This window comes from Chloroflexota bacterium, assembly GCA_009840355.1.
GTDB lineage: Bacteria > Chloroflexota > Dehalococcoidia > Lucifugimonadales > JADFKI01 > Bin90.
This window is the reverse complement of sequence record VXNZ01000024.1, coordinates 41599-99009: the sequence shown is the minus strand read 5'-3', so window position 1 is coordinate 99009 and position 57411 is coordinate 41599. Positions and strand designations below refer to the sequence as shown.

The following is a 57411-nucleotide window of genomic DNA, read 5'->3' as shown; positions in this document are numbered from 1 at the left end:
CCCCCCCCCCCCCCCCCCCCCCCCCCCCCCCCCCCCCCCCCCCCCCCCCCAAAAGCAAAGTTTATGCTGAACGGTCTTCATTCCACCTGCTCCTTTGACGCCGGATGCGTGGTTATAGATTCCTCAGCGCTTCAGACCGAGGCGCCGCCTGCCACTTCGGGGCAAGATACGGGCTGATTATACCACTCTTTGTATAATTATTGTATGATTATGCGTGATTTATCTATGACTTTATGTGATTTTCTTAGGCAGTGGCATAATTTGCCACAGATTGCCCCCTCTCCCATTGGGAGAAGGGCAGAGCCTTACATGATGTATGGGATGGGATGGTGTGATACACTCCAAGCAGACTTGTGGCCTATATACTTATGCTCTGAAACGACAGGAGGGTGCTAATGGTTGTTGAGACGAAAAAGGACATTGAACTGCTGGCACACCTGATGCGCCGCGCCGGCTTTGGCGCGACACGCGCGCAGATCGAAGAACTCGATGCGAAGGGCTACGACGCGGTTGTCGATGACCTGCTCAACCCGCCCGAGAACGCCACGTGGCTAGGCGACTACATGGTGCGCCGCTTCCACCATGAGCAGTCCGGGATGATGGGACCGCGAGCGTCCGGCGAGAACTGGCTCTACCGCATGGTCACATCCGAAGCGCAGCTGCAGGAAAAGATGTGCCTGTTCTGGCACAGCATCTTCGCCACCGGCTACCCTAAGGTCATCCACGGCAAGGTGCTATGGAATCAGATTCGCATGTTCCGCAGGCACGGGCTGGGCAACTTCAAGGACTTGCTTATCGAGCTGTCTAAAGACCCGGCGATGATTGTCTGGTTGGACAACTACGACAACCACAAGGGTGCCATCAACGAGAACTACGGGCGGGAACTGCTCGAGCTGTTCAGCATGGGCGTCGGGCATTACTCTGAAGAGGACATCAAGGAAGCGTCTCGCGCGTTCACGGGCTGGACTATCGGCAACACCGAGTACATGGTGCTGCGCTCCGAGCGCGATTCCGACTGGCCCTATGGCAGGATTTCGTGGCACTTCGACTACCGCCCGGAAGACCACGACGAAGGCGAGAAGACCTTCCTCGGGCAGACGGGCAACTTCAACGGCGAAGACATTGTGGACATCATCTGCCAGCAGGAAGCGACGGCGTACTTCATCGCGCGGCACATGTATCACTTCTTCGTCGCGGACGAGCCGCCCGTACCGGCATGGCCCTACACGCCACCGCGCGACGAAGCCGCCATCAAGACGCTGATGGACGCCTACTTCGACAGCGGCTACGACATCCGCGAGATGCTGCGCACGCTGTTCACTTCCGACTTCTTCAAGGACGAAGGCGCGCGCTACGAGAAGGTGAAAAGCCCGGCGGAACTGGTCGCGGGCGTTTTGCGGCTTACGGGCGAGTTCGATAGGCCGCGCCGCGAAATCATGGACAGGGCGCTGCAGATGAATTTCATGGGGCAGATGCTGAACAACCCGCCCAGCGTGGAAGGCTGGCACCAGGGCGCGGAATGGGTGGACACCGGCACGCTGGTTGAGCGTATCAACTTCGCGTCTGAGCAGTTCGGTGATGCGGATAAGTCCGGCGTCAAGCGCATGATCGACGATGTGATGGCAGACGAATATGCAGTCTCCCCGGCGCGTCTTGTCGAAGCGTGCCTAGACCAACTCGGCGTCATCGAAGTATCGGACGAGACGCGCGAAGTGCTAGAGCGCTTCGCGGAGCAGTCCGGCGAATCTCGCACCCGCGAAAAGGTCGCCAACCTGCTGCGCCTAGCAACCGCAACTCACGAGTTCCAGCGGAGTTAGCTCGTCAGTCTGGCAGTTCGTCAGTCTGGCAAACTTGTCAGTAAGGTAGCGTTTCGTAAGGAGCTATCATATGGACGGCAAATACGGGCCGCTCTACGACCATAATTCACAGACTTGATAAGAGCGGAGTTCGGGAGTGGCAAGCATCTTTCACTGAAATCGAAAAGATTATCGGTGATACACTGCCCCCTTCCACTCGCCAGTACAATGCTTGGTGGTCGAATGACACGACTGGACATTACTATGCACAAGCTTGGCTATCCTTGGGCTGGCGGACGCACAGCCTGAATCTCGCACAAGAGACAGTCTCGTTCGATCGCCAAATCTGAATTCTGTCAACTGACGACTGATTGACTGAAGTACTGACAAACTGAAGGACTTCACCATGACCACCGCTACTACCACGACCGAATTACTGCAATATGACCGCACGCTCGGGCTGTCCGTGATGGAAGGGCGCGGGTTCTACTATCCGGCGGACGCCGTCATCGGCGACAACGGGCGGCTGTATGTCGTCAACCGCTCGCTGGAGAGCGTGGACAGGGGCGTTCGCGTTACCGTCTGCGACATCGAAAGCGAATACTACGGCACTTTCGGCGCGTATGGCGAGGGCGACGGGCAGTTTATCTGGCTGACCTCCGGCGCGAAGAACAGCGCGGGCGACATCTACCTGACCGACGAATATATGCACCGCGTGACTGCGTTCGACGCTGATGGGAACTTCCTGCAAGTCTGGGGAACACACGGCAGCGGCGAGGGCGAACTCGACGGCCCATGCGGTATCGCCTTCGACGCGGACGACAACCTGTATGTCAGCGACACATACAACAACCGTGTGCAGAAGTTCACGGCGGGCGGCGTGCATCTCGCCTCGTTCGGCGTGGGCGCGCTGTCTATGCCCTGGGGGCTGACCATCGCGCCAAGCGGCGACATTTATGTCGCGGACTGGGGCAACGACCGAGTCGCACGCTTTACGCAGGGCGGCGAGTTCGTGGCGGCGTATGGCGAGCCCGGTCGCGGCGAAGGGCAGCTCGTCAAACCGGCGAGCGTGGCGGTGGACGCGCAGGGCAATGTGTATGTCGCGGACTGGGGCAACGAGCGTGTGCAAGCGTTCGACGATGCGGGCAACTTCCAGCAGTTGCTGCGCGGCGAGGCTACGCTGTCCCCGTGGGCGACGAACTTTCTCAGTATCAATCGAGAAGAAGGCGAGGCGCGGTCGCGCGCAGACCTTGAGCGCGACATCGACTTCTTCGACCCGGACGACCCGCACGAGGTATCGTCGCACATCGAAAAGTACTTCTGGGCGCCAATGTCCGTCAAGCTAGACGGCAAGGGCAGGCTGTTCGTAACGGAAAGCAACCGCCACCGCGTCCAAGTCTATCGCGTAAACGACGACGCGTAATCTTGCCCGCTTGTGTCAATTGTCACCTTGCCGTAGCAAGGCGTGATTTGCGTTACTTTGTCCTTTCCCCTTGACGGGGAAATGTCAGGATGGATGCGAAGACCTTCATAAACTTCTATAAAACCAATACGCATCGGCATTTAGGGTGCTATGTAGCAATATACATAGACCTATACTTGAACTACTATTACAATTAAAAGCGTCCCCTTACATTTAAGGGTGACGCTTTTTCGTTTAGGTGCAGCAATTTGCAAGGAGACTAATACACATGGCACAGCAGACAGAGACACCGACCGAATACACGATGGGATACAGCGATGAGTTCACGCAGCTGTTGGAGTGGCGTAGAGTGGAAGACCACGCCATGCATCTGCTGCCGCACATCGAGAGCGGCATGCGCGTGCTGGACTTTGGATGCGGGCCCGGAACCATTACCGTAGGGCTCGCGGAAGCCGCATATCCGGGCGAAGTGCATGGCATCGACATGGAAGAGTCGCAAATCGAGTTGGCAAGGCTGGCAGCGGCAGACGGCGGACATGACAATATCACCCTGCATGTCGGCGATGTGTGCGAAATGCCATTCGAGGACAACTACTTCGATATAGCGCACTGCCACACAGTGCTGATGCATGTGCCCGACACGCAGCGCGCACTCGCCGAAGTAAAGCGCGTGCTCAAGCCCGGCGGCATCATCTCCGCACGCGAGCTGATAACATCGTCGTGCTTCGTAGAGCCGGAAGGGGAGACCACACCCGAAGCGTGGCGAACCTTCAGCAAGTTGCTGATGGCAAACGGCGGACACCCGGAGATGGGCAGGCAGCTAAAGTCGAAGATGATCGAAGCAGGCTTTAGCGACATCTACGGTACAGGCTCGTTCGATTACTTCAGCTCGGAGAAAGAAGTTGCATTCCTGCACAAGTTCGTCAGCGACTGGTTCTTCATGCCCCGTGTGGTACAGGCGGCAATTCAGTTCGGCTTGGCGACGCAATCGCAATTCGACCAGTGGCGGATTGACATGGACGAGCTAAAGGACGCCCCCGGCGCCGTCGGCGGGCTGGCTTTCGGCGAAGTGATTGCGCAGAAGCCGCGTTAATGCGGACTGGTACACTCGCACGAAGCAAGCCAAGAAGGAAAGCAGAGACTTCAACGAGCCGCCGCCGTTCCAGGACGACAACGATGACGATCCGAAGTAATCGATATTGCAAAGAGAGCAGACACTAACATGGAATTGACCGAACTCATCAAACGCGCTCCGTGGCGAGAAGCCAGCACATATCGCGACACCTGGCCGCACGAGTATGTCGTAATCAAGAAGGACGGACAAGAGGAACTGCTCGCCGCCGTATGCAAGCGCTTCTGCGCCGGCGAGGGCGTTGACGGCAGGTTCTTCCGCATGAAGAACAAGTACCTGTTCATCGGCGACTACAAGTATTGGCTGATGACGCCCTGCGACAAAATGGACTTCGACAATCACGACTATGTTCTCAATCGCGCCCTGATATACCGCGACCGCCGCGATTTTTTGATACGGGGTGGCGACGATGGCAGACGCGATAGCGAGATAGACGGGGTGTTCGAGATTGCGCCCAGTGCGTATTACAAGATGGGAGAATAATTGCTATGACCCTGGAACCAACATTGCTTGCCCACCTTACTCCGATGCTGACTGACCGCGTAGAAGATATGGCGGTCGAGGCGCTTGGGTACATTCTGTCCAAGTCACCGGCGTCCAGAAACGCCCTAAACCTTATGCTTCAGAGTGGCGTGCCGGAAATCAAATCTGTCGAGCAAGTGCGAACTCAGGTTACCGGCGACACCGGAGCGCGTCCGGACCTTGTCGGCTTCGACGCTGATGACGCAGAGCGCGTACTGATTGAAGCCAAGTTCTGGGCGGGACTCACCGAAAACCAGCCAAACGGCTATCTGGAAAGGCTCCCGAAAGACGGACCATCCGCGCTGCTGTTCGTCGCGCCGGAAGCGAGACGCGATACCCTTTGGGCTGAGTTGCGCCGCCGTGTGAGTTTCGAACTGAGAGATAGCGCGGAAGAAGGCGGGCTGCGGAGCGCAGCGGTCATAGGCAGTCAACGCTATCTGATGCTGACGAGTTGGCGATCGTTGCTCAGTCAGATGGAAAATAGCACAGGAGAAGGGTCGCCCGAACGGAACGACATTCGCCAACTGCAAGGGCTAACCGAGCATATGGATGAAGATGCATTTCTGCCTATTCGGCCAACCGAACTCGCGCCTGAGTTTCCTCGCCGCATGCTTAATTTGAGACACCTTGTTGATGCAGCGACAGACAAGGCACGTGCCGACGGATTTGTGAGCACGAGTGGATTGATGGTCACTCCATGGGTAACCGGATATGGGCGGTGGATTAAGTTAGGAGGGACAAATGTTTGGTTCGGTATCAATTTCGAACTATGGGTGCTCGAAGACGGCACACCTATATGGCTGGATTTCCGCACAGCCAAGAACGGCCAAATCAAACCTGCTGAAGCGCGCCGCAGGTTGAACCTAACTGATGACAAGGCATTCATCCCGATTCACCTTCCTACAGGTGTGGAATACGACACTGTCCTTGATGCAGTGGTGAGAAAATTGAAGAGCATCGGACATAAGATTAACCCTGATTACGAGCTCTGAAATGGCTAATCGGTAGAGAATTAGCAAGATTTCGGACTGCATGGCTTGACGAAACCCGCAAATTAAGCGATTATACGAGTAATGAGAAAGAGCGGGGCATCAGTCACTTGATAGGCACTTGATAGGAGAGGGAAAATGGCGACTAACGGCAACGGTCATCACGAGAAGACGGTGGTAGTCTTGCAGCTTTCCGGCGGCAACGATGCCCTGAACACGGTCATTCCGTACAACGACGGACAGTATTACGACAACAGGCCCTTCGTGAACATTCCGCAGGACGAAGTGCTTAAGTTGGACGACAAGCTCGGTCTTAACCCTGCGATGGCGCCAATCAAGTCGCTGTGGGACGATGGCAAGGTCGCACTCATTAACGGCGTCGGCTATCCGAGTCCCAACCGGTCGCACTTCCGCTCGATGGATGTGTGGCACACTGCCGAGAGCGAGCAGGTCGGCGACGATGGCTGGCTCGGCAGGGCTATCCGCGAGCTTGACCCGCAGGCGGAGAATGTGCTGACAGGCGTTAACTTCGGTCGCGGTCTGCCGCGCGCGCTGTACGCCAAGGGCGTGCCCGTCGCATCAGTCGGCAACCTCGAGACATACGGACTGTTCCCGGACATCAAGGACGAAGCGGCGCGCAACCTCGCGCTTGAGGCTTTCACACAGATGTACGGCGGCAGCGGCAGAGACATCATCGCCAACTTCATCTCGCAGACCGGCACGGACGCGCTCAAGGGCGCCGATGTTCTGCGAGTTGCGCCGCAGCGCTATTCGTCCAGCATCGAGTATGCGGACAACCCCATCGCCGAGAATATGAAGTCCATCGCGCAGGTGATGACCGCCGGTCTCGGTACGCGCGTCTATTACACGCAGCACGGCAGCTTCGACACGCACGCCTCTGAGCTGACCAGCCACGCCAAGCTGTGGCAGGACGTGTCCGGCGCAGTCGGCGACTTTATGGACGACATGAAGGAGCACGACATGGACAAGGATGTCGTGGTGCTGCTGTTCTCCGAGTTCGGCAGGCGCATCCGCGACAACGGCGCTGGCACCGACCACGGTTCCGGCGGCGTGGCGTTCGTCATCGGCGGCGATGTCAATGGCGGAATGTACGGCGACTTCCCGTCGCTTGACGACGACAAGCAGCTGGAAGGCGACCTGCACTTCAGCAACGACTTCCGCAGCACATACTCCACCATCGCAGAGCGCTGGCTTGGCATCGACCCGGTGCTGACCACCAACGGCAAGTACGAGCAGTTCGACTTCATTTCGAAGTAATCGCCAACCGGAGTTTGGCATAAAGAGGGGATGCCCGCATTTCAACGGGCATCCCTATTTCTTTGCCGATATTCTCACTATGCAGTGTTTTTCAATTCGTCATTCCTACTTTCGCAGGAATCCACTAGTTTGCGCTGCTTACGCGCGCAATATCCCCCTATGGTAAGAATACCTTTTTGCCGGTCATCTTACCCTGCCCCATCCCGTTCATAGATGTAATTTAGCTAACAACAGGCCTCTTGTCCGCCCACGGCATCGCGCGCTCGAATGCCGCGGATGCCGCCAGCACCGTCTCCTCGTCGCCCTTGCGCCCCACGATGTGCAGCCCGATGGGCATGCCGTCCGCCGAGTAGCCGCACGGCACAGTCGCGGCAGGATGTCCTATCATATTGATGGGATGGGTGAACGGCAAGAAGCTCCAGCCCTTGACATGGGCGTTGCGCTTGCCTTCTATCACCTCGGGGTACTCACCCACCGGGAACGCGGTCGTCGCCATCGTGGGCGACAGCAGCAAGTCGTACTCCTCGAACACATCGGCGAATTGGTTTATCATCCGGTCTCGGCGGCCCAGCGCCTTCACATAGTCCCCCGCGCTGAACTCCTTGCCATCCTCGATGAGCATGCGACCATACCAAGTCAGTGGGTCCGACGGGTCGTCGAGCAGGTGCCCCTGCGTAAGGTAAGAATTGCACCCTGACATGACCCACCAGATTTCAAACGGGTCCTCCAGCATCAAATCGCTCTCATCAATGGAGCACCCCAACCCCTCGAACACTCGCGCACCCGCGGCGCACACTTCCACCACCTCTGCATCAACTCCGGCATAGCCGAAGTCCGCACTCCAAGCCATACGCAGCCCATTGATGTCCCTGTCCACCGCAGCCACGAATTCGGGCACAGGCGCATGCAAGGATGAAGCGTCTCGCGGGTCGTATCCTGCCAGTGCCTGCAAGAGTATAGCGGAGTCCTTCACCGTGCGCGTCATAGGCCCATTCTGACCCAAGAGGTTGACGAGCGGAACATCCTGCGGCACGCCACTGAAGCCGGAGACGCGCCCCTGCGTTGGCTTGATGCCGTATATGCCGCAGAAACTCGCGGGAATCCGTATCGAACCGCCTCCGTCACTGCCCGTGCCGAGCGAGCACAGCCCGGCCGCTACCGATGCGCCCGCGCCGCCACTCGACGCGCCCGATGTGCGCTCGGTGTTCCACGGGTTACGGCAGTCATCCCCCAGGCGGTTTTCGTTCGCGCCAAGGGAGCCGAACTCCGGCGTGTTGGTCTTCCCCAACAGGATTGCCCCGCTCGCCTTCACCCGCTCCGCAACGGCAGAGTCCGCCGCGGGAATGTGATCTTTGTAAGCAAGCGAACCTGAGGTAGTACGCACGCCCTTCGTCATCACAAGGTCTTTTATCGAAATCGGAACGCCGTGCAATGGGGCAAGCTCATCCCCCCGCATCACGGCATCCTCGGCTGCGTGCGCTGCCTCCATTGCCATGTCCGGCAACAGTGTCAGGTACGAGTTCAGCTGGGAGTCCAGTCGCTCGATCCGGTCGAAATAGAGCTGCGTAATCTCGACCGGCGAGATTTGCTTGTCCGCAATCAGCGAGGCAAGCTCATGGGACGGGACAAAAGCGAGATTTTCATCAGTGTTCGGCATCGGCTTTAACTCCATTCCATCTTGTTTATCCTGTGCATCGATGTCAGTTTAACTCACCGGCGGCTTCCTGTCCGCCCAAGGCATCGCGCGCTCGAACGCCGCAGACGCAGCCAGAACCGTCTCCTCGTCACCTTTGCGCCCCACGATGTGGAGTCCAACAGGCATGCCGTCCGACGAGAAACCGCAAGGCACGCTCGCTGCAGGATGCCCGATTGTATTGATGGGATGAGTGAACGGCACGAAGCTCCAGCCCTTCCTGTTGGCATTTTCTTTGCCGCCTATAACGTGAGGATATTCCCGCACCGGGAACGCTGTCGTGGGCATCGTCGGAGACAGAATCAGGTCATACTCATCGAACACGTCAGCAAACTGGTTTATCATACGGTCGCGCCCACCCATCGCCTTGATGAAGTCGCCAGCGCTGAATTTACTGCCATCCTCGATTGCCATACGTCCGTACCACGACAGGGGATCAGAAGGATCGTCCAGCAAGTGCCCCTGTGTTACGAACACATTCGAGGCAAAGAAGACCCACCATGTCCCGAACGGGTCATCCAGCGCCAGATCGCTGTCCTCCACTGTGCAGCCCAGTCCCTCGAAAACGCGCGCTGCCCCCGCACTCACCTCAACGACCTCCGCGTCAACGCCCGCATACCCGTAGTCAGGACTCCACGCGATACGCAATCCACTAATGTCTTTGTCCACTGCTCCAACAAAGTCAGGCACCGGCTCGCGCAACGACGCCGAGTCTCGCGGATCAAAGCCCGCCAGTGCTTGCAACAATATCGCCGAGTCCTTGACCGTGCGCGACATCGGTCCCTGCTGGCTGGTGATATTCAGGAGAGGCGCCGCCGGAGGAACGCCGCTGAAGCTAGAGACACGTCCCTGCGTCGGCTTTATGCCGTAGATGCCGCAGAAGCTCGCAGGAATGCGAATAGAGCCGCCGCCGTCTCCGCCTGTTCCCAGCGAGCACAGACCCGCCGCCACCGCCGCGCCCGCGCCACCGCTGGACGCGCCCGATGTACGCTCTGTGTTCCACGGGTTGCGGCAGTCGTCGCCAAGACGGTTCTCATTCGCGCCCAGCAACCCAAACTCAGGCGTATTCGTCTTGCCCAGTATCACCGCGCCCGTAGCCTTCACGCGCTCCACCACCGCTGAATCCGCTTCCGGTACATTATCCTTGTAGGCGAGCGACCCCAAGGTGGTGCGAACGCCTGCCGTCATCTGCAAGTCCTTGATGGATATCGGCACACCGTGCAGCGGCCCAAGCTCATCGCCCCGCATCACGGCATCTTCCGCAGCCCGCGCTGACTCCATTGCCATGTCCTGCGTCAGCGTCAGGTACGAGTTTAGCTGCGAGTCCAGCCGCTCGATTCGATCGTAATAAAGCCGCGTGACTTCAACCGGCGATACTTGCTTGTCGGCAATTAGAGCGGCAAGTTCATAAGACGGCGCAAACGCGAAATTCTCATCTATGTTCGGCATTGGTCAAATCTCCTATCCATCCTTGTCTATCCTGTACATCGATGTGAGTTTAACTCACCGGTGGCATCTTGTGCACCCAGGGCATCACACGCTCGAACGCCGCCGACGCAGCCAATACCGTCTCCTCATCGCCATGTCGTCCCACGATATGCAAGCCGATGGGCATGCCGTCTGACGAAAAGCCGCACGGCACACTTGCGGCGGGATGCCCGATGGCGTTGACCGGATATGTAAACGGCAGGTAACCGAAGAACGGATCGACTTCCTGCCCTGCCACGCTTGTCGGATGCTGCTCTATCTCGAATGCGGGCACTGCCATCGTTGGCGAGAGCAGCAGGTCGTAATTCTCGAAGTATTCGTCAAACCGCGCCTTGACGATATCCAACTCGCCGATTGCCCTGGCGTAATCGGCTGCGGTCTGTGTGGCTGCAAACTCCATATTGGCGCGGAAGTAGTCCGTCAGGTCGCCGCCATGCTCGTGCAGCAGATAACCTGACGACGCGTATGTGTTCACGGCGAAGAGCACGCGGAACGCCTCCTGCGGCGAGTCGAGCGCAAACCCGCTTTCACCGACCGCGCAGCCCATCTCCGCGAATACCTGCGCCGCGCTGCCGCAAACATCCACGACCTCCGGGTCAACCGCAGCGTATCCGAAATCAGGACTCCACCCGATTCGCAGACCGCTGATGTCGCGGTCGAGCGCGGCGATGTAGTCGCCCGGTGTGTCCCGCAATGATCCTGCATCGCGCGCGTCCCGCCCTGCAAGCGCCTGCAATAGAATCGCCGAATCCCGCACCGTGCGCGTAATCGGACCCGACTGGCTTAGTTGATTGGCTACGGCGGGCGCAGCACGACCGCCATAGCGCGGCACCCGCCCCTGCGTGGGCTTGATGCCGTACAGCCCGCAAAAACTTGCGGGAATACGAACTGAGCCTCCCCCATCACTTCCAGTCGAAATGGCGCAAAGCCCGGCTGCCAGTCCGGCTGCCGCGCCCCCGCTCGACCCGCCCGGTGTGCGCTCCGTATTCCACGGATTGCGGCATGGCTCACCCAGCAGATTCTCAGTCGTGCCCCTGTGTCCGAACTCCGGCGTGTTCGTCTTGCCAAGAATGATCGCGCCCGATGCCTTCACTCGCTCGACCACTATCGAATCCTCATCAGGTATCCTGTCCTTGAACACAAGACAGCCGCTCGTTGTGCGTATGCCCCTGGTCAACTCCAGGTCCTTGATGGAGATTGGCACGCCGTGCAGTGTGCCGAGAGCGTCGCCGCGCATTACCGCACTCTCCGCATCCCTCGCAGCCTGCATCGCCTCATCCTGCGTTAGCGTCAGGTATGAGTTCAGCTGCGAGTCCAGTCTGTCGATGCGGTCAAAATACAGTTGCGTTAGATCAACGGGCGACACTTGCTTATCGGCGATAAGCGCGGCAAGTTCGGACGCCGGAGTGAATGCGAGGTTTTCGTCGATGTTCGGCATGGTAAGCCTCCAAATGCCCACAGCGTCTAGTAGTGCTGGTCGAGAAGTATCACGTTGCCGTCGGGGTCCTTCAGTGAGGCGCTGCAGGGACCAGACGTCATCATGTCTGCCTCATAATCGAATTCAAGATTGTGCTTCTTCAATGCCGCCTGAATGGGGCGCAGGTCTTCTGGATTGAAAGTCAGGATATTCATGTCGAACATACCCTGAAACAGGCCGATAGTCGCGCTCTCGTTCTGGAGAATGCGCCACTTCTCCGTCTCAGTGTCCGCATACTCCTCGTTTTGATGACCGCCGTCTATCACCTTGAAGCCAAACTTCCCGTAGAAGTCCAGAGACTTCTCCATGTCCTTAATGGCAAGGCTTATCGAAAAATTTCCGAGTTCCAATTCTTCATCCCTTCTCGTTCCACTTGTGCAAGCCGATGACATTGTTCTCAGGGTCCATAAACACGGCAATCTGCCCCATGCCGCCGGGAATGTCGGTGGGAGGCACGACTGCACTGCCACCCAAACTGACTACCTTATCCAGCGTAGCCTGCAAGTCGTCCGCCTGCACATAGAACATCACATAATTGGGCGGCATATTCTCGTTTGTCTTGATGATGCCGCCGGGAATGCCGCCCTCTTCGTTCTGAATGAACAAGTACGGGCTGACGGCAGCCGATGCTGCCTCCGCTTCGCTGATGTTCCAGCCGAACAGGTCGCTGTAAAACTCTCTCAGCCCCTCCGCGTTCCTGCCACCTATCTCGAAATACACTACCGGGTTTGCCATTCAACGCTCCTTTACCTAACAAAGATGCACATAATCCTATCGGCAGTCGCTCACCTTGTCCATCCATGTTCGTGCTCCTGTTTTGTGGTATTATCCGAGTTTGAAATCAACACCCGGCAGAGAGGGCGCGAGACAATACTGCGCGAGATGGCTGGGGACAGGGACGAATTCGCAGCGTGGATGGAGAATGTTATCTTGAAGTCCTGGCAGGGATGAATGGTGTGGGGGCGCAGTCGGCGGTGGACTATGACGCGGACGATGACGGGCTGATTGAGATCGAGTGGCTGGAGCAGCTGGATGCGGTGCGGCAGTGCCTTAGTTTCTGTCAAGAGCGGAGTGCGGCCGTGGCCCAATCTACCGATGGATGAATATCACTCCGACCAATACCCATGCTTTGGCAATACGGGCGTACACAAGGGGACTTATGAACGAGCAGACTACGAAGTATCGCGAACTGATTGTCTATATCGCAGATCAATGCAAAGATGATAGTCGATTTGGCACTATGAAATTGAAGGCTATCATTATTCTTAGCAGATCTTTACGCCTATCAGCCGTCGAGGAAATCAATAACCGGAACGCCATACAAGTATCTGCGCCTTGGTGGAATCCCAGCTAATCAAGATTTCGACGAGATCCGTCAATCACTAATCGACGAAGGATCAGTGCGTCTAGCTCAAGGACGTCAGCATAGGGTCATTGCAGTACGTCAACCTGACTCGAAAGAGTTTAGCACCGAAGAACTTCGTATCGTAGATGATGTGATAGACTAACTAAAGGGTATGAACTCAAGGACGCTTACAGCGTTTGTTTCCAGGGCTGCTGAAACAGCCCCGTTCACATGTTACTTGGCATTCAAAGACTTCTTCGCGTTGTCAACGATGAAGCGTATGGCACCCCTGACTTCCTGTGCCCTGGCAACAGGGGTTGTACCACCTTCTGCCACGAGTCCTGCTCTAACCCATAGCGACCTCTTAATAGTGTTCTCAAATGAATGCTTGCGTATGTAGCGCGCCATTGGTTCAGTATCTTCACCCACTTCGACTTGCCAACTGTAGAAGCATCCAGCGAGCACTCTGATTATCGTTGCGTTAAATGCAAATGTCTCTCGCCGTCGGTCCGGAATGAATTCCGAGGCCTCAACGTCCCCATTCAAGAGATTGTCGTATTCTTCGCAAGAAGAAGGCATGAAATCGTCTGCCCACTCAAGGCTGCGTTTAATGACAGGCTCATAATCTGCCATAAACTCATCGTTACGAACCCTACTAATTCGACCGCCGTACCCCACCATCAGTGTCTTCAAAACTACTGCGAGTTGATTGAAGGACAGTAGATATGGAGCGGTACGAGCAACGGTACTGCGTTCCATATCGATGCGATCTCGCAAGAATTCGCTCTGTCCCATGACTTCTGCTGCAGCCAAATTGAAAGGGTCGCGGTCATCAAAACGTGCCTTGGTAATCGCTTCGATAGGTTTGGTCTTAGCGGCATCGGAGAACATTCGCTGAAGAGCCTTGATCTCTCCCTCCAAATACAGGACTATAGGCACGGATTGACGTTGAAGCGATTCGCGCTTCGAACGTATATCGACCAGCTGTTTATTCAACAATTTGATAACGTCCGGATTCTGCCCATTCCGCTTGGCGGAATTCAAGGAACTGGCCACGCCGGATTCTTTTTCACGAAGGTTTGTCAGGAGGTCCTGTATTGCCCTTCGTCTATGCTGCCCGTCAAACAACCTCAGGGTGTTCAACCGGTTGAATGGTATTTTCAGTTGGCCAAAGGCTTGGCTCACGTTGCCATCTTCGTCAGGAAAGCCTTCGAACTCCACACCGTTAGGGTCAATACCTACTAATATGGAGCCAGATATCCAATCGTCCGAATGGTCGTCCAAGTATGTTTCTATCACTCTGGCATGAGACGGGGTGAGGCGTCGATTTGCTTCACGAACCACATCCTCGTCAATTCTCTGGGGCAACATGCCGTCCAGCTGTTCCAGAGTGAGCGCGAATGTAAACACGCTCCGTCTTCCTTGATTGAACCTGTGTGCAGGTATCCGGAAATACTGTTCCTGTGTTGCGGGCATAACCATCATGGTGTTTTCACCTCCTAAATAACATATTATTTACTATCTTATTTTAATTGTACCACAGGCGGTTATCTTATGTCAAGTTTTGACAGCAAAATACCCATAAGATATAGTAGGCGATGGGCGACAAGGTAATAAACGGTCACTCCGCTACAGGTCGCCGCAGGTGGTGGTCATGATGGTGACGGCTACACCCAGGCCTGACGCTGATGCGTCATCGGGTGGCGGGTGCAATTCGGTGGGCGCGGTGCCTTTGGGAGCAGGGGCGGCGAACTTGTTGTTTGTGGTTACGCCGCTGGCTATAATTGGGGCATGAAGTATCCAGCGTTAATTGACGGGGAGGCTGGCGCTTACGGAGCGGTATTCCTGGATTTGCCGGGCTGCGTGGCTATGGGCTGTACCGTGGATGAGGTCGTTCGCAATGCGGAAGATTCTATGCGCGACTGGATTGCCAGTATGGAGGCAAACGGGCAGAGGGTTCCTGAGCCGAGTTCTTTGGAATCTATCGCGGTTCCTTCCGGCAGCACGCTTACCTCTATTTCGCTAGTCGGAGTCTTGCAGTAGAGGCGCGCTCGCTCCAATTGCTGAGGTATTTGTTGATGACGAGGACGCAACCGAACCGCTATACGCACACCAGCAACGCCATACTGCCGCGCACCGAAGCGCAGCCGTATGGCGTTCCTGCTTTTCGGGATGTTGATTAGGGTGCATCGTATCCTTTCTCCGTGCACCCCTGTTTTGTGGTATCATCCGCGCTGAAATCAACACTCACGAGAGAGGATGCATGACATGAAAATTACCAATATCGAAACTTTCATAGTGGACGCGGGCTGGCGACCCTGGATGTTCGTCAAAGTCGAGACCGACGAGGGCATCACAGGCTGGGGCGAGTGCAGCGACGGGCGCTCCCCTCACGGCATCGAGGGCACTATACGCGACATGAAGCCGCTGCTCATCGGCAAGGACCCGCGCGCGTTCGAGATGCGCTTCCAGGACATGTACCGCATTACACGCCAAAGTCCGGGCGGCATCGCGGCTAAGGCAATCGCCGGACTCGACTGCGCCTTCATCGACATCAAGGCAAAGGCGCTCGGCATATCGGTCGCGGAGTTGTTCGGCGGTCCCACGCGCGAGAAGGTGCGCGTTTACTGGTCACACTGCGGCAGTTCGCGCGTGCGCCATCACGACATCCTTGGCGTGCCGCCGATAGATTCCTGGCAGTCGATCACAGACCTTGGGCATGAAGTCAAGGAGCGCGGCTTCACGGCGCTGAAGACGAACATTATCATGCCGGGCGAAGGTGCGACTTTTGGCGGCGGGTTCAGCGGCGGTATAGGCTCGACCGACCAGTACGCGCCAAAGTGGTTGATGCCGCACATCGAGAAGCTCATCGGCACATTCCGCGACGCCGTGGGTGATGACATCGACATCAACCTAGACTTGAACTTCCACTTCAAGACGGAGGGCGCGCTGCGCATCGCCAAGGTGCTGGAGCAGTTCGACATGCTGTGGATGGAAATCGACATGTACGAACCGAAGAGCCTGCGCCAGATTAAGGACTCCACGACCACGCGCATCTGCACCGGCGAGAACCTGTTCTACATGCGCGACTACATCCCCTACTTCGAGAACCACTCGGCGGATATGTTCATGATTGACGTGCCGTGGAACGGGTTCAGCCAATCTAAGAAAGTCGGCGATTTGGCAGAGGTGTATCAGCACAATGTCGCGCCGCACAACTACTACAGCCACCTGTCGAGCTTCGTCAGCGCGAGCCTGTGCGCCACGCTGCCGAATGTGCGCATTATGGAAATCGACATCGACGACATCCCGTGGAAGGACGAGCTCACGACCACCGTCCCCGAAATAATCGACGGCTACATGACCGTCCCCACCGTCCCCGGCTGGGGCGCGGACATCAACGAAGAGGTCGCGCTGGCGCATCCGTGGGACGAGAACAGCCTGTCGGAAGTGCAGACGGCGGGGTATAAGGTGCCGGTGCGGTAGGGGTTAAACAGTAGCGCCACAACTGAATCAGGCGTTGTAAAAGTTCCAAGCACGGCAGAACGCACGGCAAGGGTCGATGCGCCCTTGCCTCGTCTGGCGACCAAAGCGGACATCATGGACGGAGGCTTGGCTGACGAGACTGATTTATGCTGTGAGTGTTGGCATCTTGATAAGTGATGGGCTGAGTCTGGCAAGGCTGTTTTAGAGGATTCAGCAGTGGTTGGCAGAATAGCATTCATGCGAAAGCGCCTGACTCGCCTCGAGGAGTAATCTATGGAATTCATGGTTGTCGGCATAATCGTGGGATTGATTGTCGGCGGTGTTGCTAGTTGGCTCGTGCGGAGCGCAAGCGCCACGAGCGAAGCCGCGGCATTGGTTGCCGAGCACAAGGAATCGGTGAGCAGCATCACTGCCGAGCACCGAGAAGAAGTGGCGGAATTGCAAGGCAGATTGCAGCAAGTCGATGACACGCAATCAATTGTCGATGCTGCCAAAGAGCAACTCAACACCGAGTTCCAAGCTGCAGCAAGCCGTGCGCTGCAGAACAACAATGAACAATTTCTCCAATTGGCGCAGGCGGATATGGGAAAAACTATGGAATCTGCCAAGAGCGAGTTCAACCAAAGGCATCAACAATTCCAAGAGTTGGTGAAGCCGTTAGCCGAAAACTATGGCAAACTGAACCCGCAGATTGAATCGCTGACTTCGGAAGTCCGAACAATAACGACGGAAACCGCGCGCCTAGCAGGTGCGCTTACGGACAATCAGGCTGTGGGGAATTGGGGCGAAATACAACTCCGACGCGTCGTTGAGATTGCCGGCATGACTGCGTACTGCGAATTTCAAGAGCAAGTTACGACTAACGACGGCAAGCCGGATATGGTCATAACGCTGCCTGAACGCCGGTCAGTTGTCGTAGATGCCAAAGCGTCCACTGCGGCATTCCTGGAGGCTAGGCAATCGGACGACGAAGGCGCGGCGGGCGCGGCATTGACAAAGCACGCCAGCGCGCTGAAGAAGCAAGTGGATAGTTTGGCGGGCAAGAATTACGGCAATCAGGTCGAAGGATCATTGAACTTTGTGGTGATGTTCGTACCAGGCGACCAATTTCTGGCTGCAGCGCTAAGGGCAGACCCGAATTTGGTGGAACATGCGATGAGCAAACAGATCGCCATTGCTACGCCCGCATCGCTTATAGCCATGCTGTGGGCAATTCAGAACGGCTGGCAGCAGCTCAGATTCGCCGAGAACGCCCAAGAAATCAAAGAAGCCGGCGAAGAAATGCACAACAGAATGCTGACATTTATCAGCCGTTATCAAGATGTTGGTAGGGACTTGAACAGAGTTGTCAATAGATTCAATGACTCGGTTGGTTCATTCGATCGTCGTATTATCCCACAGGGAAGGAAGTTCTCCCAGCTGGTAGTCGGGGATGAAGACGCGTACAGGATTCCTGAAAGAGTCGAAAATCCTGTACGCTTCTCTCGGTATGCTACTCAAAGCGATCAAGAGTCGGCAGCCGGTTAATTTTGTTTACCACAGTAAACTCGACAGTTGCCGCTGCGACAAGAGCGACGAATTATCGCCGCCCTGTCTGTATTATGCGCTGTGTTTAATTTGTTACCCCGTCCATGCGTACTTCTTCGCCACATCCTCACGGAGGTCGGTGCCCCAGCCGGGGGCTGTGGGTATTTTCATCATGCCGTTGTTGACTTCGGGCAGGACGGTGAACAGCTCCTCGCGCCATGGCGCCTGCACCGGGTCGCTCTCGCTTATGCGCACGTTGTTCACGGAGGCGCATAGGTTCATCGTCTGGAAGTTCGACAGATGGCTGTTGTAGTTGTGTGGCGCGACATTTATGTCGAACAGCTCCGCCATGTTCGCGGCGCGGCGCGCGGGGATGAAGCCCTGCCACTGCACATCGAGTTTCATGAAATCCATGGAGCGGTTCTGCAAGAGTTCGAGATAGTTCAGCGGACCAAGCTTCTGCTCGCCGGAGCATATCGGCGTGCGCGTGGCGTCCTTGACCATACGGAGACTATCAGCGTCGAGGTTGTCGATTTCCATCCACATCAGGTCGTACGGCTCAAGCGCCTGAGCCAGCCGTATCTGCGCCTCCGCTTTGAAGTTCACATTGACGTCTAGGCAGATGCTGGCATCCGGTCCCGCCTCTTCGCGCATCGCCGCTATCTGATCTACGGCAGCCTTGCGAAGCGCGCGCTCCATTACCTGGTCGTGCGGTCCTGTCGTGCCTTGGCTTATCGTGCGGAACGGGTCGCCGGGAATCTGGATGTTCGTCTTCATCGTGTCATAGCCGGCATCCAGCGCCTGGCGGACGAGCGACTTGATGTCGTCATAGTTGCGGATCGGCTCCCTGCCCAGCGCTTTGTAGTTGCTGGACTGGTAGCTAATCAGGTGCGACCAATAGACCTTCTGCTCGGTGCGTGTCGGTCCGCCGACGAGTTCGTGCACAGGAACGCCCATCGCCTTGCTCTTCACATCCCAGAGAGCGAGCTCGATTCCAGCGATTGCCATCCATGTCGCGCCGCCGTATGACGAGCGCGACGAGCGCACCATATTCGTGTAATGCTGCTCCACGCTGCGCGGGTCTTTGCCAATTATGTGGAGCGATAGGTCTTCGACAAGCCCTGCCAAGCCTTTGGCAAGGTCGCCCACGCCAAACTCGGAGTAGCCGGTGATGCCTTCGTCCGTGCGGACGGCGCAGTACAGCCATGGGCGAGTCAGCGACTTCACTGCAAATGTGTCGATAGCGGTAACTTTCAAATTCGTTCTCCCCTGCTTAATGTAGTGTGTTTGGTATGCTGCATTTATGACGCGAACGACATTAGGACAGGGTGCGGCACGATGATTTGCCGAGCGACTGTCTCTCAGGTATCAGATGGATTGCGGCAAATCGTGTCCGGCGGCGAATTCGCGTATCGAATGTGCAATCGCGTCCGGCCGTTCCATATACATATTGTGCCCGGTGTTTTCGATGATCAGTCGGTGGAAATCGGGGATGCCGTCCTGCACCTCGTTGAGTTCCTTGATGCGCGTGCTATGCCCGCTGCTGCGGATGAACAGGATGGGCAAACCAAGTTCGGCGAACACGGGCTTTAGGTCGACATTGTCACCGTCACGGTCGAGCCAGTTGAATGTGTACGACGACCATTTCATGTCTATCAAGCCGTCGTCGCGCCGGTATGCTTCGTGCGCCACCACATCGTCTAACACTTCGGGATGCCAGCTTGATGCTGCCCGGTGCTTGCTCAAATAACCGTGTAGATCTTCGCGGCTTTGCCAAGTGCTGCGTTCTGCGTGTTCTCTGCCCGCTACCATCTTGTGAAAGCGCTCGTCAACCACGACCATAGGCTCCATCAGCACGAGCTGCGAGAACATGCCTGGACGCTTCTGCGCGCAAAGCGACATGACCACGCCCCCCGTGGAGTGAGCCACGCCAAATACGCCGCGCAAGTCCAACGCATCGCAGAATGCGGCGAGGTCGTCCACGCGCTCAGCGAACCGGTAGCCGCGTGGCGTCCAATCACTGCCGCCGTGTCCGCGCATGTCCAACGCAATGATGCGGTACTCGTCCACGAGCCTGCGTGCCACCGCGTCCCAGCTGCGGCTCGTGCGCATGTCGCCGTGTAGCAGCAGCATCGCAGGACCGTCGCCGCCCCAGTCAACATAGCGAAGTGTAATGCCGCGCGCGCTGATTTTGTGGCTTGTCGGCTGTTTCAAATGCACTCCTCTTGCCGCATTGTTACGGCTATGCGCTGGTATAATGCGGCTGCAAAAATTTGGCAACGGATTTATGGATGGATAGGTTTGAGCTTTACTACATCTACGCGCTTTCGCAGATTCAAGAACAAGACGCACGCAGACAATCTACTGAAGGAAAAGCGCGGTTCTTACTGACTTTAAGCATAGCTTTAATCGGCGTGGCAGGGTTGGTTACAGCCAACTTTGGCGGTGGTGAAATAACATAGGATTCGTGGATTTTCGCAATTCTTTCGGCAATCGCCTTCATCTTTTCGGTCGTTCCATGGACTTGACCATTTCACACCTTCCAAACCTCAATCAGCGCGCGCGTTTCCCATATTCTAGCACAGGGAAACGCGCTTAAAGCGAATATGTTCGACTACTGATCACGCCAGTTCCAGTTCTTCGAGAATGGCGGGGATGCCTTGCTTCTCTTCGGCGGTTAGCGGGCGCAGTGGGCGGGATACGGTGTCGTCGTCGATGACGCCCATGTGCTTGAGCGCCGACTTCATGCCTGCGAAGCTTGCAGCATTTGCGCCGCCGCCTTGCGCCAAGCGGGAAATCTTGCCAGCGGCCATGATGGTCGCGTTGCTCTTGCGTACTCCTTCGGTGTCGCCTACCTCGCCCGCTTCCCAGCCTGCAGACGCCGCGGCGGGTATCAAGTTCGCGATGCCGGGGATGACACCTTGCACGCCGACCGAGCCAGCAGTCGTGATGCGGAATGCCGTGCCGAGGAAGCGCAGCAGTGATATGTCGCCCTGCTGACAGAGCACATTAAGCTCGGCTAGCAATTCGCCTGCGCCGGAGCTGTCCTTGACGCCGACGACCGCGCCTTCGCCTGCGAGCGTGGCTATCGTGCCGGGCGCGACGGCGGACTTGACCGTCTGCGGTATGTTGTACACCCAGAGTGGCGTGCCGACGCGCGCGCTGATGTGCCGATAATGGTCGAGAATTTCGTCCTGCGCGTTGGGATAGTAGTACGGAGGAGTAACGGCGACTCCGTCCATACCCATTTCCTGCACTTCAAGCGCCATGTTGATGGAGAGCTGCGTGCTAGCGCCGGACACATTACCGATAATCGGCACTCGCCCGTTCACTTCATCGACAACGGCATCCATGCTGACTAGGCGCTCTTTGTCCGACAGGTTCGCGAATTCGCCGGTCGTGCCGGACACCCATATTCCGTGCACGCCGTTGTCTATCAGGTAGTTCACCAAGCGGCGCAGCGATGGTACATCCACGCTCTCGTCGGACTTCAGCGGCGTGAGTATGGGAACAATTACGCCTTTGATTTCTTTGTCTGCCATTTTCCTTATCCTCCTGTTGTTCGTTTACTCAGTTCCACTGATCCAACGATTACATTATCTAGTAGTTTAGGGATCGATGAATTGAATGAGTTGCGATCGACAAGTGAGTTCGCTTTCGGTTCAAGTTTTTTGGATAGATCAGCAAAACTTGAGAACAATCTGATGAAAGTCCCTTTTCCTCGCTGACCTATCCCGCTCCCTAAAATGAATTCGCCCGTATATCCATTATCCATTGGCGGCATTAGATCTGGAAGCAAATGGTGAATGGTTTTGGAACCTGCAACTATTTTTGCCTTTGTGGGTGAGCCGTCTTTTGAACGCACAACGATACTCAAATTGCTAATCACTTCCCAAAGTGTTTCAGATACAGCAGAAACTTGGCTCTGGGATAATTCTTCAATACGTTTGTTCCCCAAAGGATCAAGATTCCCCCCCGCTTGTCTGATTTGTGCATTGAATTCATCGAACTCAATAAGTCTGTTACCACGGGCACCAATGCCCCAAGCTGACAATGTTGCGTAGAGATGCTCTACGAAAAGATTATCATCGCTTGCTTTACTGGGAAGACAAAAGAAGTCTCTTCGCTGGATGGTTTTAATATGAAAGTACCTCTGCGGTCCTCTAAATGGGCTAACGCGTGTAAGCTTGTCAAGCGTTTCTATATCCAGTTCAGCAAGTACATCTAAACTCAACATTTCCATTTCGTCCATTTCACTTCCAATTCAAGGATCATTTGTATGCAGAACGAGCCGACGCACCGCATTTCGGTGTCATCGGCCCGTCTATATGTGCCTTGGCTCGCGGCAATGAGGGCGCTATGCGCCGCCACCGATGGCGGGCAAAAAATGCACCTCGCTGTCTTCATTCACCTTTTCCAGCATGCCCAAGGGCGTAACCTCGCCGTCAACCGCTACAGATATGTTCGGCTTGACGCGATCGTCTTCGACCAGCCGCGCCTTGAACCCCGGGTACTCGCTCTCCAGATTGTTGATGATCTGTCGAACTGTCGCGCCCGGAATCTGCACTCGCGTCTTGCCGTCCGTGAGGCTCTGCATCAGAGAAGGAACGAATACTGTCGCCATAGCACTAGCTCTGCTTCCAAGTCTCTTCCATAATCGCGACCGGGCTCATCGGCAGCCTTTCCATGCGAATGCCGGTGGCGCTGTGGACAGCGTTGGCGATAGCCGGGGTAGGCGGCACGATGTTCGCTTCGCCCACGCCGCGCACGCCGAAGGGATGGTCGCTCGGCACTTCCACTATGACCGTGTCGATCATCGGCAGGTCAAGCGAGGTGGGCATGCGATAGTCCAGCAGCGTGGAATTCGCCATAGTGCCATCGTCGGTCATGTAATACTCTTCGTTGAGCGCCCAGCCGATGCCCTGCACGCTGCCGCCCTGCATCTGCCCTTCGACATAGCTCGGGTGGATAGCCTTGCCGGCGTCCTGCACGACGGTGAAGCGCGTAACTTCGGTCTTGCCGGTTGCCGGGTCCACCTCGACATCCACGATGTTGCCGGCGAACGAGCCGCCGCCAACGCCCATGCCGCCTGCATTGCGGCTTGCCGTGCCAACGATCGGACCGCCTGTGCCGCCCATCTGAGCGGCGAGGTCGCTGAAGCTCATATTGAGTTCAGGATCGCTGGCAGACTGCAACACGCCGTCCTTCATTTCGATGGAATCAGCGTCCACATCCCAGATAGTCGCGGCACGCTCGATCATCTTCTGCTTGACATCCATGGCCGCGTCGTATGCTGCCCAACCCGTGGCGTATGTTGTACGACTGCCACCCGTTACGGCAGTGAAGCCAACGGAGTCGGTGTCCACGACGGACGGGCGAACGCTCTCTGCGGGGATGCCTAGTACTTCAGCCGCCTGCATCGCGATGGACGCGCGGCTGCCGCCGATGTCGGTCGAACCTTCGACCAGCGTAATCGTGCCGTCCGCGTTGACCGCGATGTTCACCGCGGACTCAAAGCCGACATTGAACCAGTAGCCAACGGCAACGCCGCGACCCTGATTCTCGCCAAGCGGCGCGCTGTAGTGCGGGTGATTCTTCATCGCTTCCAGCACTTCCACGCAGCCGATGCGCGGGAAGACCGTGCCGTCGGGCCTGCGCGTGCCTTCCACGGACGCGTTCTTCAGGCGGAGGTCTATCGGGTCCATACCGAGCTTAATAGCCAACTCGTCGACGGCTTGCTCACAAGCGAATGCGGCGTTTGGCGCACCGGGCGCTCGGTATGCCGCGGTCTTCGGCTTGTTGACCACGACATCGTAGCCGTCGATAACGGCGTTTTCGACATCGTATGCGGCGAAAACGCACTGCGCGCCTGCGCCAACGGGCGAGCCGGCGTATGCGCCCGCCTCGAATGCGAGGTAGGACTGCATCGCGGTAATCGTACCGTCGTGCTTTGCGCCAATCTTCACCTTCATGTTGGAGCCACAGGTGGGACCGGATGCCTCAAACACATCCGCGCGGCTCATAACGAGCTTGACCGCCCTGCCGCTCTTCTTAGAGAGCATCGCGGCGACCGGCTCTAGGTAAACGGGAATCTTGCCGCCGAAGCCGCCGCCGATTTCCATCGGTGTTACGCGCACCTGCGACACGGGCAGCATAAGCACCTGTGCCGTGGCGTCGCGCGCAGGGAATGCGCCCTGCGTGCTGCACCAGATATGCAGCCTGCCGTCGGTGTTCCAGAACGCGGATGCCGCGTGCGGCTCGATGTAGCCCTGGTGAACCGTTACGGTGTTGAATTCACGTTCCACGATGACATCGGCTTCGCCAAAGCCTGCATCGATGTCGCCCTTGACATGCTGGAAGTGCTGCGCGACATTGCTCGGCTTGTCGTCAACGGTGGCGCCGAGTTCGTTCGTGCGCATGCTTTCGTGAAGGATGGGCGCGTCGTCTGCCATGGCTTCCGGCGCGGTCATCACGGACGGCAGCACTTCGTAATCGACCTTGATGAGTTTTACCGCTTCTTCGGCGATGTGCGGGTTGGATGCCGCAACCGCCGCGATTGCGTGTCCCTTATACAGCGCCTTATGCCGGGCGAGTATGTTGGACTGCAAGTCGTGGAGCGTCGTAACTTCTTCGCCGAAGTCAACGGTGTCGTCCGTCACCTGCGGGAAGTCGTCGAAGGTAACCACGGCATGAACGCCGGGCAGCGCTTCCGCCGCGCTGGTATCGATGGACACGATGTTCGCGTGTGCATGGGGGCTTCGCAGCACCTTGCCGTGCAGCAGACCGGCCGTGTCAAAGTCCGCTCCGTAGAGCGCGCGACCCGTCACCTTATCCGCGCCGTCGTGTCGAATGGGTCGAGTACCGACCACATTGTATTCCTGGCTGGAGAGGATCATATTTCTCTCGTAGTCGGTCGTAGTCGTCATGCGCTCGCCTCCTGCATTCGGCTCGCCGCGTCCTGGACTGCGCGCACAATCTTGTCGTAGCCGGTGCAGCGGCAGAGATTGTTCGCCAGCCAGAAGCGTATCTCGTGTTCGGTCGGGTCGGGGTTGTGATCAAGCAGCGCTTTCGTCGCTACTATGAAGCCGGGCGTGCAGATACCGCACTGCAATGCCGCGTTCTCCAGGAACGCCTGCTGTACGGGGTGGAGCTCGCTGCCGTCAGCGATGCCTTCGATGGTGGTAATGTCGCTGCCCTCGGCTTCGACGCCGAGCACGAGGCAGGGTGTGACAATTCTGCCATCCATCTCGACGGTGCAGGCGCCGCAGTTGCCGTCGTTGCAGCCTTCCTTAGAACCGGTCAGGCCTATGACATCACGCAGGCACTCGAGCAGGCTCTGACGCGGCTCCGCGAGGAAGTCCACGGGTTCGCCGTTGATTCTGGTCTGAACATAAGTCTTTCCGGGCATTAAGCATTCTCCTTAGCTCGGTCAATCGCAATCTGCAGCGAGCGCCGGGTAAGCACATCGCACAGATGCTTTCTATATTCGATGGTACCGCGCATGTCGGTGATGGGGGTAGCGGCGTCCTTCGCCATCTGTCCCGCCTCTGCCAGCGTATCATCGTTGGCGGGCTTGCCTGCTATGGCGTCGCCAATTGCGGATACATAGAGCGGCGTGGGTGCGACGGCTGCGAGAGCCACGCGCGCCGACTTGATGGTATCGCCATCAAGCACGATCGAGGTGCCTGCGCCGGCGACTGCGATGTCCATCTCGTTGCGCGGGATGAAGCGCATGTAGTTCGCGCCAAATCCGCTGGTCGGAGCAGGGAAACTGATGGATACCAGCATCTCGCCGTTACCGAGCACATTGCTGCCCGGACCCGTGCAGAAGTCCTCTACCGCCACATGCCGATGACCATCGGGACCTGCGATATTGGCGACGGCGCTGTGCGCGATCATCGCCGGAATGGAGTCTCCGCTGGGTGTGGAGTTGCAGAGGTTGCCGCCGAAAGACGCCCTGCCCTGAATCTGTGTACCTCCGATGAGGGATGCGGAGTCTATAAGCCCGGGGTACGCGCGCGAAATCGCCGCGTTGCCATAAATCCTGTAGCAAGGAACAGCCGCGCCGAGAGTCAGACCCCCCTCCGGGTCGTAGGTAATCTCGTTGAGCTCGGGTATGTTCTTGCCGTCCACGACGAGGTTTACGTCGTCAAACCTGCCGCCCCTAAGCTGGACCAACAGGTCGGTTCCTCCCGCCAACACGCGCGCGCTTCCGTTTGCGTCGCTTAGCAGTTCAACCGCTTCTCTAACCGAGTGGGGACTGGTGAAATCTATCCAGTGCAATATCCCACCTCCTTTCTCGAATTTGCGCGAAGTTTTCTGTTCACGCCTGCATTTGGGCATTCTCCCACAAACGCGGTAAGTATATCAAACCTTCTTTTATTGGACAACGCATTGGGAAGCCGAAACGCTACCTACTACTGATATAAGCAATTCTAAATCTTGACAACCACGCTCCATGTATTATCTTACCTATATTCAACCATTCCCTGCGCTTGTTGCCCTGCGCCCATTATTTGATTGCGCCGCCTGAGTACATCTAGGAAGTGTGCCGAGAGGAAATGACCGCATCAATAGAATCACGCCATCTATGGAAGTCTGCGAAGGCGCATGGCATCACCCGCCGCCGGTTCCTAGCGCTGCTATCCGCCGGTGGCGCAGCCGCAGTGCTTGCCGCATGCGGTGATTGGAGCGCATCCGACAAAGCTGCAACGCCCGCCCTCGAACAAGGGCAGCCCGTATCATCCGAGGAGAAGTCCGCTTGGTTTAAGGACACGGCGACGTTTATCCGGCATGAGGACAAGGGCCTTGAAGCCCACCTTGAGAACATGCAGGGACTGATAACTCCCCGCCATCTCTTCTTCGTGCGTAACAATTCCGTGAGCGTGGACATAGACGCATCGCAATGGCGATTGGCAATCGAGGGAGACGCCGTTGCCAACCCTATGCAACTGTCATACGACCGCATAAGAAATCTCCCCAGCCGTACGGTAGTGTCATACTTGGAATGCGCCGGCAACCACCGCGCCATGTTCGACCTCGTAAACGGGCAAGCGGCAAAGGGCACCCAGTGGATGACAGGCGCCATCGGCAACGCTGAGTGGACAGGCGTCTCGCTCAGGGATGTGCTCACTCTGGCAGGTATCACGGACGACGCTACCAGTGTTCTCTTGATTGGACAGGACACCGAATCCCCGGAAGGCGGTTTCCGCCGTGTCGTACCTGTCGATAAGGCGATGCACCCCGACACCCTACTGGCTTACGCTCTGAACGGAGATGTCCTACCGAAAGACCACGGCTATCCGCTTCGAGCCTTGCTACCCGGATGGGTGGGCAGTTCCAGCATAAAGTGGCTCGGCCGCATCGAGGTGTCGTATGCCGACATCTGGACGCGCAACAACACGACGTCTTATGTGCTGATCGGAGACGATTATCCCGCGCAAGGCGAGGCGCAGGGCGAAGTGGTAACCACCCAAAATATCAAAAGCGCCCTTGCGTTGCCATGGCCCGCCAAGTTAACTGTAGGCTCGCACCGAATACACGGATACGCGCATTCGCCTAACGGCAGTATTGCCTCTGTAGAGTGGAGCGACGATTCCGGCAGTGCGTGGCATTCTGCAACTATTCTGGAGCCACAAGTGCAATACTCATGGGCGCGATTCGAGTTCGCTTGGAACGCCCAATCCGGCGAACATACGATAATGACGCGCGCCACCGATACTCAGGGGAACACCCAGCCGGACGCCATACCCTTCAACGAAAAAGGCTATCTGTTCAACCAGCCTCTGCCGCACCCAGTAACTGTGTTCTGATCCTCCGGTTCCTACGAAGTTAATGGACTGCGCATTTGGGCGAGTTTATCAGACTGCCCCATCATACCTGACGCGGCTTTCATGACACGCTCCTCAGATTCCCTCACGCCGGTCCGAATGACGATTAGCGCTTTGGCGGATTTGACAAGAATTGATGGGACGGATGGGTTGAGATTGCCGCTAAATGTGGCTTGTTCCATTGTGATAGAATTGGGATATATTCTAATCCTAATTCAGGATACAAAATTCTATTCAGCATACAAACAGGAGGCGGCTGTGAGCAGTGGCGCGATGATTGTTGCGGGGCTTATCCTCGTGGGAGTGGGCATTTTGCTTATTGTCGGCATTCTGCAATTCATTCTGACCATATTGGGCTGGATTGCGCTTGTCGCCGGCGTGGTCTTTGGCGTGGTGGGGCTTATCCAAGTGTTTAGTGGCAATAAAGACCGGTATTAGCGCACTTCACAGCATTTCAGCAAGCTAGAGTCAGCAAGCCCCATAAGCAAGACGAGGTGAAAAATGGGCATACTTTCCCGAATGTCAACGGTCGTGAAATCCAAGATGAACCGAATTTTGGACAATGCGGAAGACCCTAACGAGACGCTGGATTACGCGTACGAAAAGCAGATGGAAACTCTGCGCGATGTGAAGCGCGGCGTGGTCGAGATGGTTACCGCAAAGCGCCGTCTGGAACTGCAAGCGTCCAAGGTCAAGGACAGCATCGTGAAGCTGGACGGGCAGGCGCGGCAGGCGATGGGCGCAGGCCGCGAAGACCTTGCTCGGATGGCGTTGCAGCGCAAGCAGGCGTCGCTGATGGAACTCGAAGGGCTGGACAACCAGATTGCCGACCTGGAAGTGGAACAGGAAAAGCTCACGCAGGCGGAGCAGCGCTTGCAGGCGAAGGTAGCGGCATTCCGCACTCGCAAGGAAGTGGTGAAGGCGCAGTACAACGCGGCGCAGGCGCAAGTGCGGATCGGCTCGGCGCTGTCGGGCATTTCTGAGGAGATGAGCGATGTCTCGCTCGCCATAGAGCGCGCGGAGAACAAGACCGAGAATATGCGAGCGCGCGCAGGCGCCATCGACGAACTCGCCGAGTTGGGCGTGCTAGACGACTATAGCGGACAAGGCGGCGACCCGCTCAGCCGCGAACTGTCGCAGCTTATGGCAGAGCAGAATGTGGACGATGAACTCGCCGCGCTCAAGGGCGAGGTGCCCTCGGGTGAACGACAGGCGCTGCCGCAGTCGTCCGGCGATGCGGTGGAAGAAGAACTTGCCGCACTACGGAATAGACGAGATGATACATAAGCGCTGTTGCCGATGATGGCAACGCGCGAATGATGCTGAGACGACTTGCTGAATGCCTTGCAATGACGAAGCATTGCCTGACGAGAGTTTTACCGCGAAATCTGGCATGCATGCATTGCGAGGTTCTGCCCCCTAAACTTCCTCCATGGTGGAGGAAGGGATAAAGGGATTTATGAATAGGAATGACTGAAGAGGCACTGACTATATGATAGTCCGCATATTGACGGAAGGGCAGTACGACCTGCCCGGCGCGTTCATCGACGACCTGAACGCCATCGACAACGAACTCGTGGAAATCGTCGCGGCAGAGGATGCCGAAGGCTTTGCCCGCGTGCTGAAGCAGATGCTTGACCTAGTGCGCGAGAAAGGCAGCCCCGTGCCATTAGACGAACTCGTAGAATCCGACCTTGTGCTACCACAGCCGGACATCACGATGCTTGAAGCGGAAGAGATGTTCGTGGGAGAGGGACTGGTGGCGGGGTAGCCGGCAGGGCAGCGAGTATATGGCTGCCGAGGCGTTTCACGCCCACCTACCATCCTATATCGGGGGAGGGACATAGGGTCTTTCGATTGTTCATGCCATTTCGAGCGAAGCGAGAATTCTAAACGCGTTGACTACGAACAGGCTTGTTTCCACACAGCGATTTTAGACCCTTCACTTCGTTCAGGGTGACACTTGGGGAAGGGCTGAACACGCTAAAAAGGAATGCCCCAGAGCGAGTACCAGTTTTCTAGGCTGCGCTCCACAGGGATTTTCTCCTGTTCCATCACGGCGCTGAGGCGCATTTCCGCGGCGTTGTCGCGCGTCTGCGGCGCGGTGATTACCATCGGGTAGAATCTACCGCGCTTGTAGTTGTATATCCAGTACGCATCCCTACCCTCGTACTGAACGCCGAACACCGCCGCGAGCAGCCGCTCCGCGAAGCCGTGCTCTATCACCGTCTCGCTTATCAGGTGAATCGTGGATACGAGATCCTCGAAGTCCCGGTCTTCCAGCGACGCCCAGCGCGTGCCGAATGTGTCGTCCACGACCTCGAATTGCGTGCCGGTGGCGGTCTCGCTCACTTCTAACAGCGACCTGATTTCGCTGTCCAGATTCTCGAAGAACGACGATTCGACCGGGTTGAACACGATGCCCGCCTTATGCGTGCTGCGCAAGTCCATCCTACCGCTTAGCGAGACCTCCGCAGTGATGATGGAGAAGAACTTCTCGCGATCCGGCTTCTTGAGCTTGTTTCGCCCGAACAGTGTGCTAAATAGCCCCATTGCTACGCCCTTTCCTCGCCTTTGCGCTCCAAGACGCGCTGCATCATCCGCAGCTTGTGAATGCGCTTGTACGGAGTGGATGTGTGGAGGGCAAGCCAGTCCATATCCATACGATAGCGTTTCCTTCTAGGTGTTCAAGGGTGTTCTACTATCGTTCGTGGTGAGCTTGTCGAACCACGCGTCCCGAGTTCTCGTCCTTCGACAAGCTCAGGACAAACGGGTTTTTGATTCAAACCACCTTAATGGAAACGCTACCCTACACGCGTTCTATGTTGCGCTGCATATTCTGCAGCCGTTCGATGCGATCTTCGACCGGCGGGTGGCTGGAGAACAGCGTGGCGATGGTATTGCCCTTCAGCGCAGGTACGATGAAGAACGCGCTGGCATGCTCAACCTGCCGCAGGTCCTTCTCCGGTATGCGGTACATGTCGTTGCTTATCTTCTGCAATGCGGACGCCAATTGCAGCGGCGCGCCGGTTATCTCCGCGCCGCCTCTGTCCGCCGCGTATTCGCGGTAACGCGACAGCGTCATTATAAGCATCTGGCTGACGAAGTACACTATGATGGTACCAATATAGACCGCTATAATCACGACGAAAAACTGACCGGCATCGCGTCGATCGCCGCCACCGCCGCCTAATCCACCGAACAGGCTTATCCAGAATAGCATCTGCAATAGGAAGCCCGCCGCTATCACGATGATGCTCGCCCAGGTGAGCACCATAACATCACGGTTCTTCACATGCGCCAGTTCGTGTCCGAGCACCGCTTCTAGTTCGCGCTCGTTGAGCCGCGACATCAGCCCGCGCGTTACTGCGATGACGGCGTTCTTCGGGTTACGTCCGGTGGCGAATGCGTTGGGTACATGCGTCTCCATAACCGCGATCTTCTTAGGCTTCGGAATGTCCGCGATCGCCGCCAGCCGCTCAACTGTGGCATGCAGGCGTGGCTCTTCCTCTGCGCTAACCTCTTTCGCGCCGGTTGTCGCAAGCACGAGCTTGTCGGACATAAAGTACTGGAAGAACGCCATACCGATTGCCAGTATCAGCACGAACTCCCACGGAATGCCGGCGAACATCAGCAGTCCAAGAAAGAACACATACACAAGCGCGAGCAGCAGCAGCGTGAAGCCCATGCGGAAGGTCAGTTCAAAGTCTCGTCCGTAGTTTCTTTGTCTCATTGAAATATCCTCCTAGGGGGGAACCTGATTCCATTATACATGAACGAGCGGGGCGTCCGTGACAAGTCGGTATTTCAATATTTCAGTCTGTCTGTCGCTGCGATACATATTGCCTATCCTGTTTATCCTGTTAGCATGAACGTATGACTACTTCATCGACTATAACGACGACAGATTGGCGGACGGTTGGGCATGAGAAGGCGGTGGATACGCTTGCCCGCAGTGCGCGGGACGGGCGGTTTGCGCATGCTTGGCTGCTGGCGGGTCCGGCGCATGTTGGCAAGATGACGCTGGCGATGGACATTGCGCGGCTGGTGAATTGCACGGCGAACGACGCCGACAGCAAGCCCTGTGGAGAATGCCGACAGTGCCGTCGTATCACGGACGCTTTGCACGCCGATGTGCGCGTGATTTCACAGGATGGCGGAACACGGCGCACGGCAATTAGCGTCGATCAGATACGCGAGTTGCAGCGCGAGGCGATGCTGAAGCCATACGAGGGACGACGACGCGTGTTCATCATCGAAGATGCGGACAATTTCACGCAGGAAGCGGCGAACGCGCTGCTGAAGATGCTGGAAGAGCCGCCGGACGATGTGATATTCGTGCTGCTCGCCGCCGAGGTGCGAGAAAACACGGCGGACGAATCGGCAGGGGCGGTCGCCTACGACGCCGGGCGCGAGCAAGACCGGATAGCTGCGATGCTGAACGCAGTGCCGCAAGTCGGCGGCATACTGCCGACAATCCTGTCGCGCTGCCAAGTGCTGCAATTGCGCCCGCTGCCGATAGCCAAAGTGCAAAGCGAACTCGACCGCCGCTTCAACCTGCCGCCTGAGGACACGACCGAGATTGCGCGACTCTCCGCCGGAAGATTAGGCTGGGCGTTGCAGGCGGCGGCAGATCCACAGGTGCTGACCAAACGGAGTGAACGATTGGACGAAATCGAAGCGGCATTGAACAGTGATTTGGCGGACAAGTTCAAGTATGCAGAGCATATGGCGCTGTCCTTCGGCCGTAGTCGCGACGCGGTTTATGACGAGGTGCAGCTCTGGCTAGGCTGGTGGCGCGATGTGCTAGTTGTGAACGAAGGCAACGAAGACCTCGTACTGAACCTATCGCGGTTAGCCACCTTGAAGGCAGCGGCGTCAGCGTGCGCTTCGCGGCAAATAGTAACCGCCATCCGCGCCGTACAAGAGACCACCGCAATGCTGGAAAGCAATGTCAACGCACGCCTGTGCATCGAAGGCATGATGCTGCGCATGCCTGAATTGGAAGGGCGGTTGCCCGTGGCGCAAGCCGGCAAATAGCGCCGGTAAATCGCCTATACTTTTACAGAGCAGAACACAAATGCCGTCCCAACTCCACCCAACCGGAGACCCGACTATGCCCAAACTCACCGGCGTGCAATTCAAGCCGTCTGACAAAGTGCAGTTTTTTGATGCCGGCGAACTAAAACTCGTGGCCGGAGAGCGCGTTGTCGTGGAGACTTGGGATGGCGAGCGAGAAGCTGTGGTTGCTATTGCGCCGGACCAGGCACTGCACTCGGACTTGCGTGGGGAGCTTGACCGGGTGGTACGTAAGGTAGAATCGGAGTGAGTGGCGTTCGTACTGCCCGCAACCTAGCTTGCACCGCGAATAGAGACATACGGGTCTAATTCGATGCCACAAAAGCAGCCCCCTTCAGCGATTGCGAAGGGGGCTGCTTTGCGCCGTTATTTCAGCGCCTTGTCGCTATTCGTTGTCAGCTTGCTCAACATCGTCTAGTGAGAGTTGCTGGTTTTTCAGCTTCGCCTGCTTTGCGGCGCCGTTGCCCAAGCCTTTGGCAGCGCCTTTTCTCGTGGCGGATGCGGGCTTTTCTGCCGTTGTTTCGGTGGCGCTTTCTGCATTCGCTTTGCCGTTATGGGTGGCACTGGCGCCGTTATCAGCTAGGTCGCCTACGCACGCTATTGATGCTACGTAGTCGCTCTTGTCCAGCCTGAATATCGTTACGCCCTGTGCCTTTCGGCCTATGGTCGTCTTGATTTCAGACAGGTTGGTCCGCAGAACTTGCGCCTGCTCCGATACGAGGTATAGTTCCTTGCTGTCGTCCACAACCTCTGCAACGGCAACAGGACCTGTCTTGCGCGGCTGAATGTCGAATGTTACTAAGCCCTTGCCGCCCCTGCCTTGCTTTCTGTACTTGCTCACAGCAGTGAGCTTGCCGAAGCCCTTCTTGCTGATGACAAGCAGACGGCTGTCGCTGCCATCGGAGATAACGGACATGCCGATTACACGGTCGTCTTGAGTCAGCGTTCTCCTGCCGATTTTGCTGCCCTTTTTTTCCAGCCGTATCCCTATGACGCCACCTGCGTTGCGCTGTCTTTGCGGCGCATCCTCAATAGGAAAGCGTATAGACATGCCCTGCTCGGACACCATCACCACGTCGTCTTCTATCTTTGCGAGACATGCGCCGACAAGTTCGTCGGGCGGTCCGGAGTTCATATTCATTATGATGAGTCCGGACGGGCGAATGTTGCCGATACTACTGAGCGCGATGCGCTTGATTTTGCCGTTGCGCGTGCCGAGCATAAGGAATGTGTCATCGTGGTCTAGGCTGTCCACGGCGACTACTGCGCTCACGGTTTCGTCCGCGCCCAGTTGAATAACATTTACCACGGGCACGCCACGAGTGTTGCGCGATGTGTCTGGTCGCAGTTCGAATGTGGTGAGTTTCAGCACGCGACCGCGGTTCGTGAAGAACAGTAACGTGTCGTGCGTGTCCGCGACTAGCAGGTGCTTCACCGGGTCGTCTTCGCGCGTATTCATGCTGACGACGCCCTTGCCGCCACGATGCTGGTTGCGGTAGGTGTTCGCCGGAATGCGCTTGATGTAGCCGCCCTGACTCAGCGTAACGACAACCTGTTCATGTGCTTCGAGCTCGGCGCGGCTGATGTCGTGCGCGTCTAGGCTGATGTCCGTCTTACGCTCTTCGCCGAACTTCTTCTTGAGCGAGCGGGTCTCTTTTTTGATTTCGAGCAGAATCTTCTTCTCGTCGCCAAGAAGCTCTTCCAGCCCGCGAATCGTCTCCTGAATCTGCGCGTACTCTTCTTCAAGGCGTTCGCGTTCAAGTGCGGATATGCGTCGCAGCTGCATGTCCAGAATTGCCTGCGCTTGCGGCTCGTCGAGGTCGAAGCGGGTCATAAGGGCGTCTCGGGCAGAGGGAGTGTCGGCTGCGCCGCGTATCAGCGCGATAACCTCGTCTAAGTTGCTGACGGCGATTCGCAGTCCGGCGAGAATATGCGCTCGCTGCCGCGCCTTTTCGAGCTGGAACTCGGCGCGCCTTCGCACGACTTCGCGGCGGAAGTCGATGAACGATTGCAGCGCGGTCTTCAGCGTTATCACGCGCGGCATGCCCTCGACCAGCGCGAGCATGTTCGCGGAGAACGAACTTTGCATCGGCGTGAGCTTGTACAGGTTGTTCAGGACTACCATCGGCTGCGTGCCGGTGCGAAGTTCGATGACGATGCGCATGCCCTCGCGATCCGATTCGTCGCGCACCTCGGATATGCCCTGCAAGCGCTTGTCCTTCGTCAGGCTGGCAATCTTCTCCACCAGCGCGGCTTTGTTCACCTGATACGGCAACTCGGAGACGATTATCTGCATGCGGTTGGAGCGGCGCATAGGCTGGATTTCCGCCTTCGCCCGCACGATAATCTGCCCGCGTCCGGTCGTGTATGCGTTGCGGATGCCCTCGCGTCCCATGATGGTCGCGCCTGTGGGGAAGTCCGGTCCTTGCACGAACTTCATCAGGTCTTCGGCGGTGGCATTCGGGCGGTCGATGAGATGCACGATGGCGTCGCAAATCTCGTTCGGGTTATGCGGCGGGATGTTTGTTGCCATACCCACGGCGATGCCCGATGCGCCGTTAATCATCAGGTTCGGCAGGCGCGAGGGCAGCACAACGGGTTCGCGCAGAGTGCCGTCGAAGTTGTCGATGAAGTCAACGGTGTTCTCGTCGATGTTGACCAGCATCTCTTCGGCGACGGCGCGCAACCTCGCCTCGGTGTATCGCATCGCGGCTGGCGGATCGTTGTCCACGCTGCCGAAGTTGCCCTGCCCGTCCACCAACGGCAGGCGCATCGTGAAATCCTGCGCCATCCGCACCATCGCCTCATAGACGGAATCGTTGTTGTGGGGGTGATATTTGCCCAACACCTCGCCCACGAGCCGCGCGCTCTTCTTGTAAGGCTGCGTGGGCCTCATGCCGAGTTCGTCCATCGCGTACAGGATGCGCCGCTGCACAGGTTTCAGCCCGTCGCGCACATCCGGCAATGCGCGCGCCACGATTACGCTCATCGCGTAGTCGAGATACGAAGTGCGCATTTCCTCTTCTATCTGCGTGGGCTTGATGAAACCGTAATCAGTCTTCAGTGTAGTCATGAAGGTCTCCTATGGTTCGGGACAGCGATGGCTGCGGACGACCGAAAGCCGTGAGGAAATAGTTCCAAAGCAGCAGCGATTTAAGGCGGTAATATGAGCGGTTAGGTGGTGGAAATTGGCACATTGCCTAACTGAATTCCAATTGAAAAATCTGTACTTATTATATCATGAAGCACAAGATTTTCGGTGAGATTTATGCCCTAATACAGAGGCGACGCACCATAGTTCCGCCCCTTTAGGAAGGGTTATAAAATGGGGCAAAACGCATACAGACAAACGAGATTACGCCCTGTCGTAAGCGCCATCCGCGCGCTCAACGGCGCGTTCTAGCAGCGACTGAAATAGACGGTCGAAGTGCGGCGGCAATTCCATGCGCCGCTCCGGGCGGAACTGCACGCCGATGACCCAGCGATGCCGCGCGCTCTCCAGTGCCTCGATGACACCGTCTTCCAGCGAATACGCGGACGCCAACAGCAGCGGCGACTTCTGCGCCTCACGAAGTCCGACAGCATGCCGGCTATTGACGCGAACGAACCCGCCGGAGCCAACAACCGCGGCAAGTCTGCTGCCCGGCGCGATGTAGATTTGGTGGTATGCGGATTCCGTGCCGTCCGTGTCTGCTTCGGTATCAGCATCATCACTATCTCCAGCATTACCATCTCTGTCAGGGCTATCGGCGCTGTGGTCGGAAACGGGGACGGCAGATTTGCCGCCGAATGCGGTGTTCAGCAGGTGCAAGCCGCCGCCGAGCGCGTAGGTAGGCATATCGTCGTCGAGCGCGGCACGGAGAAGCGTTATCGCGTCGCCGTCCTGTCCGCAGTCGTCGGCGCAGACGAGCGAGTCAACAAGGGACAATGAGAGCGTTGGGGATGCGCCATCGGCGGCGTCAAGGCGAAAAGCGATGCCGCCTAACCGTTCAATTGCGGCGGCACTCATGCGCGCATGTTTGTCCGCCGCAGATAGTATGCCTATTGTGGGCGATGAGGGCATGGGCTAATTTGCCCCCATGCAAGCCTTTCCCATGAGGGAGAAGGAACAAGTAAATGTACTGACTACCAAGAGTTTCGCCTTACTATCGAGCGCTTTATTTCAGTAGGAAGCAGCGCAGGCGATTTTTCATCCTGTTGATCGCGCTCCAACGGACATTTCGCCGTATGCGATTTCTTAATCTGCTCACGCCACGACCGGAGCCATTTGACTGCGAGTTTCGCCACTGCTCGAAACGCTCGCGCTTTTGCGATTCGTGCTGCTTGTGCATGTTCACTAGCAGCGCTTGGCGGTCGTATTCGGCGCGACGGGATGGGTCGGATAGGGTTCTGTTCGCTTCGTTAACCTGCTTGAAGCGCGTGACGGCGCCGGGTTCGCGGCTGACATCGGGATGGTGCATCTTCGCCAACCTGCGATATGCTCGCTTGATGTCCGCTTGGCTCGCGTCAGGCGGCACGCCAAGAACATCGTAGTAGTTGCGCTCGCCGTTTATCACTATCAATCCGCCTAGTCGGTTTCCCTTCCCCGCTGACCTTGATGAGTTAAGGTTACTGTGGGGGGGTGAATCCCACCTTATCCCACATTGTCGCCTACCCGTGGAAGTTCGGCTGCCGGCGTTCCCGGAAGGCGGTCAGCGCCTCTTTGTGCTCTGGCGTGAAACGCGCCTCTCGCAGCGTCTCGGATTCGCGGCGGAGCACCAGCGCCAGGTCTTTTTCCATGTAATTTTCGTGGATGAGGCGCTTGACTTTTGCCAAGTGCCAGTTCGGGTTGTCGGCGATTTCCTGCGCAAGCGCCACTGCATCGGCGAGCAGATTTTCGGCAGGACTGACATGGTTCACGAAGCCGGCGTCCTTCGCCTCCTGCGCGGTGATGAACTTGCCGGTGAGCATATATTCCAGCGCGCGACCAAGCCCGACCAGATTCACGAGGAAGTGGGTACTGCCGTATTCCGGCGTCAAACCAATGCGCAGGAATCGAAAAGATATGCGCGCGTCTTCCGCCGCCAGCCGCACATCGCACGACAGCGGCAGCGTTATGCCCAGCCCGACGGCGACGCCGTTCAGCGCGCAAACAATCGGCTTAGAATCACGCGCGAGATCGACCCAGCTAATGTCGGTAGGTCTTGAAGGCGCCGGACGCGCATCGCCCTCGCCGCGCACGAAGTCCTCGAAGCCGCCGACATCCGCACCTGCGGAGAACGCCCTGCCCGCGCCGGTCAGCACCATTGCGCCGATTGTGTCGTCCGCATTCCACGCCTGCACTTGCGCCTGTATTTCGGACTGCATCACGCCGGTGAACGCGTTTAGGCTATCCGGCCGGTTCAGCGTGATAATGCCGACGCGCCCCCGGGTCTCGGTTAGGATTTGTTCATGCGCCATTCGCCAACTCCCTATCGTGCTTGTCCGATTCCTATCAGACATTCCTATGATAACATGGCGGGCATCTTATCCATCTAATTTGGCAATCCTGTACATCCTGATATACATCCCACTAGGGCGCGAGGGAGCCGCATGAGAATCACCGAAGTCAATGCAATCTATCCCAAGTACCAGCACCTTGCGCCGTCTTGGCGGACGCACTTTTGGCAGATTGTTGTGCGCGTGGACACGGATGCGGGCGTTACAGGCTACGGCTACGGCGGCGGTGGCGTGGCTGGTGTGGCAGTCGTCAACGGGCACCTGCGCGACCTGCTTATCGGACGCGAGATAGAGAGCGTGGCGGACATACAGGCGACATACGACATGCTGTATATCGAATCGCTGCCCTACGGACGCAAGGGCTTGGGCGTGATGGCTATCTCCGGCATAGACCTCGCACTGTATGACCTGCTTGGCAAGGCGCGCGATGTTCCGGTGTGCGCCCTGCTGAGCGATGCGCCAAAGCGGCGAATTCGCGCATACGCGACCGGCGAAGACGCCGAGCTATATCATAGTATCGGGTACACAGCGAACAAGTTCGGACACCGATGGACGGGCAGCGATGACGACTACGACACGGCGGTGCGGTCGGCTGAGCGCGCGCGCAGCGTATTCGGAGACGAAGCGACGATTATGGTCGATGTGTATATGTCTTGGGACGCCGACGTAACACTGGAGATGGCAAAGCGGCTTGCGGATTACAATCTGTATTGGTTCGAGGACATATTGACGCCGGACGACCTCGAAGGGCAGGCGGCGCTTATCCACGATGTGAAGCCGACGCTGATTGCGGGCGGAGAGCACGAGTTCACACGGCACGGCTTCGACGCAATTGCAAAGGCGGGCGCGATGGACTTGTGGCAGCCGGACATCACCTGGTGCGGCGGCATCACGGAGGGAATGAGGATAGTGGAGATTGCGGAGAAGCACGGAATACCCGTCGCGCCACACAGGGGCGGCGAAGTGTGGGGCTTGCATCTCATATCGGGTTCAGCGTGCTCCGACCTAGCCGAGTTTCACTCCGACCACATCCGAGCCGAGCGCGACATCCTGTGGATTAACGAACCGGCGCCAATCGACGGCTACATCTCGCCATCAGACGCGCCCGGCTTCGGCGTAACGCTGAACGAGGCGCTGCTGTAGAAGAGAGTTGCACTATTCTGTTCACGCTCGCCAATTCGGGTCAGGCGGACTTCATCAGTTCGCGCATCAGGCTGGTTGCGTAGGCGCCTTTGGGCAAGGTGAATTGCACGAAGTAGCCGTCTTCGGCAGACGAGATTGCGGCGGCGTCTAAGCGGATACGGCTGATACGTCGCGCGCCGGGTATGCGGCGGAATTGGTCGTATTCGAGCGCGAATTGCGCCAGTACTTGAGATTCCATCTCGCCGGCAGCACCTTCGCTGATGCGCACCTTGCGCCCAAACAGCGGCAATGCCGCGCTGATTTCCAGACGCTTGGCGCGCTCTGATTCGATAGCCGGGTCATCGACGACGAACATGCCGCCGCTGTCGTGGCGCTGTGCCCGGTCGCCCAGCACCACCGCATCGAACAACCCGGTTTCGATGCGCCGCTTGAGCAGCAGGTTGAACAGGTGAGATTGCAATGCGGACTGGTAGAAACGCTTCATCCTGCGGTCAACTCGCATCCGTTCGCCTTTGATTAGGCGCAGGCCGTCGGCGATGTTCGTGTTGAATGTGCCGAATCTCTGCGGCCCGAAGTAGTTGGGCACACCAACTCGACGCAGATGTTCGAGCGTAGGCTCGACAATGTCGCGCCAATCGTCGCGGGGATTACGGACGCGCACAGTGAAGCGGTTGCCGCGCAGGTGTCCCAGTCCGAGCTTGTTACGGTGCAGCGATGTTTCTAGCACAGTCAAGCCGTCCACATCGTCGAGTGTTGTGAATGCGGCGGCGTGTTCGGCTGGCACGCTTATCCACTGCCGCGCGACCGCGTACTTGTCCTTCTGCCCTGCGAATCCCACTGCGCCGCGTGGAACGCCATTCGCCGCGAGCGCGGATAGGACGTCCATCGTAGTCAGTCCGCGCTTTTCGATATGGGCGTATGCGTGCACGCCGATGCCGCTTGGCAGGTAGCTGGGGATTTCTTCAACGATGAAGTCGTCGATGCTTGCGCGGAGAGCGCCGCCCGTTCCCGCGAAGTTCACACTCGCCGCCGGCAGGTCGTCCCACGAGAATCGGAGCAGTTCTTCACTTACATCGGTCTGTGTGACAATTCCTGCGCCAGGCTGCGCGTCGCCGCCGGTCGCAGGGAATGATTCGAGCGACGCAGCGGTCATTAGGCGGTCACCCTGTAAATCCAGACCTGAAACTGCACATCCGGTTCACCCTTTGGCATGCCGTAAAATGCGTCCGTTGCCTCGACGAGTTCCCACTTGCCATCGCATACGAGCTGCTCTTGCTTGGTGCGGAAGCCGTTCTCTTCGTAGATATCCGGCCGCAGCGTAAAGGCGACGCAGCCGCCCTGCTTGGTAACACGCACTAGTTCGTCGAGCGAACTAGCCGGCGCATGTCCGAGCGTCAGCACGCCAACGCCGATGGCTGCGTCGAATGTGTCGGTGTCGAAGCCGAGCGTCTCGCCCATGACCATGCGGTGCACCGCGCCGTACACACCCTTAGCGGATGCCTGCTCCAGCATCCCGCTCGACATGTCCATCGCCTCGATGTCCGCATATCCGAGCCGGTTCAGCTCCACACCTACAAGTCCGGTGCCTGCGCCGGCGTCTAGCACTTTTCCGTCTTTCGGTACGAAACGCTCGAATATCTCCGCAGCCATTCGCGGCATCACATAGCCGAAGTCGTCCGTCAGATCGCCGTCGTATTCCTCCGCCCATTCGTCGTATCGCTCTTGGAGCTGTTGGTTGTTCTCGGATGCATAGACCCATTGCACCTTGTTTTCGCTGTTCACGGATTTTGACCGCCTTTCATATTGGACATTGTTAAGCAATTATCTTCTTAACAAGTAATAGTAACACGATGGATAGAGGGGTTGTCAGGGCATTTCAGTTGTCACCCTGAACGACGTGAAGGGCATAAAATCTCCGTATCGAAACAAGCCTGTCCGAAGTCAACGAGATTAGATTTCTCGCTTCGCTCGAAATGAAATTGAATAGATGAATAATCGAAGGGCTCTAGAGGGCTTGTGGTATGCGTGTAAGATGGTTTGTGGTTGCCAGTGTTACGTAGAATCTTCTTGTACGGTCATCTCAATTCCGGGCTGGCAGGATAGACAATCGAGACTGTGGTTGTTTATACTCACGCGGTCAAGTAACACGCGACTTGGTCGTTGCATCACATCGGGAGGGATTGATTTTGGAACAGGGAAATATAGCTTGGATGCTCGTGTCTTCTGCGCTGGTGCTTTTCATGACACCGGGGCTGGCGTTGTTCTACGCAGGCCTGGCACGCAGCAAGAACGCTTCCGCCACGATTATGCACAGCCTCATGAGTATGGGGATAATTGGCGTAGTTTGGGTACTATGGGGCTACACAATCGCCTTCGGACCATCCGTCGGAGGGCTGTTCGGCGACTTCAGCCTATTCGGGCTGAGCGGCGTGAGCCCCGAGGTCGGGACTGACGGAGGCATACCGCCCCTTCTGTTCATGATGTTTCAGGGCATGTTCGCCATCATTGCCCCTGCCATACTCACGGGCGCGTTCGCGGAGCGCATGAAGTTCAGCGCTTATGTGCTGTTCATGATACTGTGGGTTACTCTGGTCTATGCGCCGGTCGCGCACTGGGTCTGGGCAGAAGGCGGCTGGATATTCAATCTGGGCGCGCTGGACTTCGCGGGCGGCAATGTCGTTCACATCACATCCGGCGTAGGCGCGCTCGCCGCGGCGCTCATCGTGGGTAAGCGGCTTGGCTTCGGCTCCGAACCGATGGAGTCTCACAATGTGCCGATGGTCGTGCTTGGCACTGGCATGCTCTGGTTCGGCTGGTTCGGCTTTAACGCAGGCTCTGCGCTCGCGGCAGATGGCACTGCGGTCAACGCATTCGTCGTAACGAACACGGCGGCAGCGGCAGGCGCAATCGGCTGGGCGGGCTTCTCTTGGATAAAAGACGGCAAGGTATCCGTCATCGGCGCGGCATCCGGTGCGGTCGCAGGGCTTGTGGCGATAACACCGGCGGCTGGATTCGTCGGACCTATGCCCGCAATCATCATCGGTGTCGTAGGCGGCGTGCTTTGCGCGATCGCGGCGCGCTTCCTAATCAATATGAAGCTTGACGACGCACTGTCCGTCTGGGGCGTGCACGGCATCGGCGGCACTTGGGGCGGCATCGCGACCGGACTGTTCGTGGGAATCGGCTTTGGCGCATTGGAGGAAGGGGTATCCCGCTTCTCGCAGATTGGCATTCAGCTCATATCCATCGTCGCCACATGGGGCTGGGCATTCGCAGTAACCGCGATAATCCTGCTGGCGCTGAAGTACACCATTGGCTTGCGCGTCTCCGAAAACAGCGAGGCTATCGGCTTGGACTTGGCGGAACACGAAGAGCCTGCATACAGGCTCTAGCATTCGCCGCATTTTCTTTGTCCATTCCTTCTCGTGAGGGAAGGGACGCACATAACCATATCTGACAAGAAAATGGTCAATCTTATGCCAAATTGTACAACCAATCGCACAGGCAACAGCGCGGACAGCAGCGCGGGGAGGTGAAGCGTGAAGAAGGTAGAAGCAATCATAAGGCCCGAAAAACTCACTGCCGTGAAGGACTCGCTGGGCGAAGCGGGCTACTACGGACTGAATGCCACGCAGGTTACGGGACGCGGCGGGCAGCGCGGCATCGTGCACACCGGGCGCGCGGGGCAGCCGATCGTCGTGGATATGCTGCCGAAGGTCAAGTTGGAACTGGTGGTGAACGATTCCGATGTCGATCAGGTGGTGGACATCATCGTCGAGTCCGCACGCACCGGCGAGATTGGCGATGGCAAGATATTCATACAGCCCATCGAAGACACCATCAGAGTGCGCACGGGCGAACGCGGTGTTGACGCGGTTTAACCCTGTCGCTGCGTGAGCCTGCCTGCGTGAGCCTGTTTGAACCTGCATCCGCGTTTTGGTTGGGCCTATACAGACACGCCATCCTGACCTGCCTCATCAACGGGGAAGGGAGATAAGGACGATTCGCTATGAAGATCACCGATGTGGAATGCTTGATACTCGACCGCAGTTTCCCGTTCGTGCGCGTCCATACGGACGAGGGCATCGTGGGCATAGGCGAGTGCTTTCGCCGGCAGCCCACCGTCATAAAGGCGCTGGTAGAAGACTTGCTCAAGCCCTCGCTCGTCGGCAAAGACCCCACGGAGACGGCGGTGCGCTTCGACGATATGGAGCGCGCGGCGAATGGGTATGAGCTTGGCGGCGCGGTTTGGTGCGCCATATCGGGCTTGGACATCGCGCTCTGGGACATCAAGGGCAAGGCGCTCGGACAGCCCATATCCAACCTGCTCGGCGGCATGAAGCGCGACAAGATTCGCATGTACGCAAGCTCCATGCGCCGCGATATGACACCGCTCGACGAAGGGCGCAGGGCGGCGTCCTTCGTCGAACAAGGCTATTCCGGATACAAGCTGCACAGCGCAATACCCGGCGCGATGGACGACGCGCGCGACTACACCATCGCCACCGTGACCGAGGTGCGGGCGGCTGTCGGCGATGATATAGACATACTCGTCGATGTGAATGGCGCGTACTCCGTGCACCACGCAATGGAAATCGGCAAGGCACTCGAATCGCTGGGCGTGTTCCACTTTGAAGAGCCGCGACCACACTACGACCTAGAGGGACTTGCGACCATCGCGGACGCTCTCGACATCCCCATCGCGTCGGGCGAGATGATTTACACACAGTACGAATACCGCGACCTGATACTGCGGGGCAAGGTGGACATCATACAGCCGGACATCGTGAAGGCGCCCGGCTTCACCGAATTCCAGCGCATCGCCGCATTGTGCAAGGCGTTTGGCAAGCCTATCACCGTGCACAACACGCAGCCCATCATCAGCACCGTCGCGCACCTACACTTCTGCGCCGCATACGCCGATGTCGTCCCATACTCGCAGGAATACAACATCGAGCCAATCTCCATCCGCGACGAGATCCCCGTGCTGAAAGAGCCTCTGGAAGTCGTTGACGGCTATCTAGCCGTGCCAACGGGGCCCGGTCTCGGCGTTGAACTAGATGAGGATGCGGTGAAGCGGCTGGCGGCGCGGTAGGCGTGCGTAACGACGCGGAGTTTCGATCGCCGTGGCCTTGCCTCCCATCTTAGCCTTCCACGTTAGTGGGAAGAGGCTAAAAGGTTCGGGACGGCATTCGCACTAGACACCTTCTACAATTGCCGGCAAAGGCGCACCGCACATCGGCGATGGTGAGAAGATGGAGTGTTGGGCGACCCCGGCACTTTGCCCGAAGCCATGCATCAAAATCCCACGCTCTTATACACTGCCCTAGCACTCATCTACCGCCTATGCGAGTTCCCTGTGTTCACGGACTTCAACACATCCGTGTACTATGACCGCACGGACAGAAATCACCGAGTATCGCCGGACCTGCCTGTGGCGCTCGGCGTGGATACGGGTGGCATCCACGATCGGCACGGATACCTGATTTGGGAAGTGGGTAAGTAGCCCGATTTCGTGCAGGGAATCGCGTCCGAGCGCACTGCGAACTACGACGGCGCCGGCAAGCGCGATCTGTACGCGAACATCGGTATCAGCGAATACTGGCGCTACGACTCGACCGGCGGGGACTTCTATGGCTTTCCGCTGCTGGGAGAGAGGCTAGTGGACGGCGAATACCAGCCGTTCGAGGTGCATACGAACGAAGACGGCAACATCTGGTCATACAGCCCGCTGCTGAACATCGACATCTACTGGGGCGACGATCGGCTGGATGTGTATGACCGCGACGCCCGCAAAATTATACCCGGCGGTTATGAGGCGCTAGAAGCGCACGACAGCCTGGAAGAGACACGCGCCGAACTCCTTGCTGAGCGCATGGCTCGCGACAACCAACGAGCCCGACTCCGTGCCGAGCGTGAGGCGCGCGAAAATGAGCGCGAGGCTCATGAGAACGAAATCGCCGAACATCGTGCAGTGCGCATGGCTAATGAAGCTGAAATCGCACGCCTGCGGGAAGAGTTGCGGCGTAGGGATGCTGAATAAAACTGCGAATGGCGGGACAAGCGGATCGGAGCGCATTATTGCCATCCATCCTAACGATGGTTAGGCATGGCTAACCATCCGCCTGCATATTGAGGCGTGCCCACGGGTTACAGCGGGGGCGTGCCGTAAGTGGCGCGGAAGTTGGTGGCTTGTTCGTAGGCGTAAGCTACTCGCAGCAGCGTTTCTTCGCTTAGGGCGGGGCCCATTATTTGCATGCCTACGGGCAGTCCGTCGGACATTCCTGCCGGCACGGATATGCCCGGTATGCCGGCGATGTTCGCGGGGATCGTCAGGATGTCGTTTAGGTACATTTGCAGCGGGTCTGCGGTTTTCTCACCAAGCTTGAATGCCACTGTTGGCGATGTCGGCATTACCACCGCGTCGTACTGCGAGAAGGCTTGCTCGAACTCACGGCGTATCAGCGTTCTCACGCGCTGCGCCTGCAAGTAATATGCGTCGTAATAGCCCGCCGACAGCGCGTATGTGCCCAGCATTATGCGCCGCTTGACCTCGGGGCCAAAGCCATATTGCCGCGTCTTTTCCAGCGCGTCCCATACGCCGTCCGCATCTTGCACTGAAAAGCCGTACTTCACGCCGTCATAGCGCGCCAGATTCGCGGATGCCTCGCATGGCGCGATGATGTAGTACACTGCAAGCGCGTATGGCGTGCTCGGCAGCGACGTCTCTTCCACCTCAGCACCTAGCGAACGCAGCACATCCATGGCGTCTCGCACCGCGCTCTCCACGCCGGCGTCCAGCCCGTCCACGAAGTATTCGACCGGGATGCCAATCCGCAGCCCGCGCAAGTCTTCGCCAAGCGCCTGCGTGTAGTCCGGCACATCCAAGCTCAGAGATGTCGAGTCGTTGGGGTCATTGCCCGCGATGGCGCTTAGCGTGATAGCGCAGTCTCGCACGTCTTTTGTTATCGGGCCTATCTGGTCGAGCGAACTGGCGAACGCGACGAGTCCGAATCTGCTGACAAGGCCGTATGTCGGCTTCATTCCCACGACGCCGCACAGCGATGCCGGCTGCCGTATGCTGCCGCCGGTGTCCGAGCCGAGCGCGAATAGACATTCGTCAGCCGCGACCGCAGCAGCAGGACCGCCGCTGCTGCCGCCCGGTACGCGGTCGAGCGACCACGGGTTGTGCGTGGGATAAAAGGCAGAGTTCTCATTCGACGAACCCATTGCGAATTCGTCGAGATTACCCTTGCCGACTAGTACTGAGCCCTGTGCGTACAACCTTTCGGTAACGGTCGCGTCGTATGGCGGCACGAAGTGTTCGAGCATGCGCGACGAACAAGTGGTGTGGATGCCTTTGGTGATCATATTGTCCTTGAGCAGCATCGGCACGCCGGTCAGCGGCATGGCGTCGCCGGCAGCGATTCGCGCGTCCGCACGCTCTGCCTGCTCCATCGCAGTGTCTTCGGTGACCGTAACGAACGCCCTCACGCTGTCTTCCACCTGCGAGATGCGCCCAAGCACGGCAGAAGTAAGCTCCACCGATGTAATATCGCCGCCGTCCAGCAGCCTTCTCGCCTCATGCGCCGTAAGCCCGGCAAGCCAGCTATCGCTCATACATCCCCAATCATATCCGGCGTATATCCGGCATATATGTGTCCGCCAATGTCCGCGCGTGTCGTACCGCCCTACTCCAATACCGCCTTCACACGCACCAGGTCGCCTTCGCGGTTCGGCGCGTTGGCGAGCGTGTCTTCGCGCGCGAACGATGGTCGCGCCGCGTCCGCGCGCATCACGGACAGCAGGTCAACGGAATGTCCGGTAGGCTCCAGATCGCCCGTATCCACGCCACTCAGCGCCTCGAACTGCTCTAGAATGTCCGACAGATTGTCGCGCATCAGCTCCACCTCGTCATCGGTCATCCCCACGCGCGCCAGCAGCGCAATATGCCGCACTTCGTCCGTTGTCAGCCGCGTACCCTCTGCCATAAGCCTGAAACCTCGTCATTCGCCACGGATGGTTACCCTTGCCTCGCCGAACACTGCTTGAAAGTGTAACAAAGCCGACAGCACGCCTTCAACCAAAATCCTGAGGGCAGCACAGAGGAATGCGAACGCTCTCTGTCCTGCCCATCGTGAAAATCCGGTTGGTTCATGCTCTAACGGCTATACCCCGAAGCCTGCTTCGGAATATCCCGCGCGATGTGCTCTATTAGGAACGAGAAGTCCCTGTAAGCCGCCAGTTCCCCGACGTGTCTGTCAAGGTCCCGCAGGTCACTTTTCAGCACAGCAAGGTCTTCATGCACGTCATACGGCGCATCCGGATACGGCAGGCTGCTGTACCTGTCTGACGCCAGCGCGACAAGCGCCCCAAGCTCCAGCAGAGCGCCATCCCTATCGTTAGGTGCATCGTCGTACTTCGCCAGTACTTGCGCGTGCTGACGGTTCGATTCGTTGCTCACCGGCGTTACCCAGCGCACCTCGACATCTCCCATATTCAGTACATCGCCCCGTCTCGCATACTCTACCAACTCCAACTCATAGAACACAGTAGTCGCAGCGCCGGAAGGTATCTCCGCGAATTCCTTGCGCGCCTGCGCGAAATTCTCGTCAGCCGTTACTCGGTTTTCGTATCCTACGATCCGCCACGACTGCACAACTTCCGGATTCCAAGTAACCTGCGCTCGCGTCTGGTCTGCGAACGGAATCGACAGCGCAAGCCAGTTCTCGCGGCTGAAGGTCGCGCGCGCCTGCCCGGTGTCGTCGAGATAGCGATACCAGCCGTTGCCGTGCTGCGCCAACTGCTCAAGCAAGTAGTCGTTGTAGTTCTGTATGCCCACGCCAATCGTGATGAGCCGGAGCGGATTGCTGTTGTCATAGTCTCCGGCAGACTCCAGTATTGCGAACGGGTTCGTTGCATCGACATTTGCCACTCCGTCCGACATCAGTATCACATAGTTATGTGAATTAGGACGTTCCCACCGCGCTTCATGCGCCAACTGCACGCCTAGGTCAAGCCCGGCCTGAACATTCGTCGAGCCGCCGTGGTCAAGCCTGTCAATAGACCTGCGCACATCCCTGCTGTCCGGTTTCGAATGCTCTACGGTGAGCTTGTCGATAACCTCATCCGTGAAATGCACCACCGCGATTCGATCGTCCCGGCGCAGGCTATTACGGATGCTCTCAGCGGCTTCTCGCGCGATGTCCACCCTGTCCCCATCCGCCATAGAGCCGGAGGCGTCCAGCACCAGCGTTACATTAAGGGGCCTGCCGTCATCGCGCAGTTCAGGAGCTTGGAAAGCGATGCGCGCCAGTGCCATGCGATCGTCCAGCGGATGAGGAATGACATCCGTATGCACCGCGAAGCTGTCATCTTGCGAGGGCTGCGCGTACCCGTAATTGAAAGCGTTTATCCACTCCTCCGCGCGCACCGAATCCGGCTCCACATCGTAGCCCTCGCGCGCCCAGTTCAGCGCAAGGTGATACGAAGTGCGGTCGGTGTCCAGACTGAAGGTCGAAACGTTGTCATCGGACGCATATACGAACGGAGTGCGCTCGTAGTCCGCGAAAGTCGTCGCTCCGGGCTGACCACCCTTGCGGTCGGGCGGCAACTGTGACTGTGCCGTTTGACCGCCCGAACTTTGAGGCGCAGCCGGCGCTGCCGCAGCTGCCGACCTGGATATGGGCTTTTGGACTTCGCCTGTCTCCTCCGCCTCCATCATCGCGGGCGCGGGCGCGGTGGTAGCTGCCGGGGCAGGTGCGGGCGCGGCTGGCGCTGCCATTACCGCAGCCACGGTTGGCATTGATGCAGGCGCGGCTGCAGCCGGCACAGCAGCCTGTGGAGGTTGTGGAGCAACCGGCGGCAACGGAGCAGCAGGCGCAGGCGCAGCCGAACTGCCGCATGCCACCACAGCCAATCCAATCGCCAACGCCAGCCCAATAACTGACAGATTTCGTATCTTCTCCTTCATTTCAATAACCTCCCGGTTAGGGTTTTTCGCAAGCGGAAACTTGCCGATATAATCCTAGAACGATGCGATTTCTACTATTGTTCCCCCTTTTCGCGCCAATTTTCACGCTATTTCAAGAAATCCCGTCCATTCCTGTACATCCATGTCAATTCCCTCTAATATCTACCTGCATATTCAGAAACGGAGGAAAGTCAAATGAATGTAGAACAAGTCGCAGAAATGCTTACGGCGCAGGATAGGCGCGTTTCGGTGGCGGAGGCGGACACTTGCGGGCTACTTGGCTATCTGTTTAGCACCGTGCCGGGCAGCTCTCGCTGGTTTCCGGGAGGCGTTATCGCCTATACGGGCGGGCTGAAGCAGTCCGTTCTCGGCGTGCCGGACGAAGTTTACGAGAACAAGGGCAGCGTCAGCCCGGAGGTCGCTATCGCTATGGCAGCGGGTGCGCGAGACCTTACATCCACGGACTACGCGCTGTCCGTTACGGGCGTAGCCGGTCCGACGGGCGGACGTCCGGGCATTCCGATTGGCACGTTCTACATCGGCATCGCGGGACCGGATGGGCTTGAAGAGGCAGAGCGCATCGAGACTGGCGCGACTGACCGCGACGCGAATAAGCGTGCTGCGGCGCAGGCTGCGATTGACTTGCTCGGGAAGCATTTGTCGGCGGGTTGAGCGCCGGCTATGGAACATCGCTGTCCAAGTGTGATAGCCTAATCTATTCTGATTCTGTGCGGATCGGCGGTTTTGTCCCATCCCAGCCTTCTCCCAATGGGAATTGGCCAATGGGGGAATATAGACCTCGCACTCGTGGCATTCTTGCGTTCAAACAATGATGCTTGAATGGTCGGGGTTGTTAACGGCACAGAGTCATTATCGGCATTACATTACTAGCACCGGAGAGCGCTTAATGGTATCCATCTCTTACGACAAGTTCACCCTGCCAAATGGCTTGGATGTCATCCTGCACGAGGACCATTCTATGCCTGTCGCCGCAGTTAATATCTGGTATCACGTCGGCTCGAAGAACGAAGAGCCGGGACGCACGGGCTTCGCGCACCTCTTCGAGCATCTGATGTTCGAGGGGTCGAAGCACCACAAGGGCAGTTTCTTCGACCCGCTGCAAAAGGTGGGCGCGAACCTCAACGGCTCGACCTCGACGGACAGAACGAACTACTGGGAGAATGTGCCGTCCAACTATCTCGAACTCGCGCTGTGGCTTGAATCGGACAGGATGGGCTATCTGCTGGACGCGGTGGACCAGAAGGCGTTCGACATACAGCGCGATGTGGTGAAGAACGAGCGCCGGCAGAGCTACGAAAACCGCCCCTACGGCATGGCGTACCTGGAGTTGCAGCCGACAGTCTTCCCTACGCCACACCCGTATAACTGGCCAACCATCGGCTCGCAGGAAGACTTAGACGCCTCCGCATTGGAAGATGTGCAGAACTTCTTCCGAAAGTTCTACGCGCCGTCGAACGCCAGCATCGCAATCGCCGGCGACATCGATATGGACAGCACGCGACGCCTTGTCGAGCGCTACTTCGGCGACCTTCCGCCGGGTTCACCCATCAATCGCATACGGCGCATGGACTCGGAGCTGAAAGGCACGGCGTCGCTCGTTCTGCGCGACCGCGTACAGCTGCCGAGACTCTACCTTGTCTGGCCCACGGGCGCAGCGTTCGATGACGAACAACCGGCTCTCGAAGTGCTTTCCGCCGTTCTAGGCGATGGCAAGAGCAGCAGGTTGTATCGCAATCTAGTAATTGAACGGCAGATTGCGCGCGATGTCGCCGTCTTCCACTATGGACAGGAAATCGCCGGCGAGTTCTTCATTCAAGTTACGGCGAACGCGGGTAAGAGCCTCGAAGAAGTAGAAGATATTGTGCAGCGCGAACTAGACGGCTTGCGCGAATCCGGTCCAACCGAGCACGAGTTACAGCGCGCGAAGAACCGCATCGAAAGCCAGCATGTGCGGCAATTGGAGCGCGTGGGCGGCTTCGGCGGCAGAGCGGACCAGCTCAACTTCTACAACACCTATACCGGCGACCCGTCGGGCATCAACACCGACTTGGACCGCTATCTCGCGGTCAGCGCGGACGATGTGCGCCGTGCCGCGAAGACTGCACTCGGCTCGAATATGGTGCGACTCGCCGTGCTGCCGGAAGAGCAATTGTCCCCGGCGACCGATACGCTTGACCGCACAACGATGCCGGACGCCGCAGCGTCGCCGAGCTTCAGCCCGCCCGTGCCAACGCACGACACGCTGTCGAACGGCATGCGCGTGGTCATCATGGAAAAGCCGGGAATGCCCATCGTGGCACAAGGGTTGCTGCTTCGCGCGGGCGGCATAACCGATCCTGCGGACAAGCCCGGCGTGGCGAGTCTGACGGCAACGATGCTCGCGGAAGGCACAAAGACACGCAGCAGCCAGCAGATTTCGGACGAGATGGAGTTTCTCGGCGCACAACTGCGGGCAAGCGTATCGCGCGAGTTCGCCACGCTTGCCGTCGAGACGCTTACATCGCACTGGCAGCACGCGCTCGAAATTATGGCGGATGTTACGCAGAACGCGACATTCCCGCAGCAGGAATTCGAGCGCGTTCGCAGCGAGCGCCTGACCGACCTCAGCCGCATTTCGGACAGCGCGCAGGCGATCGCCGGGCGTGCGTCGCAAGCAATACTGTTCGGCGCGGGCACACGCTACGGGCACCCGATGAGCGGCAACGAAGCGGCGGTCAAGTCGGTCAGCCGCGACGACCTGATGGCACATCACGGCGCGCACTTCGGTCCGGACGGTGCGACGCTGATTCTGGTCGGCGATATACGGCACGACGAGGCGCTTGAGCAGGCTGAGAGCGCGTTTGGCGCGTGGAAGGCTGGTAGCGCGTCCGATTCCGACTCCGGTTCAGACGAGCAGCCTGCGGACGGCACGACCACCATCTACTTAGCGGACAAGCCGGGCGCTCCGCAGTCCGTTATCCGCGCAGGCTACCTGACGATACCACGCCACCATCCGGACTATTTGGCGCTCAACCTGCTGAACTACATCCTCGGCGGGCAGTTCTCCGCGCGCCTGAATATGAACCTGCGACAGGACAAGGGCTATAGCTACGGCTACATGTCCAGCATCGACTGGCTGACGCGGGCGTCGGCGCTCGCGGCTGGCGGATCGGTGCAGACTGAGGTTACGAAGGAATCGGTCGCCGAGACCATAAAGGAGTTCAATGAAATCCGCAGCGCGCGTCCGGTTACGCAGGAAGAGTTCGACGATGCCGTTGGCGGCATACTGCGCGGCTTGCCAAGTCAGTTCGAGACACACGGGCAGATGCTGTCGCAGCTTGTCCGCCTAGTCGCCTTCGATTTGCCGGACGACTACTTCAGCACATACGGAGATGCTGTGTCTAAGCTGACGCTTGCCGATATTCACCGTGTCGCGGAGACGCACATAAAGAGCGGCGCTCTGAAAATCGTAGTCGCTGGCGACGCCGCAACCGTTGAACCTGCGCTGCGCGAATTGGGTTTGCCCATAGTGCACATAGGCTACGAAGGCGCGGAGATAGGCTAGGGCTGCTTGCCGTTCTGTTGCTCGGCGCGCATCGCTTCACACGGGACCTCGTGGACGCGCTGCCGCCAGGTGTTCAAGCCGCCTGAGCGGTAGTATGCCGCGACGTCCTCGTCCAGCCAGACCGCGACCGCTCTTTTACGGGCATCGGTTTGTAGTTCTCAGGCAGCTTATGTGGCCCTTGCTTGCGCGCCTCAACGATTCCCAGGAACAACCTCACTTGCGGACATGTCCGTGAAAATCTTCCATGGTAAGTTCCCGGGTGTCAGGGTCTATGGTAATGCCAGCATTGATAGCGGTCTATCCGCCATATTCCCATTCAATTTCACGTAATGCCAGGTCGCTCCCGAAATTTGCTAGAAGGTCAACTTAGGCATGTCTGAGTTGCCGTGCACGGCGGCAGCCCTTTCCACCATGATTCTGGTGTATTCGTCAAATAGTAGTCTGTCAATGTCCACTTCTTTGCTCATATCGCCTTCGCTCTATTGCACTTGCCCTTTGCACACTGATGATACGCCTTGAGTCGCCTCGCATTGTGTACACGACTACATGGGGCCGCCGCCGATAAGTCCAGTTGCAATAGCCCTTGGCACCCCACTGCGCTGAACACATTGATAGGCAGCGGCGTCCCAATCGAAGTTTTCTACATCCGCAAAGTCAATCTCGTGCTTTCCTCCATTAGAAGCCTGTTTGGTTTCGTCCCATTCGTATTTTTCTTCTAATGAGATATTATAATCTTTGGCATACCTCACTTCATTCCATCGTAGTAACACCTATTGACTTACCGATAAAATTTCCAAATAGGGTTGAATAACAATTCCTCCCTGCCCCTGTCTTCGCAGGGGCAGGCTCTAACCCGTCTCCTTGGGGAAGGGACTCTATCACTTAATTGGAAATGCTACCTAATTTATCCTTAACCGAAATAGCGAGAGGACACAAAATGCAGCGCCCCCACCGCCTGCGGTTGATGGACACTTACCGCAATCTGTTTTACACGCCAATCTACTCTGCGGTTGCGGGTGGGTTTTTGTATGAGGAAGGACTTGATGTGCTGTTTGGCACGGTACCTGCCGACCGCGCGCCGTTCGATATGTTGCGTCAGGGTGAGGCGGATATTATTCAGACTGGCATAAGCCGCAGCCTGATGGCGCTCGACGATGGCGAGGATGACGCGCCTCTGCACATCGCGGAGATTAACCGTGGCGATGGCTTTTTTCTCGTCAGTAGGACTCCAACGACTACTTGGCAATGGAGCGAACTCGAAGGCGCACGCGTCATACCTATCGGCTTTACGCCAGTGCCGCTAACTTCGCTGACCGCGGCGCTTCGCAAGCGTGGCATGAACATCGACAGCATCACAATGCTCACGGGCTTGTCCGCCGACGACGCGCTCGCCGCATTCCGCAACGGCGATGCCGACTACATACACATGCCAAATCCGCAAGCGCAGACGCTCGTCGAAGAAGGGGCAGGCTATCTCGCCGCTTCGCTAGGCAGCGAGCACGGATATTTGTGCTACAGCTCGTTCGCCGCAATGCCTGCGTTTATCGAAGCGCAGCCCGATGTCGTGCATCGTTTCGTGCGCGGATTCTACAAGGCGCAACGGTGGCTTGCATCCGCAGATGCCGCAGCCGTTGCAGAGCGAGTCAAGCCATTCTTCCCGGACGCTACGGACTCGGTGCTGCAGGCGAGCATCGCGCAGTACAAGGCGCTAGGCACATGGGCGGATACGCCGGAAATAGGCGTTGACGGGTACGACGCTATGCGGCAGGTGCTCATCGACGGCGGTCTTGTGCGCGGGCGACATCCGTATGAGCGGCTGGTGCGGCCCAAATTTGCGGCGCGAGCGATGGCGGGGTCGGAATGACGCGCATTATAGAAAACCGGCATCTGTATGATGATGTATCGCCTCCATCCTAACCTACTCCCTCAGTGGGAAGAGACTCTTGATTTCGCTGATTTATAAACGCAAGGCAGGCTATGGACGCATGAAGATACAGGTTAGAATCGCTGAAGTACAGGATATTTCGCCTACGGTGAAGGCTTTTGTGCTGGATTTGCAGGGACAAGCGTTCTCGTTCCTGGCAGGTCAATGGATTGACTGCTTTGTGGAGATAGACGGGCGTACTGAGGTCGCAGGGTACTCGATTACATCGTCGCCGACCGAGGCGGGATGGTTTTCGATTGCGGTCAAGCTGGTGGGCGATAATGTGGTCACCGATTATATGCACGAGCAGGCAGCGGTTGGCGAAACGCTGGTCGTGGATGGTGGACAGGGCGATTTTTACTTTGACCCTGCGACCGCGGGTGATGGTAAGGATAATCCAATCGCGCTTATTGCGGGCGGGATTGGGATAACGCCGATTGCTAGCATCGTGCGGTTTATGGACAAGTCCATGCCGGATGTCCCTACCACGCTGCTTTACAGTGCGAGTGCGCCCGCGGAGCTACTGTTTCGTGACGAGTTTGAGGCGATTGCCGCACGCAACCCGGAGTTTCGCAAATACTTCACGGTTACGCGGTCGGCGGGAGAATTGTGGGAGGGCAATGTCGGGAGAATCGATGCCGATATGCTGCTAGGCGCCAGCGTGGATGGCAACACCCGCTGTTACATCTGTGGGCCGCCTGAAATGATACGCGACATCGCCAACACATTGCGGGAAATCGGTGTGCCGGATGAGCGCATCATCTACGAGCAGTGGTGGTGATCCGGAAAATTAGCGAAATTAGCGCACCCCTAGACATCCCACGCGCTGCGGTAGTCTAGTTTGTCATCGCCGGTGCAGATGAACAGTTCGCCGGTGGGGACTTTGCGGTCTTGGTTGCGGCAGCCGAACTTTGCCGTGCAGCGATCTTGCACATTCTTGTACGGGCAGCGCCACTGCGACACCTCTGTCACCGTGTCCGACATGTCGCGAAAAATGGCGTCAAGGCGCGACAGGCTAGCGTGGTAGCGGTCTTTGTCTATTCTCTGATTATCTGCCATGCTAGTCAATCTCGCCTAATCCGCCCCGGCAACAGGCACGGATTCAAGGCCTTCCACTTCGCCAATGCCCATAAAGGATTTGGCGAGGTCAACGCACGCCATTGCATTCTCGCCGTAGCCGTCCGCGCCCATGTCGTCCGCGAACTCCTGGCGCACCGGCGCGCCGCCCACCATAATTTTCGCCATGTCGCGTAGCCCATACTCCTCGAACGCTTCGATGGTCCTGCCCATATTCGGCATCGTGGTCGTCAGCAGCGCGGACATGCCCAGCACATCCGCTTCGTGTTCCATCACCGCGTCGATGAACTCGTCCGGCTTGGTGTCAACTCCGAGGTCGTGGACGATAAAGCCGGCGCCGCGCAGCATCATAATGCACAGGTTCTTGCCGATGTCGTGCAGGTCGCCTTTCACCGTGCCCATAACGACAGTGCCGACCGGCTCGATACCGGACGCCGACAGGATAGGTTCGATATAAGCCATGCCTGCCTTCATCGCCCGCGCCGCAACCAGCACTTCCGGCACGAAGATGATGTTATCGCGGAACTTGATTCCGACCACAGCCATGCCGGAAATTAAGCCGTCGTCCAGCACATCGTTCGCCGAATATCCTTCCGCGAGCGCCTGCTGCACCAGACTGTCAACCTCCAGGTGCGCCCCGACGATCAGGTTGTATGCGATGTCGTGCATCAGAGGGGTCGTCTCCTCGAACAACCCACGAATGTGCTTGACCTCGAACGGCTTGGTAACCCACTGCAATTCCTGCTCCAAGCCATCGTTATGTATCGGCATCGGCGTACACCTTTCAGTTTGTAGGTAAATCAGTCGGTCAGACTGTCAATCGTTGCTTGCGCCCATGTGATTTTAGCAGGTAGGAATTATGGCTGCCAAATCAATATACCGCGCCTATCCGGTAAGCCCCTGTCCTTCGGCAACTTTAGGCTCGATTCCTCCAATACGCTGCCGCTCATTCAACGCATCTATGAACGGCTTCATGGTATAAGATACACCGTCTATCCAAAATCCGGTTGCGTTTCGTGCCAAGTGTCATAAAACGTCAATCATCCATTCAGAATTGACTTCCGGACGCCTAAGCGCAAGCTCAGACTCTGTGCTCCGTGGCCCTTTGGCAAAGTATAGAATCGAGCCAGGGGGCAGTTATCATTCGTTGCCTTTCCCCTCACCTGCCCTTTCCCCTCACCTGCCC

General features: G+C 57.6%; 55 protein-coding genes. 27 read left to right on the top strand and 28 right to left on the bottom strand.

Translation table 11 applies throughout. The features are described from left to right. Positions 1-395: 395 nt before the first annotated feature. The 6 genes from F4X57_06985 (at position 396) to F4X57_06960 (ending at position 7140) form a co-directional block, all read left to right on the top strand. Positions 396-1817 carry a DUF1800 domain-containing protein gene (locus tag F4X57_06985; GenBank protein ID MYC06899.1) on the top strand — a complete coding sequence of 474 codons (1422 nt, stop codon included), beginning with the start codon at positions 396-398 and terminating at the stop codon, positions 1815-1817. A 385-nt stretch (positions 1818-2202) separates the two neighbouring features. Beyond that, positions 2203-3219 (top strand): hypothetical protein, encoded by a 1017-nt coding sequence (locus F4X57_06980; GenBank protein MYC06898.1) that lies wholly within the window; start codon positions 2203-2205, stop codon positions 3217-3219. Between the two features lie 268 nt (positions 3220-3487). Beyond that, on the top strand, positions 3488-4312 hold the full coding sequence (locus F4X57_06975; GenBank protein ID MYC06897.1) for a class I SAM-dependent methyltransferase: 825 nt from the start codon (positions 3488-3490) through the stop codon (positions 4310-4312). A 129-nt stretch (positions 4313-4441) separates the two neighbouring features. Beyond that, positions 4442-4834 (top strand): hypothetical protein, encoded by a 393-nt coding sequence (locus tag F4X57_06970; GenBank protein ID MYC06896.1) that lies wholly within the window; start codon positions 4442-4444, stop codon positions 4832-4834. Positions 4835-4839: 5 nt separating this feature from the next. Then, the gene (locus F4X57_06965) at positions 4840-5865 is read left to right on the top strand and encodes a hypothetical protein (GenBank protein MYC06895.1); all 1026 of its coding nucleotides are present in this window, start codon (positions 4840-4842) and stop codon (positions 5863-5865) included. A gap of 135 nt (positions 5866-6000) precedes the next feature. Further along, complete coding sequence (locus F4X57_06960; GenBank protein ID MYC06894.1) at positions 6001-7140, top strand: DUF1501 domain-containing protein; 1140 nt, start codon at positions 6001-6003, stop codon at positions 7138-7140. Positions 7141-7360: 220 nt separating this feature from the next. Here F4X57_06960 and F4X57_06955 read toward each other — a convergent pair whose 3' ends face one another. Genes F4X57_06955 through F4X57_06935 form a run of 5 tightly spaced genes read right to left on the bottom strand, consistent with a single transcriptional unit; the run spans position 7361 to position 12533 of the window. Continuing rightward, positions 7361-8812 (bottom strand): amidase, encoded by a 1452-nt coding sequence (locus F4X57_06955; GenBank protein ID MYC06893.1) that lies wholly within the window; start codon positions 8810-8812, stop codon positions 7361-7363. A 33-nt stretch (positions 8813-8845) separates the two neighbouring features. After that, complete coding sequence (locus F4X57_06950) at positions 8846-10282, bottom strand: amidase (GenBank protein ID MYC06892.1); 1437 nt, start codon at positions 10280-10282, stop codon at positions 8846-8848. Positions 10283-10331: 49 nt separating this feature from the next. Continuing rightward, on the bottom strand, positions 10332-11759 hold the full coding sequence (locus F4X57_06945) for an amidase (GenBank protein ID MYC06891.1): 1428 nt from the start codon (positions 11757-11759) through the stop codon (positions 10332-10334). Positions 11760-11785: 26 nt separating this feature from the next. Continuing rightward, the gene (locus F4X57_06940; protein MYC06890.1) at positions 11786-12148 is read right to left on the bottom strand and encodes a VOC family protein; all 363 of its coding nucleotides are present in this window, start codon (positions 12146-12148) and stop codon (positions 11786-11788) included. Positions 12149-12152: 4 nt separating this feature from the next. Next, positions 12153-12533, bottom strand: a complete 381-nt coding sequence (locus tag F4X57_06935; protein MYC06889.1) for a VOC family protein — start codon at positions 12531-12533, stop codon at positions 12153-12155. 569 nt (positions 12534-13102) lie between these two features. On the opposite strand from F4X57_06935, the gene F4X57_06930 reads away from it, so the two are divergent. Then, on the top strand, positions 13103-13306 hold the full coding sequence (locus F4X57_06930; GenBank protein ID MYC06888.1) for a hypothetical protein: 204 nt from the start codon (positions 13103-13105) through the stop codon (positions 13304-13306). A 71-nt stretch (positions 13307-13377) separates the two neighbouring features. Here the strand turns inward: F4X57_06930 and F4X57_06925 are convergent, their stop codons facing one another. Beyond that, positions 13378-14628 carry a hypothetical protein gene (locus tag F4X57_06925; GenBank protein ID MYC06887.1) on the bottom strand — a complete coding sequence of 417 codons (1251 nt, stop codon included), beginning with the start codon at positions 14626-14628 and terminating at the stop codon, positions 13378-13380. 306 nt (positions 14629-14934) lie between these two features. Here F4X57_06925 and F4X57_06920 point away from each other — a divergent pair, with 306 nt between their 5' ends. The 3 genes from F4X57_06920 (at position 14935) to F4X57_06910 (ending at position 18156) form a co-directional block, all read left to right on the top strand. Then, positions 14935-15186 (top strand): hypothetical protein, encoded by a 252-nt coding sequence (locus F4X57_06920; GenBank protein MYC06886.1) that lies wholly within the window; start codon positions 14935-14937, stop codon positions 15184-15186. A 225-nt stretch (positions 15187-15411) separates the two neighbouring features. Then, positions 15412-16629, top strand: a complete 1218-nt coding sequence (locus F4X57_06915) for a mandelate racemase/muconate lactonizing enzyme family protein (protein MYC06885.1) — start codon at positions 15412-15414, stop codon at positions 16627-16629. Between the two features lie 273 nt (positions 16630-16902). Next, positions 16903-18156, top strand: a complete 1254-nt coding sequence (locus tag F4X57_06910) for a DNA recombination protein RmuC (protein MYC06884.1) — start codon at positions 16903-16905, stop codon at positions 18154-18156. A 93-nt stretch (positions 18157-18249) separates the two neighbouring features. Here the strand turns inward: F4X57_06910 and F4X57_06905 are convergent, their stop codons facing one another. After that, positions 18250-19413 (bottom strand): mandelate racemase/muconate lactonizing enzyme family protein, encoded by a 1164-nt coding sequence (locus tag F4X57_06905; protein MYC06883.1) that lies wholly within the window; start codon positions 19411-19413, stop codon positions 18250-18252. Positions 19414-19524: 111 nt separating this feature from the next. After that, the gene (locus F4X57_06900) at positions 19525-20370 is read right to left on the bottom strand and encodes an alpha/beta hydrolase (protein ID MYC06882.1); all 846 of its coding nucleotides are present in this window, start codon (positions 20368-20370) and stop codon (positions 19525-19527) included. Positions 20371-20429: 59 nt separating this feature from the next. Here F4X57_06900 and F4X57_06895 point away from each other — a divergent pair, with 59 nt between their 5' ends. After that, positions 20430-20618 (top strand): hypothetical protein, encoded by a 189-nt coding sequence (locus F4X57_06895; protein MYC06881.1) that lies wholly within the window; start codon positions 20430-20432, stop codon positions 20616-20618. 159 nt (positions 20619-20777) lie between these two features. Here the strand turns inward: F4X57_06895 and F4X57_06890 are convergent, their stop codons facing one another. The 6 genes from F4X57_06890 to F4X57_06865 all read right to left on the bottom strand — a co-directional run bounded on the left by F4X57_06890 (position 20778) and on the right by F4X57_06865 (position 26499). Then, positions 20778-21698 carry a dihydrodipicolinate synthase family protein gene (locus F4X57_06890; protein ID MYC06880.1) on the bottom strand — a complete coding sequence of 307 codons (921 nt, stop codon included), beginning with the start codon at positions 21696-21698 and terminating at the stop codon, positions 20778-20780. Positions 21699-21703: 5 nt separating this feature from the next. Next, a complete protein-coding gene (locus F4X57_06885) occupies positions 21704-22408 on the bottom strand; it encodes a hypothetical protein (protein MYC06879.1) in 705 nt (234 codons plus the stop codon). Between the two features lie 105 nt (positions 22409-22513). Further along, a complete protein-coding gene (locus tag F4X57_06880) occupies positions 22514-22780 on the bottom strand; it encodes a MoaD/ThiS family protein (GenBank protein ID MYC06878.1) in 267 nt (88 codons plus the stop codon). 4 nt (positions 22781-22784) lie between these two features. Further along, entirely contained in the window at positions 22785-25082 is a 2298-nt protein-coding gene (locus F4X57_06875; protein MYC06877.1) for a xanthine dehydrogenase family protein molybdopterin-binding subunit, read from the bottom strand. Next, complete coding sequence (locus F4X57_06870; protein ID MYC06876.1) at positions 25079-25564, bottom strand: (2Fe-2S)-binding protein; 486 nt, start codon at positions 25562-25564, stop codon at positions 25079-25081. Before F4X57_06870 ends, F4X57_06875 begins: the two co-directional genes overlap by 4 nt. Further along, positions 25564-26499, bottom strand: coding sequence for a xanthine dehydrogenase family protein subunit M (locus F4X57_06865; GenBank protein MYC06875.1), 936 nt, complete (start codon positions 26497-26499; stop codon positions 25564-25566). Before F4X57_06865 ends, F4X57_06870 begins: the two co-directional genes overlap by 1 nt. A gap of 218 nt (positions 26500-26717) precedes the next feature. On the opposite strand from F4X57_06865, the gene F4X57_06860 reads away from it, so the two are divergent. The 4 genes from F4X57_06860 to F4X57_06845 all read left to right on the top strand — a co-directional run bounded on the left by F4X57_06860 (position 26718) and on the right by F4X57_06845 (position 29757). Next, complete coding sequence (locus F4X57_06860; protein ID MYC06874.1) at positions 26718-27968, top strand: sulfite oxidase; 1251 nt, start codon at positions 26718-26720, stop codon at positions 27966-27968. 276 nt (positions 27969-28244) lie between these two features. Next, complete coding sequence (locus F4X57_06855) at positions 28245-28424, top strand: hypothetical protein (GenBank protein MYC06873.1); 180 nt, start codon at positions 28245-28247, stop codon at positions 28422-28424. A gap of 63 nt (positions 28425-28487) precedes the next feature. Beyond that, the gene (locus F4X57_06850; GenBank protein MYC06872.1) at positions 28488-29273 is read left to right on the top strand and encodes a PspA/IM30 family protein; all 786 of its coding nucleotides are present in this window, start codon (positions 28488-28490) and stop codon (positions 29271-29273) included. Positions 29274-29478: 205 nt separating this feature from the next. Further along, entirely contained in the window at positions 29479-29757 is a 279-nt protein-coding gene (locus tag F4X57_06845) for a hypothetical protein (protein MYC06871.1), read from the top strand. A 212-nt stretch (positions 29758-29969) separates the two neighbouring features. Here F4X57_06845 and F4X57_06840 read toward each other — a convergent pair whose 3' ends face one another. Beyond that, positions 29970-30539, bottom strand: coding sequence for a hypothetical protein (locus F4X57_06840; GenBank protein ID MYC06870.1), 570 nt, complete (start codon positions 30537-30539; stop codon positions 29970-29972). Between the two features lie 256 nt (positions 30540-30795). Continuing rightward, positions 30796-31719 (bottom strand): zinc metalloprotease HtpX, encoded by a 924-nt coding sequence (gene htpX, locus F4X57_06835; protein ID MYC06869.1) that lies wholly within the window; start codon positions 31717-31719, stop codon positions 30796-30798. Between the two features lie 143 nt (positions 31720-31862). On the opposite strand from htpX, the gene F4X57_06830 reads away from it, so the two are divergent. Beyond that, positions 31863-33026 carry a DNA polymerase III subunit gene (locus F4X57_06830; protein MYC06868.1) on the top strand — a complete coding sequence of 388 codons (1164 nt, stop codon included), beginning with the start codon at positions 31863-31865 and terminating at the stop codon, positions 33024-33026. A 76-nt stretch (positions 33027-33102) separates the two neighbouring features. After that, complete coding sequence (locus tag F4X57_06825) at positions 33103-33315, top strand: hypothetical protein (GenBank protein MYC06867.1); 213 nt, start codon at positions 33103-33105, stop codon at positions 33313-33315. Positions 33316-33450: 135 nt separating this feature from the next. On the opposite strand, the gene gyrA is transcribed toward F4X57_06825, so the two are convergent. The 4 genes from gyrA to F4X57_06805 form a co-directional block, all read right to left on the bottom strand. Beyond that, complete coding sequence (gene gyrA, locus F4X57_06820) at positions 33451-36138, bottom strand: DNA gyrase subunit A (GenBank protein MYC06866.1); 2688 nt, start codon at positions 36136-36138, stop codon at positions 33451-33453. A 282-nt stretch (positions 36139-36420) separates the two neighbouring features. Next, complete coding sequence (locus F4X57_06815; protein MYC06865.1) at positions 36421-37128, bottom strand: hypothetical protein; 708 nt, start codon at positions 37126-37128, stop codon at positions 36421-36423. A 94-nt stretch (positions 37129-37222) separates the two neighbouring features. After that, positions 37223-37618, bottom strand: a complete 396-nt coding sequence (locus F4X57_06810; protein ID MYC06864.1) for a DnaJ domain-containing protein — start codon at positions 37616-37618, stop codon at positions 37223-37225. A 97-nt stretch (positions 37619-37715) separates the two neighbouring features. Beyond that, positions 37716-38546 (bottom strand): enoyl-CoA hydratase/isomerase family protein, encoded by an 831-nt coding sequence (locus F4X57_06805; GenBank protein MYC06863.1) that lies wholly within the window; start codon positions 38544-38546, stop codon positions 37716-37718. A gap of 90 nt (positions 38547-38636) precedes the next feature. Here F4X57_06805 and F4X57_06800 point away from each other — a divergent pair, with 90 nt between their 5' ends. Beyond that, positions 38637-39686: a hypothetical protein gene (locus F4X57_06800; protein MYC06862.1), complete on the top strand. Its 1050-nt coding sequence runs from the start codon at positions 38637-38639 to the stop codon at positions 39684-39686. Between the two features lie 40 nt (positions 39687-39726). On the opposite strand, the gene F4X57_06795 is transcribed toward F4X57_06800, so the two are convergent. Next, the gene (locus tag F4X57_06795; GenBank protein MYC06861.1) at positions 39727-40839 is read right to left on the bottom strand and encodes a tRNA pseudouridine(13) synthase TruD; all 1113 of its coding nucleotides are present in this window, start codon (positions 40837-40839) and stop codon (positions 39727-39729) included. Next, a complete protein-coding gene (locus tag F4X57_06790) occupies positions 40839-41468 on the bottom strand; it encodes a methyltransferase domain-containing protein (GenBank protein ID MYC06860.1) in 630 nt (209 codons plus the stop codon). Before F4X57_06790 ends, F4X57_06795 begins: the two co-directional genes overlap by 1 nt. Before the next feature lie 404 nt (positions 41469-41872). Between F4X57_06790 and F4X57_06785 the strand changes: the two genes are divergently transcribed. The 5 genes from F4X57_06785 (at position 41873) to F4X57_06765 (ending at position 45729) form a co-directional block, all read left to right on the top strand. Beyond that, positions 41873-43078 (top strand): ammonium transporter, encoded by a 1206-nt coding sequence (locus tag F4X57_06785; GenBank protein MYC06859.1) that lies wholly within the window; start codon positions 41873-41875, stop codon positions 43076-43078. A 147-nt stretch (positions 43079-43225) separates the two neighbouring features. Then, a complete protein-coding gene (locus F4X57_06780) occupies positions 43226-43567 on the top strand; it encodes a P-II family nitrogen regulator (GenBank protein ID MYC06858.1) in 342 nt (113 codons plus the stop codon). Positions 43568-43695: 128 nt separating this feature from the next. Then, the gene (locus F4X57_06775) at positions 43696-44781 is read left to right on the top strand and encodes a mandelate racemase/muconate lactonizing enzyme family protein (protein MYC06857.1); all 1086 of its coding nucleotides are present in this window, start codon (positions 43696-43698) and stop codon (positions 44779-44781) included. Positions 44782-44949: 168 nt separating this feature from the next. Then, entirely contained in the window at positions 44950-45192 is a 243-nt protein-coding gene (locus F4X57_06770) for a hypothetical protein (GenBank protein MYC06856.1), read from the top strand. Positions 45193-45201: 9 nt separating this feature from the next. Beyond that, positions 45202-45729, top strand: a complete 528-nt coding sequence (locus F4X57_06765; protein ID MYC06855.1) for a hypothetical protein — start codon at positions 45202-45204, stop codon at positions 45727-45729. A 107-nt stretch (positions 45730-45836) separates the two neighbouring features. Here the strand turns inward: F4X57_06765 and gatA are convergent, their stop codons facing one another. The 3 genes from gatA to F4X57_06750 form a co-directional block, all read right to left on the bottom strand. Continuing rightward, a complete protein-coding gene (gatA, locus tag F4X57_06760) occupies positions 45837-47306 on the bottom strand; it encodes an Asp-tRNA(Asn)/Glu-tRNA(Gln) amidotransferase subunit GatA (protein MYC06854.1) in 1470 nt (489 codons plus the stop codon). 71 nt (positions 47307-47377) lie between these two features. Next, positions 47378-47677: an Asp-tRNA(Asn)/Glu-tRNA(Gln) amidotransferase subunit GatC gene (gene gatC, locus F4X57_06755; protein ID MYC06853.1), complete on the bottom strand. Its 300-nt coding sequence runs from the start codon at positions 47675-47677 to the stop codon at positions 47378-47380. Positions 47678-47847: 170 nt separating this feature from the next. Further along, a complete protein-coding gene (locus F4X57_06750; protein ID MYC06852.1) occupies positions 47848-49659 on the bottom strand; it encodes a DUF3520 domain-containing protein in 1812 nt (603 codons plus the stop codon). Positions 49660-49854: 195 nt separating this feature from the next. On the opposite strand from F4X57_06750, the gene F4X57_06745 reads away from it, so the two are divergent. Together F4X57_06745 and F4X57_06740 are read left to right on the top strand one after the other, a co-directional pair. Beyond that, entirely contained in the window at positions 49855-50331 is a 477-nt protein-coding gene (locus tag F4X57_06745; GenBank protein MYC06851.1) for a CinA family protein, read from the top strand. Positions 50332-50488: 157 nt separating this feature from the next. Then, positions 50489-53224, top strand: coding sequence for an insulinase family protein (locus F4X57_06740; protein MYC06850.1), 2736 nt, complete (start codon positions 50489-50491; stop codon positions 53222-53224). Between the two features lie 542 nt (positions 53225-53766). Here the strand turns inward: F4X57_06740 and F4X57_06735 are convergent. Then, positions 53767-53994 carry a hypothetical protein gene (locus F4X57_06735; GenBank protein ID MYC06849.1) on the bottom strand — a complete coding sequence of 76 codons (228 nt, stop codon included), beginning with the start codon at positions 53992-53994 and terminating at the stop codon, positions 53767-53769. Between the two features lie 122 nt (positions 53995-54116). Between F4X57_06735 and F4X57_06730 the strand changes: the two genes are divergently transcribed. Further along, positions 54117-55088: an ABC transporter substrate-binding protein gene (locus F4X57_06730; protein MYC06848.1), complete on the top strand. Its 972-nt coding sequence runs from the start codon at positions 54117-54119 to the stop codon at positions 55086-55088. A gap of 121 nt (positions 55089-55209) precedes the next feature. Continuing rightward, positions 55210-55929, top strand: coding sequence for an oxidoreductase (locus F4X57_06725; GenBank protein MYC06847.1), 720 nt, complete (start codon positions 55210-55212; stop codon positions 55927-55929). A gap of 29 nt (positions 55930-55958) precedes the next feature. Here F4X57_06725 and F4X57_06720 read toward each other — a convergent pair whose 3' ends face one another. Beyond that, positions 55959-56207, bottom strand: a complete 249-nt coding sequence (locus tag F4X57_06720; GenBank protein ID MYC06846.1) for a hypothetical protein — start codon at positions 56205-56207, stop codon at positions 55959-55961. Positions 56208-56222: 15 nt separating this feature from the next. Further along, the gene (locus F4X57_06715) at positions 56223-56894 is read right to left on the bottom strand and encodes a cobalamin-binding protein (protein MYC06845.1); all 672 of its coding nucleotides are present in this window, start codon (positions 56892-56894) and stop codon (positions 56223-56225) included. Between the last annotated feature and the right edge of the window lie 517 nt (positions 56895-57411).

Bases quoted from the DNA above. Each gene is read 5' to 3' on its own strand.
- F4X57_06985 (MYC06899.1), top strand. From the start codon at position 396: ATGGTTGTTGAGACGAAAAAGGACATTGAACTGCTGGCACACCTGATG.
- F4X57_06980 (MYC06898.1), top strand. From the start codon at position 2,203: ATGACCACCGCTACTACCACGACCGAATTACTGCAATATGACCGCACG.
- F4X57_06975 (MYC06897.1), top strand. From the start codon at position 3,488: ATGGCACAGCAGACAGAGACACCGACCGAATACACGATGGGATACAGC.
- F4X57_06970 (MYC06896.1), top strand. From the start codon at position 4,442: ATGGAATTGACCGAACTCATCAAACGCGCTCCGTGGCGAGAAGCCAGC.
- F4X57_06965 (MYC06895.1), top strand. From the start codon at position 4,840: ATGACCCTGGAACCAACATTGCTTGCCCACCTTACTCCGATGCTGACT.
- F4X57_06960 (MYC06894.1), top strand. From the start codon at position 6,001: ATGGCGACTAACGGCAACGGTCATCACGAGAAGACGGTGGTAGTCTTG.
- F4X57_06955 (MYC06893.1), bottom strand. From the start codon at position 8,812: ATGGAGTTAAAGCCGATGCCGAACACTGATGAAAATCTCGCTTTTGTC.
- F4X57_06950 (MYC06892.1), bottom strand. From the start codon at position 10,282: ATGCCGAACATAGATGAGAATTTCGCGTTTGCGCCGTCTTATGAACTT.
- F4X57_06945 (MYC06891.1), bottom strand. From the start codon at position 11,759: ATGCCGAACATCGACGAAAACCTCGCATTCACTCCGGCGTCCGAACTT.
- F4X57_06935 (MYC06889.1), bottom strand. From the start codon at position 12,533: ATGGCAAACCCGGTAGTGTATTTCGAGATAGGTGGCAGGAACGCGGAG.
- F4X57_06925 (MYC06887.1), bottom strand. From the start codon at position 14,628: ATGATGGTTATGCCCGCAACACAGGAACAGTATTTCCGGATACCTGCA.
- F4X57_06920 (MYC06886.1), top strand. From the start codon at position 14,935: ATGAAGTATCCAGCGTTAATTGACGGGGAGGCTGGCGCTTACGGAGCG.
- F4X57_06915 (MYC06885.1), top strand. From the start codon at position 15,412: ATGAAAATTACCAATATCGAAACTTTCATAGTGGACGCGGGCTGGCGA.
- F4X57_06910 (MYC06884.1), top strand. From the start codon at position 16,903: ATGGAATTCATGGTTGTCGGCATAATCGTGGGATTGATTGTCGGCGGT.
- F4X57_06890 (MYC06880.1), bottom strand. From the start codon at position 21,698: ATGGCAGACAAAGAAATCAAAGGCGTAATTGTTCCCATACTCACGCCG.
- F4X57_06885 (MYC06879.1), bottom strand. From the start codon at position 22,408: ATGGACGAAATGGAAATGTTGAGTTTAGATGTACTTGCTGAACTGGAT.
- F4X57_06880 (MYC06878.1), bottom strand. From the start codon at position 22,780: ATGGCGACAGTATTCGTTCCTTCTCTGATGCAGAGCCTCACGGACGGC.
- F4X57_06875 (MYC06877.1), bottom strand. From the start codon at position 25,082: ATGACGACTACGACCGACTACGAGAGAAATATGATCCTCTCCAGCCAG.
- F4X57_06870 (MYC06876.1), bottom strand. From the start codon at position 25,564: ATGCCCGGAAAGACTTATGTTCAGACCAGAATCAACGGCGAACCCGTG.
- F4X57_06865 (MYC06875.1), bottom strand. From the start codon at position 26,499: ATGCCCAAATGCAGGCGTGAACAGAAAACTTCGCGCAAATTCGAGAAA.
- F4X57_06860 (MYC06874.1), top strand. From the start codon at position 26,718: ATGACCGCATCAATAGAATCACGCCATCTATGGAAGTCTGCGAAGGCG.
- F4X57_06850 (MYC06872.1), top strand. From the start codon at position 28,488: ATGGGCATACTTTCCCGAATGTCAACGGTCGTGAAATCCAAGATGAAC.
- F4X57_06845 (MYC06871.1), top strand. From the start codon at position 29,479: ATGATAGTCCGCATATTGACGGAAGGGCAGTACGACCTGCCCGGCGCG.
- F4X57_06840 (MYC06870.1), bottom strand. From the start codon at position 30,539: ATGGGGCTATTTAGCACACTGTTCGGGCGAAACAAGCTCAAGAAGCCG.
- htpX (MYC06869.1), bottom strand. From the start codon at position 31,719: ATGAGACAAAGAAACTACGGACGAGACTTTGAACTGACCTTCCGCATG.
- F4X57_06830 (MYC06868.1), top strand. From the start codon at position 31,863: ATGACTACTTCATCGACTATAACGACGACAGATTGGCGGACGGTTGGG.
- F4X57_06825 (MYC06867.1), top strand. From the start codon at position 33,103: ATGCCCAAACTCACCGGCGTGCAATTCAAGCCGTCTGACAAAGTGCAG.
- gyrA (MYC06866.1), bottom strand. From the start codon at position 36,138: ATGACTACACTGAAGACTGATTACGGTTTCATCAAGCCCACGCAGATA.
- F4X57_06815 (MYC06865.1), bottom strand. From the start codon at position 37,128: ATGCCCTCATCGCCCACAATAGGCATACTATCTGCGGCGGACAAACAT.
- F4X57_06805 (MYC06863.1), bottom strand. From the start codon at position 38,546: ATGTCTGATAGGAATCGGACAAGCACGATAGGGAGTTGGCGAATGGCG.
- F4X57_06800 (MYC06862.1), top strand. From the start codon at position 38,637: ATGAGAATCACCGAAGTCAATGCAATCTATCCCAAGTACCAGCACCTT.
- F4X57_06795 (MYC06861.1), bottom strand. From the start codon at position 40,839: ATGACCGCTGCGTCGCTCGAATCATTCCCTGCGACCGGCGGCGACGCG.
- F4X57_06775 (MYC06857.1), top strand. From the start codon at position 43,696: ATGAAGATCACCGATGTGGAATGCTTGATACTCGACCGCAGTTTCCCG.
- gatA (MYC06854.1), bottom strand. From the start codon at position 47,306: ATGAGCGATAGCTGGCTTGCCGGGCTTACGGCGCATGAGGCGAGAAGG.
- gatC (MYC06853.1), bottom strand. From the start codon at position 47,677: ATGGCAGAGGGTACGCGGCTGACAACGGACGAAGTGCGGCATATTGCG.
- F4X57_06750 (MYC06852.1), bottom strand. From the start codon at position 49,659: ATGAAGGAGAAGATACGAAATCTGTCAGTTATTGGGCTGGCGTTGGCG.
- F4X57_06745 (MYC06851.1), top strand. From the start codon at position 49,855: ATGAATGTAGAACAAGTCGCAGAAATGCTTACGGCGCAGGATAGGCGC.
- F4X57_06740 (MYC06850.1), top strand. From the start codon at position 50,489: ATGATGCTTGAATGGTCGGGGTTGTTAACGGCACAGAGTCATTATCGG.
- F4X57_06730 (MYC06848.1), top strand. From the start codon at position 54,117: ATGCTACCTAATTTATCCTTAACCGAAATAGCGAGAGGACACAAAATG.
- F4X57_06725 (MYC06847.1), top strand. From the start codon at position 55,210: ATGAAGATACAGGTTAGAATCGCTGAAGTACAGGATATTTCGCCTACG.
- F4X57_06720 (MYC06846.1), bottom strand. From the start codon at position 56,207: ATGGCAGATAATCAGAGAATAGACAAAGACCGCTACCACGCTAGCCTG.
- F4X57_06715 (MYC06845.1), bottom strand. From the start codon at position 56,894: ATGCACGACATCGCATACAACCTGATCGTCGGGGCGCACCTGGAGGTT.